The organism is Acinetobacter brisouii CIP 110357, assembly GCF_000488275.1.
Classification (GTDB): domain Bacteria; phylum Pseudomonadota; class Gammaproteobacteria; order Pseudomonadales; family Moraxellaceae; genus Acinetobacter; species Acinetobacter brisouii.
On sequence record NZ_KI530763.1, the window covers coordinates 1 to 57671 of the forward strand.

Genomic DNA, 57671 nt, shown 5'->3' on the forward strand with positions numbered 1-57671 from the left:
ATGCTAATTGCTTTACCTGTTGAGTCAAATTCAACAACACCAAAACGCTCAGGATCATTGACATAATAGCCAAACACTGTAGCACCAGAAGTCTGTGCCGATGCACGTTTAAGCTGCTGGCTAAAACTTTGACCATAGAAAATATTGTCGCCTAAAATCAGACAGACATTATCCTGACCAATAAACTCTTCACCCAAAATAAAAGCTTGTGCCAGACCATCTGGTGACGGTTGAACCTTATAAGACAACTTAATGCCGAGTTCTTCGCCTGTACCCAGTAATTTTTCAAAATTTGGCAAATCTTCTGGTGTTGAAATAATCAAAATTTCAGAGATACCTGCCAGCATCAGCACAGATAACGGATAATAAATCATCGGTTTATCGTAAATTGGCAACAGCTGCTTTGATGTCCCCATCGTAATTGGGTATAAACGGGTCCCCGAACCACCCGCAAGAATAATGCCTTTACGTTTTATTTGGCTCATACGATGATTTCTCCTAAGACTTGTTCCACACCTTGCTGCCAATACGGCAAATGCAGATGAAATTGTTGTTGTAATTTTTGGGTATTTAAACGTGAGTTTAAAGGACGTTTTGCTGGTGTTGGGTAAGCTGTGGTTACAATCGGATGTACCTGTTGCAACTTCAAAACCAAACCTTTGTATCGAGCAACATCAAATATATATTGTGCATATTCGTACCAAGACGTTTCACCCGAAGCCGCAAGATGATAATGCCCACACAGTTGTTGCTGTTGTTCGGCTGCGTGTAAACTGTAATAGCGAATTGCCTGTGCAGTCACATCAGCAATTAAAGCTGCACCTGTAGGTGCACCAATCTGATCAGCAATAATGCTGAGTTCTTCTTTAGCTTGCGCTAAACGCAGCATGGTTTTGATAAAGTTCTGACCATGCGTGCCGTAGACCCAAGAAGTACGAAAATTGATAAACTTTACCGCACTTTGCTCAAGTGCCACTTCACCTGCACGCTTGCTTTGACCATAGACATTTTGTGGTGCAGTTACGTCTTGCTCTTGCCATGTTTGTGTACCTTGACCAGAGAATACATAATCAGTGGAATAATGAACTAACAAAGCGTTCACTGCTTGGCACTTTTCAGCCAAGTGTTTGACTGCTAAATGATTAATCAGGTCAGCTTGTTTAGGTTCTGATTCAGCTTTATCGACAGCCGTATATGCCGTTGCATTCACAACGACATCTGGTTGAACTTGCTGAATAAGTTGAGTGATGGCTTCAAGATTCGCAATATCACCACACAAGCCTTGTGCATTGGTATGGCGATCTAAGGCAATCACCTCACCTAAAGGCTGCAAAGCACGTTGTAGCTCCCAGCCCACCTGACCATTTTTACCCAATAAAAGAATTTTCATTCGTCATTCCTTACTGAGCTGATTCAGTATGATACTGCTGTGTTAACCAGTTTTTATATTCACCACTTTGTACGTGTGCCACCCATTCCTGATTGTTCAGATACCACTCAACCGTTTTACGTAGCCCTGTTTCGAAACTTTCTTGTGGTACCCAACCTAAGTCTTTTTGAATCTTGCTAGCATCAATCGCATAACGTAAGTCATGCCCAGGACGATCAGTCACATAAGTAATTAGGTCTTGATACTGAGACACACCTTCAGGTTTATTCGGTGCAAGCTCTTCTAGAAGCTGACAAACGGCTTTCACCACATCAATATTCTTTTGTTCGTTATGCCCACCAATGTTATAGGTTTCACCGACTTGCGCCTGAGTCACAACTTGATAGAGCGCACGTGCATGATCTTCTACATAGAGCCAGTCACGAATCTGCTGACCATTGCCATAAACAGGCAACGCACGACCATTCAAGGCATTTAAAATAATGAGAGGAATCAGTTTTTCAGGAAAATGATATGGACCATAGTTATTGGAACAGTTAGTAATCAGTACAGGTAAACCATAAGTACGATGCCACGCACGCACTAAGTGATCTGAACTGGCTTTACTCGCTGAATAAGGTGAACTTGGAGCATATGGTGTCGTTTCATGAAATAAATCATCAGTACCTTCTAAGTCACCATATACTTCATCAGTAGAAATATGATGAAAGCGGAAAGCCTGCTTTTTCTCAGAAACCAAGCCGTTCCAATATTGGCGAGCGGCTTCAAGTAGCTGATATGTTCCTAAAATATTGGTTTCAATAAATGCGGCTGAGCCTGTAATTGAACGGTCTACGTGTGACTCGGCTGCCAAATGCATCACTGCATCAGGCTGAAAATCTGAAAATAGTTGATCTAGCGCAGCACGGTCACAAATATCGGTTTGTGAAAATTGATAGCGAGGACTTTGTGCAATACTAGATAAGGATTCTAGATTTCCCGCATACGTCAATTTATCGACATTTAAAACTTCATCTTGTGTATTTTGAATAATATGGCGAATCACAGCCGAGCCAATAAAGCCCGCTCCACCTGTAACTAAAATTTTCATCTTAAAATCGGAATACTAAAAATTCTGCTTAGTATAACCAATTCTCGATACACAACAGTTAAGAAATCACGGAGGATTCTCACTTAACTGTTAGCAAATAGTTGTTTATGTAATTGTTGTGCCAACAGTTCACTTGGCTCAACAGTCAAGGTCTGCTGTTGCTCGGCTTTAAATGTACTATTGAGCTGTGCGATGGAAATGACTTGCAAAATCTCTTGCTGACTCAAGCGCTCAAGTACATTGTGAAATTTTTCGTCGGGTTGCCAATGCTCAGGCAAATAAGCAACTACAGGACGCATGGCAGAAACACTTTCCATGAGCATAGACATAGAATCTGCACTACAAAATACGCGTGTCGAAACTGCCAAAAACTGATGCAAAACTGCACGTGGCTGTTCTGCCCACCACACTATATCTGCAATACATTCAAAATTTAAGTACTGCTGCAGAATTTTTTCAGCCTGTTTCCCTGTACGGCGTGAAGTGCTGAGCAACCATTTAATCCTATGCTGACGTGCCAGCAGGTTCATCTGTTTTGCCAGTTGAATCCAATCCTGCTCCTGATACTGTGCTCCCGCGCCATCTCCACCGATCAGCATGGTCCACACTTGCTGCTCGACATGTGGATGCTCGGAGTACCATTGCTTGCCATGCTGTTGCAAGGTTGCCTGACTTAAAGGCATCGGCGACACAGGTAAGCTAATAAATGGTTTTGGCAAATCTGGTTCGAGCACCAAAATTGCATCAAACAATTCAGCTTTGAGTTGACGCAGTGAACCACAAAAAATATTTTTTGCACCAAATGCCTTGGACAACCACACAATCGCATAGGCACTATTTCCACCTGCACCGACCACAATATCTGGGCGTGCATTTGGCAGCGCATCTCCCTGATAAAACTGATCAATTTTTTCTGCTTTAGGAATTTTATAGTTAAGTAACCAGGTTAAAGGTCTGCGATAAAACTTATGCTTTAAAGTCAGTTCAATCCAATGCACCTCTAATTCAAAATCACGTTCCAGAGCAAACAACACCCCTTTAGACTGATTAAAATGCCCTGGCACACCATCGCTGACCACCCATACTGTTTTTTTACTTTTCGGTTGGTTATGCATGACTCAGTTCCTGATAAACCTGTAGGGTATTGTGTAGCACAGCTTCTAGCGTTAGCTGTTGCTGGGCAGATTGATAAATCGGTTCTGAACGCTCAGTCAGCTGCTCAAAATGCTGCACATGTTGTTGAATTAAATCATGTAAAGCAGTGACGTCATCCGCAGGGCACATCAGTTCAGGTGGCAAAATTTCTGCAACCATACCAACATCCGTTGAAATCACAGGGCAATGCACCAAAAGCGCTTCAGCCAGCGTATAAGGGCCACCTTCATTACGCGATGAGATCACCAAAAAATCCGCCTGCTGCATCAGTGTAGTAATATCATTGCGATGCCCAAGCAATTCAATACGATCTGTTAGAGCATGCTGCTGAATTTTCTCTTGTAGTAAACCGCGATCTGGCCCATCTCCCACAATCCAGAGCTTGGCATCAATGCCTTGCCATGCTTCAACCAGTAAATCAAAACCTTTGGCAGGCACGAGGCGCGCAACCGCAATCGCTTGTAAAAGTTGATGTGGCTGTTTTTGTGCTGCCTGAAGTACAGGTGGCTGAATCCCATTTAAGACTACACGCACACGGTCTTGCTGACTAAACTGATTGGCGACCCGTCGACTCACTGCAATAATTCGATCATATTTTTCAAATGCCTGAACATTACGTTTTAGGTTATGCAGTGTCGCCACACTTGGAATTTTCAGCCATTTCAGCATGGGTGCAATCATGGATACGGCTTTGTTGGCTTGCACATGCAGGACATCGGCATGCGTGGCTTTAATGGTCTGATACAACTGCCACAGCAAAATCGGGTTTTTACGGCTCTTGCTTAAATCCAAGGCTTTAAATTCAACACCACTGACTCGCTCAGCATACTTTTCATGCGCGATGAGTGTCACCTTTTGCCCCGCCTGTGCCAAACCATTTGCCAGTTCAACCACATGCTTTTCCAAACCGCCTTCTTCGTCCCCCGCCATGACCATACAAATATGCATTGTTATTCTCTCTTATAACCCGCGCTGACCCAGTTTCAAGCGACATTTCACTGCAAATAGCGAATCTTTACCACTCATCTTGATGCGCTGTAACTGCATAAAGTCAGGCTGTGCAGTATCAATACCCTCTTTGGTGGTCACGGCATTGCAATAACCGACCTGTTTGGCCAGTTCAACGTCACGCTGACTATAAATTCCAAAAGGATAGGCAAAACTGGTCACAGGTTGCTCAATCATCTGCTCAAGCTGTTGCTTGGATTCCGCCAACTCCTGCAAACACTCTTCATCTGTCAACTTGTCCAAATTGGCATGGGTCATGGTATGTGAACCTATTTCTACCAAACCACTCTTTGCCAAAAATCGGACTTGTTCATCACTCAGTTTGGGCTCACGTGCCAGTTCGCCACTATTGTGATGGGCTTTTTTATAAGTCGACCAGTCACGATCATGACGGTCAACCACCACATAAATCGTGGCTTTGGCCTGATATTTTTCTAAAACAGGATAGGCATTTTCCAAGTTATCCAGATAACCGTCATCAAAAGTAATCGCCACAGTTTTTTCAGGATGCTTGCCCCAGTTTTGCTGAAGTTCCTGCATGGTCACAAAGTGAAAACCTTGCGCTTTCATCCACGCCACTTGCTTGTCAAATTCGGCAGGGGTCACACGCAGCTTATTGAATTTTGCGCCATCAATATGCTCACGCACCATGTGATACATCAAGACACGAGGACGTTTCCAGTCTATTGCAGGTTTCCACCACGCATATTTATAACTAAATGCCATCACCGCAAGCAGCACAATCAGAGCCAAATAAATCACATGGTTAACCTAACAAGATTGAAGTAAATATGTTGCCACACGCTCTGCTTCTTTAAAAGCGCTTGCCGCAGGCAGTTGTTCTAAATTGGTTGTCGAGGAGACAAATTGTTTTTGTAATAACCCATCAACGGCTTGCGTAATACGGTCTTGCTTGAGCCGATCAATCTCAATCAGCCCGACACGGCAACCTGCGGTCAGGGCTTCAAACAGCATCGATACACTATCTTCAGTCACCCAAACCGCTTCGGCTTTTTGCATTTCTTCAAAAATCCAGCCTTGTGGTGTCTGTTCCACAGGGAAAATCTGTAGTTGAGCCGCATAAGACTGCTGTTGTAATTGAGTTAGAAAGTCACTCGAAGTACGGCGTGATGTGGTTAAAATAATCGTTGCTTGTGGCTGCTGCTCGGTAATGCCCTGAATTGCTGTCAGCACTTTTTCAGCATTCCAGCCATGACGTTTGGATGAGCCACCCAATGCAATCAAGATTCGGTTGGCTTGATGACGTTGCTGATTCACGATCGGATTGAGCGCACCTTGGGTCACGATGACTTTGTCCGATGCAGGCACAGCATCATGCTCGGGAATCACAGCATAATCAAAGCATCCCAATGGCAAACTTGGCTTCATCAAAATCACGGTTTTGGCATGTGGGTAAACTTCCCCCATGAGCCACACACGCAAATGGGTATGACTCCCGACACCAAAAATAAAGGTCGGTGTTTGCTCAACCTGCGCACACTGCCGAGAAAAAATAGCACCCATCAAACTCAAAATCGGTAAATCAGCAATCGAGATTTCCTGAAAAGAGCTGTTCGCATGTTGGCGCTGCATCGCCTGATACAATCCCAAGGCTTGAGAACGATGCCCTGCCTTACCATCACTGATATACACCACATGCATACTGATTTTTCCACTCACATAAAAAAAGCGAAACCGAAGTTTCGCCCTTATCTTAACTGATTCGACTTATTTTACGTAAGTTAACCAGTGTTCGTATTTTGGATTTTTACCCTGAACGGCATCAAAGTAAGTCTGTTGAATCAACGTGGTGATTGGGCCACGGCAACCTTCACCAATTTGACGGTCATCGTATTCACGAATCGGGGTGACTTCCGCAGCAGTACCTGTAAAGAATGCTTCATCAGCGATGTAGAATTCATCACGGGTAATACGACGTTCAATCACTTCAATACCCAAATCTTTGGCAATGGTAATAATCGTTTGACGGGTAATACCATCAAGCGCACCACCTGCAATGTCAGGAGTATGCAATTGACCATCTTTCACCAAGAACACGTTTTCGCCAGAACCTTGGCAAACGTAACCTTGTGGATCCATCAACATTGCTTCGTCGTAGCCTGAATGAGCTACTTCCTGATGCGCAAGAATAGATAAAGTATAGTTACCAGATGCTTTTGCTTTACACATGGTCACGTTTGGATGGTGGTGCGTAAATGAAGACGTTTTTACGCGAATACCTTTCGCCATCGCTTCTTCACCAAGGTATGCACCCCAGCCCCATGCTGCAACTGCGGCATGAATGGTATTGTCAGTTGCGGCAATACCCAATTTTTCTGAACCAATCCAGATAAGCGGACGCAAATAGCAAGAAGCCAATTTATTTTCACGTACTACATCGATTTGCGCTTGCTCTAACGTTGCCTGATCAAATGGAACTTTCATTTGATAAATTTTTGCAGAGTTAAGCAAACGTTTGGTGTGTTCTTTTAAACGGAAAATTGCAGTTCCTTTTGGTGTTTCATAGGCACGGACACCCTCAAACACGCCCATACTGTAGTGTAATGTATGGGTTAAGACGTGAATTTTTGCATCACGCCAATCTACTAATTTTCCATCTTGCCAAATAAAACCATCACGATCAGCCAAATTCACGGCACACACTCCAAATTTTCACATCATTATTCACTGTCCAAGGCTTGTGCGCTTGGATCAATTAATCTCTGCCATAACTTGCAAACGATCTCGCGGGTGTCGCGCCATTGTGCAGCTTGAACTTGCATGTTTTTGTTTGCAAGTGCTAGACGGTGGCTCTCGGCTCGTTCACTGAGATAAGCTTGAATCAAAGCCTGCGCATCTTGGCTGGGTAAGCAATCTAACCGCGCAGCATCTTCAAGGATTCGGACATTGTCAGAGAAATGGGCGAGATCGGGCTTCGTCCCACTCCATGCCAACACCATATACTGTGCCATAAATTCAATGTCAACGATACCACCTGCATCCTGTTTTAAATGAAAAATCCCATCTTTTTTTTGCTCTTTGCTTGAGCCTAAATGGTCTTTCATTTTCTGGCGCATTTTTAAGACTTCGGTCTGAACTTCACCTTCATCGCGTTTTTGCGTCAGAATTTCACAGCGAAGCTGCTCAAATTGCTGTCTTAAACCCAAATCCCCCGCTATTGAACGGGCGCGAACCAGTGCCTGATGTTCCCAAAGCCATGCACTTTTCATTTGATATTGCTCATACGCTTTCAGGCTGGTCACCAATACCCCAGCTTCACCCGAAGGACGCAAGCGCGTATCGATTTCATAGGCACGACCATCAAGGGTTTGCGTGGTCATCAGCGACATAAATTTCTGCGCGACGCGCAAAGCAAACTCAAAACCGCTAATCGATTTACGCCCATCGGTATCAGCCTGTTCATCCAGATAATGAATAAATACCAAATCTAAATCTGAGCCATATCCAAGTTCAATGCCGCCAAGTTTGCCATACCCAATCACAATAAAGCCTTTTTGATCGATTGAGCAGCGCTGTCCATCTTGCGTGACAGGATAGCCATGCTTTTGTGCCACAATTTCATATGCCAGATGCAAAGTTGCTTCCACACAAACTTCGGCAATATCGGTCAGGGCATCGGAGACTTTCATGAGTGGACTTTCGGCAAGTACATCACTGGCTGCAACGGCCAATACATGGCTTTTCTTAAACAAACGTAACACACGCATCAGGTCTTCCACCTGATCCAACTCGATACGCAACAACTGATAACGCATGGATGCTTCCAAATCGGCACGGCGTGGCAGTTCAAAATCCATCGACAAAAACTCATCGAGGAGTACTGGATAATGCGTCAGTTCCTCACAAATCCACGGGCTGACTTCTGCCATTTTGACCAAACGCTGCAACGCCCCTTTGTTTTCAATCAGCATCACCAAATACACAGTACGGCGCATCACCGATTCAATCAGCGGCATCAGGCGCAGCAACGCGACTTGTGGCTGCTCAGCTTGTAAAATTGCAGCAATCAGCGGTGGCCAAAACGCTTTTAAACGTTCAACCGCTTTGGCAGGCAATTTTTTAATGGCATGCCCGTGCCAGAACTCATGAATCAGGTTTTGTGCATCATCATCCAGAACAGCAAATAACCGTTGCTCCAGTTCCGTACTATCAGCATCATGCTGGTCAAATTCATTTTCGCGAATTAGGTTTTTAAACTGCAAACTGACCTTGTCACGTTTTGGGTTCAGTACATCTAGAAACTCATCCCATGTCGCATAGCCCAAAGTTTCGACCATACGCTGACGCAGTGCAGGCTCAACAGGCAGAGCTTGGGTTTGTTGATCATTGAGTGCCTGAATCGCATGTTCCACACGGCGCAAAAACAAATACGCATCTTCAAGGTCACTGACAACGTGCGGCTCAAGCAAACCCACTGCACCAATATGCTCAAGGCTAGTCAAACAGGTACGGTCTTGCAGTTCCAGTTTCGAGCCACCGTGAATCAACTGAAATACCTGTACGATAAATTCAATTTCACGAATCCCGCCCGCACCCAGCTTGATGTCATCATGAATATTGCGGCGTGCCACCTCACGTTCAATCATCTGTTTCATTTCACGCATGGCTTCAAAGGCGCTGTAGTCGACATAACGACGGAACACAAAAGGACGGGTCATTTCCATCAGACTATCGCCTTTTTCTCCCGTAATCACTCGCGCCTTAATCCACGCATAGCGTTCCCACTCCCGCCCGTGCTGAATCAGGTATTTTTCTAAGGCGACATGGCTAATCGCGAGCGCCGAACCATCTCCCCACGGACGCAGGCGCATATCTACCCGAAACACAAAACCTTCTGCGGTCATATGATCCAGCAGATAAATCAGTTTTTGCCCCCATAGAATGCAGAACTGCTGTACTTCTATACATTTTCGCCCGTTGGTTTCACCTTGCTCATCGAAGGCAAAAATCAGGTCAATATCACTGGATAAATTCAGTTCTTGCGCACCGAGTTTCCCCATGCCGATCACGATCAGATCTTGCACCTGACCGTCATAACCCATCGGTTCGCCATATTTGGCCAACAAGGCAGGCAGAGCAAAGGCTTTGGCAGCACAAATACAGGCATCAGCAAAATCGGAAAGTTCACGAGTGAGTTGTGGTACGGTGGTCTGTTGGTTAGCGTCCTGCCAAATCCAGCGAAACATCAGGCGGGCACGTAAAATTCTTAACTGGCGCATCCACTGAATTTCATCCTCGATACCTGCAAGCGTTTGCTCAACATAAGCAAAAATTTCTGCACTAGATAATGTCTGATGAAAAGGATGATCTTGGTCATCTTGCTGTAATTGCTCAGCATACTGTGCCAAGACTTGTTCTGCGTACTGACTGGCGTGAAGTGTTTTTTGTAATTGATCGTGGTTCATGATCAGCGTATTTCCCCTATAGCTAAGCGTAGTTATAGCAGGAGAAATAAAATTTTGGAAAATAAAAGTGAGCTTTTAGTGCGCAGCTAACTGATCCTGATGTAATGCCAATGCACTATGTTCATCTTGGGCTTTCGGCAAAATCACAGTAAAAGTTGTGCCCTGACCCTCTTTGGAAGTTACCCGAATTTCGCCATGGTTTAAGTCAACAAAGCGTTTACACAACACCAGACCTAAGCCCGTCCCACGCTCACCTGCTGTACCTTTTAGCGAGGTTTTAATGCGCGGCTCAAATACATGCTGTACTTGCTGCTCAGTCATGCCCAAACCTGTATCGGTTACAGACAGCTGAACCTGATCGCCATAGGCACAAGCGTTAATCGTGACTTGGCCCGTGCCATCAACAGGTGTAAATTTCAAAGCATTTGAAGTTAAATTCTGTAGCACCGAGGTCAACATGTTAATGTCAGCAAACACCCGAATATCATCAGGAACCTGATCCACCAAGCGAATTGTCTTTTTCAAAGCAAGGCTGCTCAGCACATCCATGACAATATGACTGCACTGTTTGAGTTTAAAATTAATTGGATGATAAACAAAATGCCCACCCTCGGCCATCGCCCAGTCGAGGAGGTTTTCGAGCAGGTTGTAAGTGGATTTGGCCGTGTCATTCAAATAACTGGCAATATTTTGAATACTGGCATGATCCAGAGTATCAAGTTCTTCAGCTAAAACATCGGAAAAGCCCAGTAAGCCATGAAATGGCGCACGCAAATCATGGGCAATAATTTGAAAAAACTTAGTACGGCTATAATTCAGTGCTGAAAGCTGCTCATAGGCTTCTTTAAGTTCGGTGTGTTCAAATTTCAGCTCGATATAACCCAGCATAGCTTCCAATAACACTTCAATCTGCTCAATATCCTCAGAATGAAATTCATCTGCTGCCTGATCAAAAAACACCAGTTGACCAATACTGTTTTTATTCACCACCAGATTTAATGCAAGTAACCGCTGATGGTCAAGAAAATGATGTTTCAAGTGTTCTGAAAATTTTGAATAGTTTGGATGCTTTGGGGAAATTACAACAGCATCTTTGGTATAGCAGGCTTGCAGTTGAGCTGCCAATTCAGGATTTTCCGGGTAAGCTTGAAAGCCCTGTTTCGTGACAAACCAAGTATAAGGTTCATGATGAAATGACCAAGCGGCAAATTCTACATTGAGTAAACGGCGCGCCATTTTCAAAAAAATGTCGATCTGATTGCGCGGGCTAGTAACCCCCAACAATAAGGACAGCTTGCAATCACTCATTTGATCGGCTTGGTTGAGTTCTAACAATTTTGGCTGCATGCCTCGCCTCACATCTCCATCCATACTGGCATTGTTTTCAAATATTACCCTAATGAAAACCCCATTCCCAATTAACAAAATAACACACTAAAGTCATTTTTCTAAAACAAACATCAAATCATTCTATTTTTTTTGTAACCAATACCTTCCGATCATAGCTATATAAATCATAAGGTTTTTTACTTTTTTTCAAGATAATCTACACTTAATTTTTTTGCCAACCAGATCACACATTTTAGAGTTTGAAAAGAAAGTCAATTGCAAATTATTGTGATGAAAATTTTAAATACATTTCACTCAAAAATTCCATAAAATCCGTATGTATAAAAAAACGTAAACGTCGATTTTGGTCAACGATAAGCCTGTCAGATTAAGAAAACATGACATAAAATTGAATCAACACTTTTCTGCTAATCCATGTAAATTCTCAATAAATATATCGGCTACCAAAGTCACTCCCCCTGATGATCAGACAGGTTCTCTTTAGCATAAAAAACTGAGCAAGGAACGCATTTAGCTGTTCTTTAACGATTAGTAGATCCAAGTTTAGAAACCGCAAAGCTTAACGTGCTTCACTCTAATATTTTTAGGCATCAAAAATCCGCTCTAGGTATTTTTTTGATGAGCAAAACATGAATTTAGAAGCACAAAGCTAATTGACGATTAAAGATTTTTTTTATTGAGAATAATATAAATTCATATTTTTTATAAACAAAAAAACCGAAGCGTTTGGCTTCGGTTTTTTAAATCTTGGTACCAGATTTATGGTCCCGAGGGTCGGACTCGAACCGACACGTTCTCTCGAACAGTGGATTTTGAGTCCACCGCGTCTACCAATTTCACCACCTCGGGATTAAGTATGGCTGGTTTGTGCTGTGTATATTATCCTATTTTTAAAATGTGTCAACGCCATTTCTACACCATTGCTCACTTTTAAAACAAACAATTGATGCTTTGGTGTTTTTTTCATCAGAATCGACCATAAAACGAAAAAAGCTTATACTAGCTGCAATCTTTTTCCCAGATTTTGGCTATGCAACTCTCTGACTTTAACTTTGAACTCCCAGATCATCTGATTGCACGTTACCCACTTCAGTCACGTACTTCATCACGTTTATTGCATTTACATGCCGATGGAAAATATCAAGATCACTGCTTTACCGATATTTTAGAACTGTTCAATCCTGGCGATTTAATGATTCTAAATGACACCAAAGTCATGAAAGCCCGCCTGAAAGGCAAACGCGCTACTGGCGGAGCGGTTGAGGTGTTGGTTGAGCGCATGCAAGATCAATTTATTGCGCACTGCCACATTAAAGCCAGCAACTCACCCAAAGCTGGTGCGGAGCTGTTTATCGGTGCAGATGAAGTCAAAGTGACGGTTCAAGGACGTCATGAAAACTTATTTATTGTGGAATTTTCTCAGCCGATCCTCGCGGTACTAGATCGTTATGGTCAGTTACCAATTCCGCCGTACTTTAACCGTGAAGCCGAGGCAATTGATACTGAGCGTTATCAAACCGTGTTTCATGACCCCAATAAACTCGCCAGTGTTGCTGCACCCACTGCAAGCCTGCACTTTGATCAACAACTTTTGGTTGAGCTAGAACAAAAAGGGATACAAAAAAGTTTCGTAACCCTACATGTTGGTGCAGGTACATTCCTGCCTGTACGTACTGACAATATCGAAAACCATATTATGCACAGTGAATGGTGTGATGTACCTCAGCACACCGTTGATCTGATTCGTGAAACACAAGCTCGTGGCAATAAAGTCATTGCGGTGGGAACCACTGCAACCCGCGCCCTTGAAAGTGCGGCTCAAGCCCATGGTGGAAAAATTGGCGCGTGGACAGGTGATACACAAATCTTTATTTATCCTGGGTATGAGTTCTGTGTAGTGGATCGTTTAATTACGAACTTCCACTTACCTGAGTCAACGTTACTGATGTTAGTTTCAGCACTCTCGAATCAAGAGAATATTTTAAATGCCTACCGACATGCGGTGAAACAGCAATACCGCTTCTTTAGTTATGGCGATGCCATGCTGATTGACCGTGCATAACGCTGCTATTAAGCGAGACTAAAAGGCTACTTCTAAGTAGTCTTTTTTATAGATTACAAAAACATAAAGAATGGTTAAAATAGCGCTGTTCAATTTGAGTTGTATCACCATGCCAATGGATGCCCTCCAGCAAATCCTGCATATTCAGCGCAAGAAAAATCAGCAAGTCATGCGTAATGTGGCGCGCCTGTGGGATATTGGACAGAAAGCTCAAACGCCTGATGAACTGCTGGATGCATTACATCCTTGGGGTGAAGATCGCGATTTACACTTTTATAATGTTCTGCCCAAGTTTTTAATCATCATCAGTGTTGTCACTTTAGTCCTTGGTGGCTTGCTACATCAGCATTTTCCATTTTTCTTTACGCTTATGATCAGCGCTGCAATCGGTTTTTGGGCTTATCTCATTCATGAAAGCCAAAAACCGATTGATGAAGTGATTCAGTTTTTACGTGAACGCATGCTCAGCCTGCGTTACGATTTACACTTTCAAAAACTCCCTGACAACTTTACTGATCCAAGCAGAACCTTTTCAGTACTGGCACAGCTCAAAGCCCTGTTTCCACTATTTTCCAAAGGAACAGAAGTTAATCGACTGGATTACTTTGCCTCAACTACATGGCGACATGAAGGGCAAGACTACCCTGTGATTATTTTTCAATATGATTATATCGTTGAGGTTGCGACCACGAATCAACGCGGCGAACGTAATGTGATTCGAAAAATCAACAAACGCCAATGGGGTGCGTTTATATTTGATGCACCTGTGCTGGGGGTAGCGATTAGCAATACGGGCAATGATTTTTTCCCGCCTTATATCCAAGAATGGGAAACCAGCGATATTCAGACCAACCGAAAACTGGATATTTATGGCTGCGATGCACATGAGACCGCCAAACATATCACTCCAAGTTTCACATTAAAACTGTATGATTTTTTTGAAAAATTTACAGGCGATTTGCTGTTTCACCCACGTGAAAGTATTGTATGTTATTTAGGGGAACAAGACTTGTTTCGACTACAGAGCAAACAGGTCGAGATTCAAGAGATTTCTCATCTACGCGGGCATCTAAGAACGCTGGGCATGCTGGAATACGATTTATTCAAAGAGCATATGCTCAAACTATTATCATAATTTTTATAGGATTTTATTCATGTTTGGCCTTATTGTCTTTTTTGGTTTTTTTATTCTACTGATCGTTTGGGGAGTCATGATCTGCAATAATATTGTGCGTTATCTGAATGCAACACAACGTTCATGGGCAGAAGTGGCGAACTTTGAACTACAGAAAGTCAAAACACTCGATCATCTTGAGAAAACCCTTACCCAATATACTCATTTTGAAAAAAGCACGCTGGAAAAAGTGACTGAACTACGCCAACAGATCATGAATTTGAATCTGCATCACACTGACACCTCACATTTACAGCATATTGAACAACTCAACCAAGAGTTGATCCGCAATCTCAACCTTGTGGTTGAAAATTACCCCGAACTGAAAGCTGATAGCCTGTACAGTCAAATGATGCAGGAGATTCAGGAACAAAATGAAAATGTTAGCGCGGCAATCAGTATTTTTAACCGTAATGTGGAAGCCTTCAACAACCAGATTGAAGTCTTCCCGAATAATATGATTAATACAATGACTTTGTCTAAAAAACCAATTCGCCCGTTTCGTGATCCAATTATGAATCAGTCATATAGCTACCGTCCCAACTTTTAACATCGGCACGACGAGACGATCTGGTGATCAGAGCGAATAATATCGAACCTGATTTCGACCTTGATCTTTGGCCAGATACAACAATTCATCGGCTGAACGGATAAAGCTTTCAACGGTGAGGTATTGCTGAGTTTTGCCATGGGTATTGACCCCGATACTGACCGTAATTTTAGGTTTTTGAGGTGCAGTTATCAGCGGCATTTCAATCCGACTGACCGCTTTTCTAAAATGTTCAGCCAACTGAATTGCTTCTTCCTGTGAGGTTTCTGGCAAAAGTACCACAAATTCCTCACCACCAAAGCGTGCTACAAAATCACAGGGTCGGCTAAACATTTGTTTTAATAGCTGAGCGACAGCAACCAAGCAATAATCACCCTGCAAGTGACCATGTTCATCATTGTATTTTTTAAAATGATCAATATCAATAAACAGAATCGAAAGTGGGCTCTGGTTGCACTGTGCCCGTTTAAATTCTTGCTCAAGTCGTTCTTTTAAGGCTTGCCGATTAGAAACTTGTGTTAAAGGATCTTGTAATAAAAGCTCCTGATTGCGCTTATTGAGTTGTTCGAGCTCTAGTTCAAGCCGTTTACGTTCTGAAATATCAAACATAAACCCAATCAAGGCTGTGGTTTTGTTATTTTCACGAAGTACATGCACGACATCACGAATCCAGACATAACCACCCTTTTGATTAAGCACCCGATAATCTGCTTCATGATCTGTTCCTTCATTACATAGGGTGATACACATGTTAAGTGTAGACTCCCGATCTTCAGGGTGCATGCGATCAATCCAGTCCTGTACTGTTTTCCAGGTGTTTGGCGACCAGCCTAAAATGCCTTCAATTTGTGGGCCAATATAGCTAAATTCTTTGGTTTCCCAGTCAATTTTCCAGGGAATCGCTTTGGTTGTCTCAACCAGTGCTTTATAAAATTGCCATTCTTTTTGTTCATTCATATAATCTTCATCCTGTAATTTTTATATAAGAACAATCTACAATTTTTAGAAGTGTATGCTTGTTGATTAAAATTTAATCAAAAAAATTGAATAAAAAACGCAACAAATCATTGCAGTCATAGAGTGCAAATCATTTACATTTTCAATCCTCATCCATGATGATTTTTCTTCATATTTTATGAGTGAATTTAACAGTTCCATACATCACAAAACTGGCGTTTATATACAGAATCAGGGAGAATAGCCCTCTTTTAGCTTGAACAATCAGCGAACTGTTTTTTCGCCTTGATTTGGATGTTATATGAAGTTTGAGAAGTTAACTCAATCGGGTCGCGCCCGTCGTGGTCGTTTGACCTTGGAACACGGTGTTGTTGAAACACCTGTGTTTATGCCTGTAGGCACTTACGGCACAGTCAAAGGCATGTTGCCGCGTGACATTGAAGAAATTCAAGCCCAAATTATTTTAGGCAACACCTTCCATTTATATTTGCGCCCAGGTCTAGAAGTGATTAAAGCCCACGGCGGCTTACATGACTTTATTAAATGGAATAAACCGATTCTGACTGACTCGGGCGGTTTTCAGGTGTTTAGTCTAGGCGCAATGCGCAAAATTAAAGAAGAAGGTGTGACCTTCCGCTCACCGATTGATGGTTCAAAAGTGTTTTTATCGCCTGAAATTTCGATGGAAATTCAGCATACTTTAAACTCCGACATTGTCATGATTTTTGATGAATGTACCCCTTACCCTGCCACACATGACGAAGCGCAAAAATCGCTTCAGTTGTCACTGCGCTGGGCGAAGCGTTGCAAAACCCATCATCATGATAAACTGAACAATAAAAATGCCTTGTTCGGGATCATTCAGGGTGGCATGTACGAAGACCTGCGCGATGAATCTTTAAACGGTCTTTTAGAGATTGATTTCGATGGTTATGCCATTGGTGGTCTATCTGTCGGTGAACCAAAAGAAGAAATGATTAAAGTACTGGATTATCTGCCAAACAAAATGCCAGCAGATAAACCACGTTACTTAATGGGTGTCGGTAAACCTGAAGATATCGTTGAGGCGGTGCGCCGTGGTGTCGACATGTTCGACTGCGTCATGCCAACCCGTAATGCACGCAATGGGCATTATTTTGTCACTGATGGTTTGGTCCGTATTCGTAACAGTAAATACCGTCATGACCAAAGCCCGCTTGACCCGCACTGTGACTGTTATACTTGTCAAAACTTTACCCGCGCTTATTTGTTCCATTTAGAAAAATGTGGAGAAATGCTGGCGTCAATGTTGGGCACGATTCATAACCTTCGTTATTACCAACGCTTGACTCAAGCGATGCGGGATGCACTCGATGCAGGTACTTTTGATGCCTTTGTCGAAGACTTCTACCAGCGTCGTGGTTTAGAAGTTCCAGCTTGCCCAGCCGACTAATTCGCAATATTTGCGCTAGAGAGCAAGACAAGGTAAATTGCTCAAATAAGTCAGTAAATTTTATTTTTATTAGGAAACACAAATGAGTCTGTTTATTTCTACAGCATATGCCGCAGAAGGCGCTGCACAACAACCAAGCATGATTGCCAATGTCGGTATGATCATCGTATTTGTTGCGATTTTCTACTTCTTGATCTGGCGTCCACAATCTAAACGTGCCAAAGAACACCGCACTCTGGTTGAAAGTCTAGGTGTAGGTAGCGAAGTGGTTTTTGCGGGTGGTTTGATGGGACGCATCCTCAAACTCGAAGGTGATTATGCTGTGGTTGAGCTAAGCCGTGGCAATGAAATCAAGATTCAACGTGCAAGTGTCGTTTCAGTATTACCAGAAGGCACTCTGAATAGTCTTTAATTTTCTCCTTAAGTCGTGCAATCGCACGGCTTTCTCATTTTAAGAAGATAGCAAATGCGTTACCCTGCATGGAAATATTTGCTGATTATCGTGGTTTTGATTATCAGTACATTATACGCACTGCCAAGCTTATACCCAGATGAACCAGCGGTTCAGATTTCAGGGGCGAAGGCTGGTACCAACATTGACCAGTCGGTCTTGCAAAAAGCAGAGCAAATTTTAAAAAGCCAAAATATTGCCAGTCATGACAACAGCTTTACCAACAATGCTGCCTTACTGCGTGTTTCAAATTCAGATGCCCAGTTAAAAGCCAAAGATGTGTTGCGTCAGGCACTTGGCGATCAATACGTTGTTGCATTAAACCTTGCACCGACCACACCAGTATGGTTACAAAAAATTGGCGCCAAGCCAATGAAACTAGGTCTGGACTTGCGTGGTGGGGTTCACTTCCTGCTTGAAGTGGACATGGACAAAGCGTTATCTCAACGTATGGAAACTTCGGCAACTGATTTACGCCGTCAACTTCATGATAACAAACTGAAATTTAATAACCTTGCAGTCAATGGCAACGTGATTAATATACAGTTTGCCAACAATGATGACCGCGATGCAGCCACTAGTTTCTTGCGCCGCAATAACCCAGATTACACCTTGCAAGCATTGGCAACAGATACAGGTTCAACGCTGAACTTGACCTATAGCGATGCGAAAAAACAAGAAATCCAGTCTTATGCAATCAACCAGAACTTAACCACGTTACGTAATCGTATCAATGAGTTAGGCGTAGCAGAAGCCGTTGTTCAGAGCCAAGGCAACAACCGTATTGTGGTGGAGCTGCCTGGTGTCCAGGATACTGCTGAAGCAAAACGTGTTTTAGGTCGTACTGCGAACTTGGAATTCCGTCTGGTGTCTGACCAGAATGACCAATATATTGACCCATATACAAGTAAATATAATGGTCAGCCATTACCTCCAGGCACAGAACTGTTTGCTTACCAGTCTTTAGACAGTGGTCGTCAGTTATTGCTTAACCGTAGCCGTATCCTCACTGGTGAACGTGTTCAAAATGCGACTTCTGGTTTGAGCCAAGACACAGGCGGTGCAGAGGTGAACATTACCCTCGACAGCGCAGGTGGTAAACTGATGTCGGATGCAACCCGCAGTGCTGTGGGTAAACGTATGGCAGTATTGTTTATTGAAAATAAACAAAAAATTGCTTACGTGAAAGATCCGAAAACAGGCGCACAAACTGAAGTTCGTACACCATATACCGAGTCTGTGGTCATTAACGCAGCGACAGTACAACAAGTTTTGGGTTCACAATTCCGTATTACGGGTTTAAGTTCACCACAGGAAGCTTCTGAGCTTGCCTTGATGCTACGTGCAGGTGCTTTGGCAGCGCCAATGTACTTTGTTGAAGAGCGTGTAGTCGGTCCAAGCCTTGGTCAAGAAAATATCGACAAAGGGATTCTATCGACTGAAGTCGGTTTTATTCTGGTTGCGATCTGGATGGTTGTGTTCTTCCGTGTCTTTGGTGTAATTGCCAACTTTGCACTGGTGATTAACATTGCCATGATTCTGACTGTCATGTCTTGGATTGGCGCATCGCTGTCACTTCCAGGTATTGCAGGTATTATCATCACCATTGGTATGGCGGTGGATGCCAACGTCTTGATCTGTGAGCGGATCCGAGAAGAAATCAAATGGGGAGCCTCGCCCAAACAAGCCATTGTGGCAGGTTATGAGCGTGCCTATAACACCATTTTCGACTCGAACTTGACCACATTTATTGTTGCGTTCATTTTGTTCGCCATCGGTTCTGGTCCAATCAAAAGTTTTGCGGTAACGCATATGATCGGTATTGTCTGCTCAATGTTTACCTCAATTACTGTGACTCGTGCCATTGTGCAATTAATTTATGGCAAAAGCCGTAACTTGAAAAAGTTGAGCATTTAAGGAGATCGATGATGACCAATGTGACTCAACCTAAATCAAAACAATACGGTCGCCCTGACAATGAACGCATTATTGGCTTCATGAAGATCAGCAAACCTGCTGCCTTCGCGTCAATTCTAATTACCATTGCCAGTATCTTCTTCATTGCCTTTCGTGGTCTAAACTTAGGTTTAGACTTTACGGGCGGTATTGCTGCGGAAGTTACCTATCAACAAGCTGTTGATCAGGATCAGGTGATTAAATCGCTTGAATCAGCAGGTTTTGAACATGCAGTAGTACAAACCCTCGGCAGTAATAAGGATCTGTTGATTCGTATGCCTGTGCAAAAAGTCAAAGTAGATGACCTGAGCAATACTTTGGCAAAAGCAGTACAAGTACCAAATAACACCGCAACCCTGCACAAAGTCGACTCTGTCGGTGGTCAGGTGGGTAATGAGCTGTATGTCCGCTCTGCAGGTGCGGTAGCACTTGCACTGGTACTGATGCTGATTTACGTGACTATTCGCTTTGAGTTCAAACTGGCTGTGGGTGCAATTCTTTCCCTGTTTCACGATATCTTGGTGATTTTAGGGGTGTTTGCACTGATGCAGTGGCCGTTTGACCTAACCACTTTGGCGGCGGTACTGGCGGTAATTGGCTTCTCACTCAACGATAACATCGTGGTATCTGACCGTATCCGTGAGAACTTCCGTAAGATTCGTGGCGCATCGCCGCGTGAAGTGGTCGATATTGCACTGACAGAAACTTTGCGCCGTACTGTACACACCTCTGCAACCTTATTACTGGTTGTTGTTGCCATGCTGGTTATGGGCGGTGAAGGTTTACGCTGGTTCTCTGTAGCGATGTTTATCGGTGTATTTGCAGGGACATATTCTTCAATTTATATTGCGACTGCCTATGCCTTGTGGCGTGGTCTGAACCGTCAGGACTTTATTGTACAAGTGAAACCTGAATTTGAAGATGAACATAAATAATTACTCATTTTCGATTTTGGCTTAAATAAAAAACAGCATCCTCGGATGCTGTTTTTTTATGGCTGAATATAGCCAATCTCAGGGTTTAAACCCTCACGATCCCGCCATGCCACAGTACACAGTGCATCCTTCCAGACAAAGTGTTGGTACCTAAATCGACCCAGTTCGGAATGCTGACAATACCCCTGTTGCTGCCCTGTCACTACTTGGGTATTTAAGGTATTTAAACTCAAACGGATACCCAAACCACAGGCTTTTAAAATCGCTTCTTTGGCTGTCCAGACCTGAAACCAGTATTCAGTGTTTTGTCCAGTGGCTTGCCAATGCTGATATTCTTCAGGATGAAAAGCATGTTCTGCCAGTGCCTGAAAACGCACTTTGCGCTGTAACGATTCAATATCAACGCCAACATCCTGCACCTGCTGACTCACGGCCAACGCATAATGCTCACGACCATGACTATGGTTAAATGCCAGTTCAGGATAATTTCCCAAGTAGGGTTTGCCATGCTCAGTTTTGTCAAACTGCAAATCCTGTTCAGTAACATTGAGCTGTCGTGCCAGAATCTCGGCCCGATAGGCATAAATCAGTTGCTGCTGATACTGCTTAAAGGCGGCCCGATGTGCAAAAGCATCAGGTTGTTTCGGAGCAAGTCGGGACAGCAACTGCAAATAAATTTCAATTTTCATATTGCTGCCCCTTTAACCGAAGTGATTCAATATCATAAAGTGAGAGAAATATTTCTAAAAAATCAGAGAGGTAAAAACGTCATCTGCAACTGTTCGAGCCAGAAAACTATTCGCAATATACTGGTTTTGCAATATTTTTGATAAAAACTAACATTAAGCGAGTTTTGCAGTGAGGAGCATTGCTCCGCAAGGTGGTTTTGCCTACTTTTCCCGAAAGAAAAGTAGGTCTTACTGAAAGTTAATCCTGAAATCCAAGTCAAAGTAATAAGATTCCGTCATGAGGATTCATTTTTTAATATCTGAATCAACAAGAGCTTTCACCAAACTCATATAACTTAAAATTTAACAAGATCGCCTTTCAACGCAACCCCTGCCATAGCTGTGCCTTTATGGCATTCATAAGTCGTGGTGCTGCGTGTTTCATGTGACTTGTAGTAACTGACAATATTGATCACAACATTAGCACCCTGTTGTTTTGCTGCGGTTTGCAGTTGAATCAATGCTGAACGCAGCACCCAATCGCAGGATTCCTCTGCTGACTTCATAAAACCATTGGTCTTTTTATTGGTCACTACGCCTTTTTGCAACACCCGACCGCCTGAGTTCGTTCCTGCCAAATAGAATTTGACTGAACCATCCAGCGTACCATCTGCCATTGCGCGTTGCACTGCCTGCTTGAAGTCTAGTTGATGAACATCATCGGCAGCATGAGCAGACATACTCAATCCCATAAACAATGCTGTAGTAAATGCCAGTTTTTTTATCATCATGTTTTATCCTTATAAATAACGCTTAAAAATCAGTGAGGTATTAATCCCGCCAAAAGCAAAATTATTGGTCATGATGGTCTGTGCCATCATTGGTTTTGGTTGTTGTCGAATATAGTCCAGTTCCCCACACAATGGGTCAACCTGATCAAGGTTTAGCGTCGGAATAAATTGCTGACGCAGCAGCATTTCAATACTCAGCCATGCTTCAATCGCACCACATGCCCCTAAAGTATGCCCAAAATAACTTTTTAACGAGCTAATCGGTTTATAACCCAACACCTGTGCCGTAGCTTGGGTTTCTGCCACATCACCATGATCGGTGGCTGTGCCATGCGCATTCACATAATCAATCTGTTCAGGGGGAATCTGAGCATCTTTCAGTGCCAATTGCATGCAACGCACCATGCTTGCCTGATCGGGACGGGTGACATGTGTGCCATCGGTATTGCTGGCATAGCCAATGATTTCGGCATAAATTTGCGCGCCACGCGCCTGAGCATGTTCCAATTCTTCTAAAATCAGACAGCCTGCCCCTTCACCAATCACCAGACCATCACGCTTGGCATCAAACGGTCGTGGTGACTGTTCGGGATGTTCATTCATGCCACTGGTGGCAAGCAGTACATCAAACACGCCTGCACCTGGTGCGCTGAGTTCTTCTGCACCACCCGCCAGCATCACGGTTTGTTTGCCATATTTAATCGCTTCATACGCCTGACCAATCGACATCGAACCTGAGGTACAGGCGCTTGAAGTCGGCAAGGATAAACCCTTGATTCCGAAATGCACGGTCATGTTGACCAGACTGGTGTGTGCCATCATCCGGATGTAGGTTGTGGCATTCATCTGGCTCATGTCATTGTCCAGAATCATGCGCCCCATTTCACACACTGCATCGACACTGCCTGCAGATGAACCGTAAGCCACGCCTGTTTCGCCACTGCTTAAAACTGGATGATTTAGCAAGCCTGCATCTTCGAGCGCACGCTCGGCACTAATCACCGACATCAGTGCCACGCGCCCCATGCCGCGCATCACTTTACGATTGAAATGCTTTGGAATATCAAAATGATCAACGGGTGCACCCAAACGCGTGCGCAAGTCAGTGTATTGATCCCATTCCTGCATATAGCGCACGCCACTTTGACCTTGGGCAAATTTGGCAAAAATTTCATCGGCGGTTTGCCCCAATGAAGTAATGCCTGACATGCCTGTCACCACAACCCGTTTCATCAGATCAGCCCCCCATTGACCGAGATCACCTGACGGGTGATATAGGCAGCTTCATCTGAACACAGGAATTTCACCACACTTGCCACTTCGTCGACCTGCCCCATGCGCTGCATTGGAATCATTTTTAAGGCATGCTCTTTGACTTCATCCGTGACCATTTCAGTTTCGATCAGCCCTGGTGCAACACAGTTCACCGTGATTTTGCGTTTTGCCAGTTCCATTGCCAGTGCTTTGGTTGCACCGATCAAGCCTGCTTTTGCTGCACTGTAGTTGACCTGTCCGCGGTTGCCCATAATGCCTGATACAGATGACATGGTGACGATACGCCCGCCTTTTCTGAGGTGAATCATCGGCATGATCAGCGGTTTGACCACGTTATAAAAACCGTCCAGTGAAGTGGAGATCACTTCATCCCAGTCGTTGTCGGTTAATGCAGGAAATGCGCCATCGTGGGTTAGGCCAGCATTGAGCACCACCCCATAAAATGCACCATGCTGCTCTATGTCCTGTTCCAGACATTCACGCACCGCTTCTCGGTCATTGACATCGAATTGCAATGCATGACTGCTCCGTCCTAAAACCTGAATCTGACTGACAACCGCTTCGGCATCCTGCATACGCGAACGGGCGTGTACCGTGATATCAAAGCCTGCAGCGGCTAACTGTAGTGCAATCGCACGTCCAATGCCACGGCTAGAACCCGTGACCAAAATTCGTCTGTTCATGACGCTTATTTTCCTAATTGTGGTGGTTCATGGGGCTGGTAAACACTGAGTACAGCAGAAATACAATGCTGCCCATAGTGCAGTTCACACTGGAACTGTCCCAAGCCTTCATGCAGATAAGATTGCTGCGCCCGAATGGTCAAAGTCGACCCAAGGGCAAAATGTGATACAGGCAACTGCATTTTGCGTGTACCGAGTAAATAACCAATTTTTGGCGCTTCGCCACCCTTCTGTCCATGCCGACCTGCAAAAACACTCACGCTTTGTGCCATGATTTCAATCGCTGCCCAGCTTGGCAAACCTTCCGCTTCGCAAAACATCAGCTCAGGACGAATGGTCAGTTGTGTTACGGCATAGTCTTCGCCAAATTCGCTGACGGTATCGACAAACACCATGGGTGCCTGATGGGGAATAAATGCCGTTGCATCCTGAATCATGTCTGCTGCCTTGCAAAAATTAGACTAATGTTACTGCCGCCAAAGGCAAAGGAATTACTCATGGCATAATCCACGCGCTGGTTATGCTCAGGTTGCTGCACATAGTTCTGATCTGTCAGTTCAGGGTCAATCTGCCCTGCCTGATGCAGTGGTAACCAAGACTGATCGAGCAGAACTTGTTGGCAAATAAAGGCTTCAAGCGCACCTGCCGCCCCCAGACAATGCCCTGTTTGATGCTTGGTACTACTCAAATGTACCTGATGTGAACCAAATACCTGACGCACCGCTTTAATTTCCATCGCATCATTTTGCGGAGTGGCCGTACCATGCAAGTTTAAATAACCAATTTGTGTAGCCTGCAAACCTGCGGCAGTCAATGCCTGTTGCATGGCTTGCTGTGCTCCGCGCCCTTCAGGATGTGGCGCAGAAATATGCCATGCATCCATCGACTCGCCTGTCCCGACTAGCATCACAGGGGCAGCGTCTTTACTGAGCAAAAATAAACTGGCAGCTTCGCCGATATTAATACCATCTCGATCTACGCCACATGGGCGGCAAATGCTATTCGACAGGCTTTCCAGACTGTTAAAACCGTTCAGGGTCAACTGACACAAGGTATCTACCCCACCAACCAAAACTGCATCGGCAAGATCGGCACTGAGTAAACGCTGCCCTGCAGCAAAGGCTTTGGCACTGGATGAACAAGCAGTAGAAATGCTATAGGCAATGCCTTCCCAGTTTAAATACTGTTTCAAGCCTTGCGCGAGGCTGTTCATTTCCTGTTTCTGGTAGAAAATCGGCGGATGCGCCTGACCTGCATAATACTGTTGCAAGAGCTGTTCATTATCGGCAATGCCCGAGGTCGATGTCCCAACGATCACTGCCAAACGCTGACGGGGAAACTGTGCAGTATAGGCTTGCACTTGGGCTTCAATTTGCTGTAAAGCGGTAATTGCCAAACGTAAATTGCGTGAGTCCAAAACCTGTAAAGCATCGGAGAAATCCTGCTGAAATACCTCGCCTGTATAAGCACCGACCAGACAGCTTTGCCCCAAGAGCAAATCTTCACGAGTACTCAGGCAACTTTCACGCTGGGTCAGGGCTTGGCGCACGTCCTGTGCACTGGCACCTAAAGCCGACAAACTGGCACTACACTGAATGCCGACTGCGGCTAAATCTTGAATCTGTGCTGACATTAATTCCCTACCTGTAAAGCATCATCCATCGGGCTAAATACAATGGTGTACGGTACATGTAAATTATCCAGTTGAATACTGTGTGCCTGCTTTTGAATGGTCAGTACATGTTGTTTGGCAATCTCGATCTGCTGGGTATTGTCCTGCTGTTTCACTTCGACCTGTGGTTGCCCTGCTTCTGCAAACTTGGGATAGGTTGCAAACAAAATATCACGTACCACAAAGTCAAACGGTAACAAACGCATTTGCTCAATCCGCTGTTCCACCCTGACCTTTTGCCCATCAAATTGCAGTTTAAACAGGACTTGTCCTGTCAGGCTCAGTCCCAACATGCTGAGGTTTTTACCTTGCTGCTGCTGATAGAGCAAGAAACTAAAACTTTGCTGTTTCCACTGTACTTCGACCTGATCTTGGCGCTGGTACTGCTGTGCCTGCCACTGCGGTGCAGCAAGTGCAGGTGCTTTCGGATAAAACGACTGACAGGCACTCAGGCTCAGCGCCAGCCCCAACAGTACAATCCGTCCATATCTGTGCATATTAGCCTCCTAAAAGTTGTTCCTGAGGCAAACCTTCACGGCAATATTCGGCAATCATACTGAGACGACGTTTAGCATTTTTATGGATCGGGTTACTCATATCCCACGCATAACCTGCCAAAAGTGATGACACCATTTCACGCAGTTTAACATGCTGATCCGAGCTAAAAACCACCTCCTGAAATTCGCCGCTATACCATGACTCTACATAGGCACGGAACACCTGAATGCCTCGACGCAAGGGTTGTTCATACTCTGCTAACCAGTCCACCGCTTGCCCTTGTAACGCCCGTTCCACCAATGGCACAGCTAAACTGGATGACTTCAACGCGATGGTTACGCCCGATGAAAACACAGGATCTAAAAACTCACCCGCATTGCCGAGCAAGGCGTAATTTTTCTGCGCCAAATGTTTGACATTGGCTGAATACCCCACCAGTGTCCGCACAGGGGTATCAAACTGGGCACGGCGCAGCAGATGCGATAGCGCAGGATCATCCTGTAAAATCATTTTAAACAAAGATTCTAAAGCTTCAGGCGTATCTGTACCTGTATAACCATAATGATCAAAGAAACTTTGCTCTGCCACTACCCCAAATGAAGAGCGACCATCGGCAAATGGAATCAGCCAGTACCATGCACGGTGATCTTTCTCATGCACGGTAATCAGGATTTTTTCCCGATCAAATTCAGGGTCATCCAAAATACCATCTTCAATATGGGTAAACACGGCACGGCGCACTGGGAAATCAGATGGGCTTTCCAAGTCTAGAAATTTTGGCAAGATGCGCCCAAAACCACTGGCATCTAGCAAAAACTTGCCCTGAATCTGATAGACATTTTCAGCTTCATCGCGCACGGTGAGTACAGGCTGCTCAGCCTCAACATCGACCGCGATTACTTCATGCCCATAGCGAATGTCTGTGCCATAGGTCTGTGCCTGATTCGCCAGAAGCTGGTCAAATGGCGCACGGCGTACCTGCCACGTCGTGCCTGGCCCTGCGCTAAACTTCTCACGAAAATCATAAAAACTGCGCTGTTTGCCGCGCAAAAAACTCGCGCCATTTTTATACTGGAAGGCAAATTCATCGACATGCTCACGTACCGTGTCGAGCAAGCCCGCTTCTTCTAAAAACACCATACATTGTGGCAATAACGATTCACCAATCGAGAAACGTGGAAAATGCTGACGTTCCAAAATCACGACATCATAGCCTTTCTTGCGTAGCAAAGCTGCTGCTGAACTGCCCGATGGGCCTGCCCCAATAATCAAAACATCGGTGTGCTGTAATTGTAATTCGGTCATTTTATATCTGACTCCGTTTGTGTTTTTAATGTGCGAATCATCTGGTACTTGGGATCAGCCATGGTAAATAATGTCGCGTAAAGAAAAGAGAAAATCACCCCGAGCAGGACGGTCAGACCAAAGCAGTGAATGGCGTAAGTATGACTAAACGACAGCAGACCGAAACCGAGCAAGGTCGACAACATACACAGAAATAATGCCATGCTGACCACTTTCGGGTGATCATGTCCATGCCGATAGAAAATCGCGTAGTCCACCCCAATACCGATAATCAGGAACGTGCCCATAATGCTAAACACATTAATTTCTACACCCAGCCATGCCTGAACCGCAAAGGTACTTAGCAATGCCATGATCACAGGCAACATGAGTGGCAACATCGAATGCCGCCCGTAAATCATACCCAAACCAACCGTCAGGCCAATCATGGCAAATAGCAACAACCACTGTGCCTGTACACGATAATCACGGAACATATTGGATAAAGTCGTAATCGGTTGCTGTAACTGCACATCAGTCGTTTGCAGTTGCTTTAACGCGTTTACATCATGAATGCCTTGCAACAACACCAAACGTTGTTTGGCATTCGGCTGCAAGAAATACAGTGGATGCTGACGAAAATCCTGAATGGTCAGCAGTGGCTGCTGCGGCAATTGTTTTTGCCATGCCAGAATTTCTGCCACAGGTAAATCCAGCGCTTTTGCATAAGTGGTCAGTGCTGACGCAGGAATCTGCATCAATAATTGTTTATTTTTCTGCTGCTCAGTTTGCGATGGTAACCATTGACCCAGTGCCTGAAAACCTTGCAGTTTGCCCTGAGCCTGTAACTGTTGTAATTGCTGAATCAGCTGTTGTTCTCGTTGTTCCAGCTGCGTTGTCGATTGTGCATGAATCACAAAGTAATCACTTGCCTGCTGCTGTGAAAAACGCTGGCGAATGTACTGGTCTTCCTGCTTGAGCTGCGCATTCATACTTTGCAGATTGCGAATATCATCATTACTTTGCAAACGTAGCAAACTCAAACCAGCCACAAGCAAAATGGCAACCACACTGACATAACGTAAAGTCGTCTTCGCCTGAAAATATTCACGTGCCTGACCAATCCAGTGCAAGCGCCGAATCGCAGGTTCAGCATTCAGTGGTGGCAAGCGCGGTAACAGCAAAATACTAGTGATCCATGCCGAGACCAATCCCACCACAGAGAATACCGCAATCTGACGAAACCCTGGAAATGGGGTAAAGCTCAGTACCAGATAGGCTGCCACGGTGGTCATCAGCCCCATAAACAGGCTCGGCAACAATGGCATCAAAATCTGAAAGCCCTTGAACTGACGATGTTGTGACTGCAATGCCATAAAGTAAAACGAGAAATCGACACAAACCCCGATCAGACTCGCACCAAACACCAACGTGATCAGGTGAATTTCACCAAACCATGTGTGAGTCACCGCCAATGCCACCAAACTGCCACTACTCACAGTAATAAATTCAGTCAACATCGGGCGTAGTGAGCGGAAACCAAACCACACCAAGAAAATCAGACCCAGACTTGAGCCTAGCCCGATGGTTGAAATTTCCTGCTGTGCGGACTGCGTTCCGAAACTGGCAAAAATCAGGGTGCCTGTCCAGTGACTGGAGACCTGCTGTGCCTGTAGCTGTGGTTTAACCTGCTCAATCCACTTTGCAACTTTTTCCTGATAATCAATCTTATAAGGGCTGTCTTTCAGTTCCAGAACCAACAGGCGTGATACCTTGTTGCTATCGTGCAAGGTAGCAAAGCCCTGTTCAAGCTGAATGTTTTGAGTATTGTGCTGTGCCAGTCCCATCGCATAACGCGGAAACAATAACAATGGATCATGCTGCAACAACTGTGCAGTCACAGGCATTCCTGGGCTCATCAGTTGCAATAAACTTTGCTCGGACAATGCCGCATAGTCTTTTTGCTGAAGCAACTGCCGATCTTGCGAGGTCAACAGCCCTGCCCGATGCTGAAACAGCACCTTACCAAACTGCTCACTGTCAAATTGCGGACGTAGTGGCTGAATCAGGTCACTCTGTGCCACTTGCTGCTGCAAGTGCTGCGTCGCCTGATTCAGTACCTGACTATTTTTAGCATCCAGCACCACAAACAGCTTGTTGTTGAGCTGTTGATTCATATATTGCTGGGTGTCTGCCAAACCTTCCTGCTGACTAAACTTGGGCAACAACGCAAAAATATTGGTCTGAATATGAATGTCTTTTTTCAGCCATAGCCAACCCATGCTGACGGCACAGCACAGTAAAATGGTCAGCCAAATGGCAGTAGCTTTATTTTGCCAATTGGAATAACGCATGTTCTTGGGCTGTTAGATTTTGAGGTTGGCTGGTTTGCTGACTAAAGCGAATTTGAGTGATGTTGCGGTCTTTTTCCTGAATCACGATCTGATTCACATAACGTCCACCTTGTACATTGACCTGATTAAACAATTTTTTAAACAGGCTGCTTTTCGGGGTTAAGGTTACTGCCCAAGCCTGATTGTTATGTGTGGCACTGACAATATTAAAATTGCTGGCTAGGCCTTTTTCATCGCCTGCCATCAATTGTAAAAACAGGGTCGCCACCGAACCATACGGTGACTGCTGCACATTGATCTGACTCATGGTACGCTGGGTTTTCTGTACCAGCTTTTGCGGCGTTACCACCAGATCAGCCTGTACAGGAGTTTGCATTTGCCAGAGGACACCCTGCTGTTTGCTAAACACTACGTTGCCTTTCGAGACATAGGTTTTGTTCAATGAGGTCAGTTTCTTTTGCTGCTCAAAATGCGCATGTACCACAGGCGTTGCAGACACTTGCTGAAAAATGTCACGCACTTCATTGATCGGTGCGGCAATAACAGTTTGACTGCTGGCAGCCGCGAATACGCCAGCACAGAACATTGCACGGGTGTTGAATTTCATTTTGTTGCTCCTGTCGGCTGAAAGCCTGACCATGCTTCTAAGCGATCAAACAACACTTGTGGAGATTGTAAGCACAGTTCACGGGTTTTGGCATTGACGGCTACCTGCGTGGTGTAGCCTTTGGTCAGACGCTTGCCTGTTTCGGCATCAAACACCAGATAATCAATTTTCAGGCGATTTTCCCATTCTTTTAAAATGGCACGTACCCGAATTTTCTGCTGAAACTGAATGCCATAGACATAGCGCACGTGACTTTCAATCACGGGCCACAAATAACCCGATTCCTGCATTTGCAGATAGTTGTAGCCGAACTGATCCAGCAAGTGACAACGGGCAATTTCAAAATATTTTAAATAATGTCCATGCCACACCACATTCATACTGTCCACATCATGAAACGGGACATCAAGGGTCACCTCAGCGTACATCTGCATTCTCCACTTGGTTGAACCATGCACTATTCAACAACTGTAACTGCTCAAAACGATCAACAATCTGTTGCAAATCGTACTGTAATGGTCGGTCTTCTTTTACAAGAGTAAAGCTCTGCAACGTCCACGCAACAAATTGCTGCAATACAGGACTGAGTTGCTCGGTCAGTCCACGCAAATGAATCGCCTGCACACTGGCACAGCACAGTGCCGCCACCACTTGTTCAGTCAGCACCAGCACACGGGTTGCATCACGCGCGGCAATGGTGCCCATGCTAACTTTGTCTTGGTTATGGCATTCGGTTGAGCGTGAGAAAATAGAGGCTGCTAAAGTTTGCTTCAAGGCTTCGGCTGTCCAAGCCGACACCCCGATTTGTACCGCCTTAAAACCATGATTCAGCGGTAAACGCTCGGCTTCTGCACCTGTCAAATTGCGTGGCAAGCCATGATTCATTTTATGATCCACCAACTGCGCCATCTGGCGATCCAACAAATCGGCAAAATTCGCGACCATTAGTTTCAGGCTATCCATGGCTTGGGCAATGTGCCCGCCATAAAAATGTCCGCCATGTAGCACGCGTAAATTCACAGGATCAATCAGCGGATTGTCATTACTCGAATTCAGCTCATTTTCAATAAACTGACGCAGCCAGACTTTGGAATCTTCAAATACCCCGATCACATGCGGCGCACAGCGCAGCGAATAGCGGTCTTGCAAACGTGGGCTTTGACGCTCGGTTTGTACTTCTGAATTCAGTACCTGACGTAAAATGCAGGCAATTTTTTGTTGCCCGACATGCGGTTTCTGGGCAAAAAGCACTTCATCAAAATGACTCGGATTACCTTCGAGTGCCAAGACATTCAGCGCAGTAATCAAAGTTGCCGCATAAGCCGTTTGCTCAGCTTTTTTATAATTCAAACAGGCAATTGCTGTCATCACTGCTGTGCCATTCATCAATGCCAAACCTTCTTTCGGGCGTAGGCAAAGTGGCTCCATCTGATAATGCTGATAAACCTGCTGCATCGGAACAATCTGCCCTTGCCAGTACACATCACGCTCACCAACCAGTGCCCCTGCGATATACGACAACGGGGTTAAATCGCCACTTGCACCGACAGAACCTTCCGATGGAATCACAGGCACAATATTTTCATTCAGCATCCATACCAAGCGCTCAAGCAGTGCCAGTGACACGCCCGAATACCCCCGTGCCAAGGAACATAAACGAACCAGCAACACCGCACGTGACGTCACCAAGTCGAGATTCTCACCCATGCCACAGCCATGAAAACGCGAAAGCTGGAGTGGTAACTCATTCACCTGATGTTTTGGAATTTCGACCAGACAGGAATCGCCATAACCTGTGGTCACACCATAAATCACACCATCTTCATCGAGCAGTTGATCGAGAAAATCTGCGCCACGTTGAATCAATTCACGCCATTCTTTTGAGCTTGGCAGTGCCACAGGCATCTGCTGTTGTGCAACCTGCACCACCTGTTTGATGCTTAATGGTTGTTCACCAACAATAAGCGTTGTCATTTTTTAATATTCCAAAACTGATAAAAATTAAACCATTGATACGGCGCACGTATGCAATGCCACTCCAGCAAATCCACATACTTGCGTGTCACGATCGCCATCTCAGGCAAACGTGCTTTACGCGGCAAGTCGATGCATTCGGCAATCGGATGGAAATGCACTTCAAAATTATGCTGTACGCGGTAACAAAAACTGGCAATCACAGGCACTTTGAGCAAGTTGGCTAAAATCCATGCGCCTTGTGACCACGGTGCCTCTTGCCCTAAAAAACTCAACATCTGTATACGCTGCGAATGAATCGGCACACGGTCAGCAGCAATCATCACCCACTCACCTGCATCGAGTTTGTCCTGCAAAATCATGGTAGTTTCCATGCCCAGTTCATCCACCGAAATCAGCGAGACATTGGACTTAGAACTGATTTTTCGAAGGAAGGCGTTAAACTTGTCAGCATGCTTCTGATAGACCAAGACATTGATTTTCTGTTGATGTTCAGACTTGATCGCACGTAACAATTCGATATTGCCAAAGTGTGATACTAGAATAATCAATCCCTGCCCATAGTGACGACGCAAATGTTCATGACCATGAATTTGTAGACGCTGCTCGGAAATTTCTCCGAGCCAGCCCTGCATTTTGTCGACAATGGCTTCTGCAAAGACAATAAAATGTCGATAGCTATGCTGCCATGTCGGCATCTGCTGAAATGGTGATTGCTGCCCCGCAAAACGATGCAACCTTTGCAAATAATCCAGTGAAGCCTGACGCGCACTTGGCGACAGTAGCCAGTACCACATCACCACCACATACAGCAGCGCCTGAATTAGGCAGCGCCCAAACAGGCGATATAGCCAAAGCACCAGCAGCAAAGGCAGTACACCACCTTTTTCCTTGATTTCATTCCATGCAGGTGGGCGCGGATCAGACATCAATCCCGACCTTTCAGGCGCTGTGGCAATAAGCGTGGTAAGCGGCACAACATGCCTGCAAACAGACGTGAATGCATTTTGGTCAGTTCCCAGTTATCTTCCCATAACCGAAAATGTGAAATACCCTGTTCAGGATAAATTACAGGTGTTGCCACATTTTCAAAATGCACGCCCACCCAGCTCAGACGTACCAGAATTTCACTGTCAAAGCCCATGCGCGCAGGCAACTCGACCTGATCCATAATCGCCAGTGTAGCTGCCAGTGGGTACACGCGAAAACCGCACATACTGTCATGGATTTCTAAGGATAGACTGTTAATCCACACCCAGATATGCGAGGCATAACGTCCATACAAGCGCTTTTTCGGGACACTTTCATCAAAAATCGGCTGACCAATCACCATCGCTTCAGGATGCTGCTCCGATACTGCCAGAAACTTGGCAACATCCTGCCAGTGGTGCTGACCATCGGCATCAAGCTGCAAGGCATGGCTACAGCCCAGTTCGGCTGCACGACGTAATCCTGTCATCACTGCCTGCCCTTTCCCCATATTTTGCGCATGCTCAACCAGCACGACATCACGATATTGTGCAGCCAAGTCGCGTAAAATCTGCGAGGTTTCAGCATTACTGCCATCATTCACCAGCACGATCGGCAAGGCAAACTGGCTCAGATACTCAACCAAAGCAGCAAGATAATGCGGATGGTTATACACAGGAATCATCAGGGCAGCACGATAACTCATGACGTTGCATTCTCCTCAACTGCAAACAGCAACCGCCCTGAAGCAATATTTTTGTCTGCAAACTTTAACTCAAAACTGACTTTATGCTGCTTACGGCTCAGACTGAGCTGCAACACATGATAAGGGCGAATCAGGTCTTGAAACTTCAGTTGCTCAAAGCCCTGACACCAACGTAAGTCTGCCCAAAGTTCGCGTGAAAAATGTTGTAAAAATGCAATCTGACCAACCCCAGGATAAATCGGAAAATTGGGGAAATGTCCTTTGAAACAGGCCAGTTCAGGTGGGAACTCTAACTGGAAAATGTGCTGCTCATCCTGTTGCTGTCGTGACAAAATCACAGGCTGGCTGCCCTCTTGAAACAGCTTGATCAGGTCGGATTTATTCAGCTTGGACTGACTATTGACAGGTAACTGACTCAAAAAACGCCACTGGCGAGGAATGGCAATCCGCTCTAGCAACGGCTGTAACTGTTGCTTGAGCTGGGTGACAAACTGATGTTTGTTCTGCTGTTGCAGTGTTTGTCGGGCAGTATCATTTAGCACAGCCACACAGACCAAAAGTTGACGCTGCTCACGCTCGATCAGCAAGACGTGACACTGATTGATTGCCTCTAACTGAAGAATTTTACTTTCGATTTCATCGAGACTCAGGCGTTTTTCTTCAAGTTTTACAATACGATCCATACGCCCTAACAAATGAAAGGCACTCTGTAGATTGTTTGGTTCAAGCAGTTCAATACGATCACCTGTTGCCACCCAGTCTATGTCACAGGCATGTGGACTACGCATCCACAACTGCTGTTGCTCGTCACTACGGACTTCGACATCGGCGAAAGGCTGCCACACAGCATGATCGGCTGCACGGTGGGCAATGCCTCCTGTCTCAGAGCTGCCAAAAATTTCAATGATCGGTACATTGATACTTGCACGCACGCCATCTTCAAGTTTCCCACCCGAAGAATAGAGTGCTGCACAATGTTCAAGCAGCACATCACTCGGCCAGCGTTTCAGTAATGCAGGGCTTGAAATGACGTAGTTCGGCAGATTGATTTCAGCAAAACGCTGTTGCAATTGAACAACATATTCGGGGTAAATCAACTGCTCGCGGTAGAAACTGCGTCCAGTAGCAAGCGGCAACAAGACCTTGAACAGCAAACCGTAAATATGTTGATGGCTTACTGTGGCAATCGCGACAGTAGCTTCAGGTAAGCTAAAACTTTGTGCCAGCCCCTGAACTTCACACAGTAACTGCTGTAAGGAACGTAAAATCTGCTTGGGCGTGCCTGTAGAGCCTGAGGTAAAAAATACAATTTCACTGTCAGTCAGCAATGAATCAGACAAAGACTGAATCGGCTCAAGCGTTAAAACCCGCTGGCGTTGAATAAAACCAATGCCCTGCTCTGCCAACTGCTGTTGTAACTGCTGCACCTGATTGGGCGGTAAAATTAACCGTTTATGCGCCAACAACACTGCAAAAAACAGCACCAGAAACTCGTAACTGTCGTGTTGCCACAAGGCAAAACTCGATTCAGGCAATTGCTGAATCGCCTGTGACTGACTGGCAACGTCCTGCCAAAATTCAGCAAAATTCAACGTGCGTAATTGTGCATCGAAACACAGCGTAGCATCTGCGGTTAGATAATTATTAAAATGACAAAGATTCATGGTTAATGTAGTCGTTGTTGGCGCTTACGCAAAATAAACTCAGCAGTGAGCAAAATACCCATGAGCAAATAAGAAATTAAACCGTTATACAGCACCCAAACCTGCATCGGGGCAAAATATACCGTCCATAGCGCAATCAGTGCATTGATCAGGAAAAAACCACACCAGACTTTAGTAACCTGACGTGTCCAACGTACACCCGACTCAGGTAAATCAGGTTCAAAAACGCGGGCAAAGCGTTCAATCATGGAAGGAGGTCGCCAAAGCGTCAATGCAAAAATACACAGTGTCGCCAGACTCATGGCAACAGGATACAGCTTGAGCCATGCCTGATTGCGCAGTAGCAAACTCAAGCCACCACACAGCATCGCCAGATAAGTCAGAGGTAACAGTGGGCTTTGTCGGGCACTAAAATAACGAATAACCCCGACCACAAGCAGCAACAGGCTAATTTCCCAAAGCTTGCCATGTGACAAACTCCAGCCCACCAAAAACGGATATGCCACCAACACGATGGCAGTCGCGACCTTTAACAGCTTGGGCATTCTTTTGACATGTTTTGAATGACTAACACCACATCTTCGATGGTACGTACATTTTTAAAGTCTTCAGGTTTAACCTGCTTGCCTGTCAATTGCTTGATTTTGACAATCAAATCAACAGCATCAATGCTATCAACATCGAGATCCGAATATAGATTCGAGTTCATTTGAATTTTTTCAGGCTCAATCTCAAACAGATCTTCCATCCACTCACGTAACTGAGCCAAAATATGCTCTTGAGTTAACATTTTTCCCCCTTAAGCTGCCTGACTTTCAACCAACTTCACTAAACTTTGAATTGAACGGAAATGCTGCTTGGTGTCCTCTGACTCAGCATTTAAATGAATGTTATAGCGTTTTTTCAGCGCCAAACCTAACTCTAAGGCATCAATTGAATCCAGCCCTAAACCTTCGTTAAACAAAGGGGCTTCATCATCAATATCGTCAATTGAAATATCCTCGAGTGCCAAAACATCGATAATCATCTGTTTTAGCTCGTCAGCAAGATTGCTCATGTACATAACTCTTGATTGAATAACTGGTGTAAATACTGGTTTAAAGCACGCACATTTTTAGGCGTGACTGTCGTATCTGTTAAAATGTCGTCGACCCGAATTGGATCAAGCACATTGATTTGAATATGAAAAGGCTCACTCGGAATGTGATACCACTTCTCATTTTTGGTCAAGGTCGATGGGCTACAGCGAATCACCACAGGACGAATCGGCACTTGTGCCCGTAAGGCAATATTGGCGGCGCCACGCTGAAAATCATTGAGTGATTGATTCTTTTCAGTGCGTGTTCCTTCAGGAAAAATAATTAGCGATGCCGCATCTGCTTGTTGCAAGCGCTGCACACAGTCCTGAATAAACTGCTCAGAACCTGCATTTAAAATATATGCTGCGTTTTGCACAGGGCCTCGGGTAAATGGATTTTGCCACAACGCCTGTTTCACCACACAATTCGCTTTAGGCATTAACCCGATCAATAACATCACGTCAATTAATGTCGGATGATTGGCAATTACCAGTTCTCTCTGACTATTTTGCAGCTTATCCAAACCTTCAACACTGTAAGTCATGACACCAAGTTTGGTCATGCTTTCGATAAAACCATGAAAACCATGCCGAATCACCTGCTGGGTTAACTCAACACGGCGTTTTGGATCAGACGTGTAAAGTCTTACCGCAGGTGCAATCACGGTTCCAATGGCAACACCGCCCACCCCAAAACTGGCAAAACCCAAGCCTGTCGCCGCCATCCGCCATAGATAGTTAAGTTGCTGTTTGGACTTGCCTTTTAACATCGTTGCCACTTCCCTGATGCTGACTGTGGAGTACCCATTTGCCAAAACTGTAAAAACTCCTGTGCATCCTGCTCAGGAGGTTGATGACTGGTTTCTATTTTCAACACTGGATCAAACTGCACATTCGGCTCAGACAGACTGAGTACCGCTGCCACTGAAAAAGCATCAAAGCGATTCACCCCTTCATACACATCGGGTAAAGGCGCATCGTAATACACCACCAATGCACGCTGTGCTGTCGGATGCGTTTTCAAAAATGCATAGGCTTCAACCACTGCTTCCGACCATGAACAGCTTAAGCTGGTCGATGGCGTAGCATCCTGATATAAAATAGAATATAAACCTGCTATAGCATTATGCACAGACGTGGAAAATTGTGTCGGTGATGGTGTATGACCTTGTAATACATCTTGTAAAATATTTAAGGTTTTTTGTTCATCACCAAAATGTGATGCCCAAACAATATAATCAATGTCATAGGTTTGCAAAGCTTGTATGGCACCATTGAACGCCAGCTTAGCCAAAGTAGACAAACGGCGGCGCTGCATGGCAGGAATCGCCTGCAATACCTGCAAATCGGCATGATGATCTGTGCTATAGAGTTGTTGTACTTGTAGTTGTAAGTTCACACTCTACACCCCGAGCTGACCAAAAAATGGAATCTATTATAAATAAACAAGGGCGCTAAAATAGCAAAAAAACATTTAAAAAAAAATGAAAACAATAAATTTCTAGAAAAGATATACTAAAAGTATAATAACTCGATTTTCTCTCAATATTTTAAATAAAAAAAGCTATCCGAAGATAGCTTTTTATACGCAGGCTTAACGCTTAAATTTCTTTTCCGCTTTCTTGAATTTCTGAATGTAACGGCGGCGACGCGCAGCAACACGCTCATCAACCTGAGTTTTACGACCTTCAAACGGATTTTCAGAGGTTTTAAAGTCAATACGAACAGGTGTACCTTCAAGCTTGTACACTTTACGGAACACGTTTTCCAAGTAACGACGATAATCTGCTGGTGTCTTATCAACCTTGTTACCGTGAATCACGATCGTTGGTGGATTTTGCCCACCCATATGCGCATAACGCATTTTAATACGACGACCACTGATCATTGGCGGTTGATGCGCTTCTGTTGCGTCATTCAAAATCTGGGTCAATTTCGCAGGAGAAACCTTAAGATTGGCAGATTCATAAGCACGGTGAATCGATGGGTATAACTCACCAACACCAGTACCATGCAAAGCCGAAATAAGATGAATACGCGCCCAAGGAATGAAGTCAAAACGACGATCAACATCCAACTTACATTGTTTACGATCGTATTCGGACATGTTATCCCATTTGTTAATGGCGATTACCATGGCACGACCCGCTTCAAGCGCATAACCGATCAAGTGCAAATCTTGCTCAACCACGCCTTCGCGTGCATCCAGAACAACCACAACAACATGTGCGTCTTTCATGGCTTGTAAAGTTTTCACGACCGAGAATTTCTCAATCATTTCATCTACTTTACCTTTACGACGTACACCCGCGGTATCGATCAAAGTATATTGGCGACCATCACGTTCAAATGGAATATACACCGAATCTCGGGTTGTTCCTGGTTGGTCAAATGCCACCACACGGTCTTCACCCAACAAGCGGTTGACCAGTGTCGATTTACCCACATTTGGACGACCAATAATCGCTAAACGTAAACCAGTCGCTTTGTCGTGTTCTTCTGGGTTTTCATCTTCAGGTACATCAGCCAGCACATCTTCGAGCATCTGTGAGACGCCGCGACCATGACTCGCTGCAACATGCAGTGGTTCACCAAAGCCCAGTTTGAAAAATTCAGCCACGGCAGCTTCAGCATGCACGCCATCGACCTTGTTGGCAACCAAGAAAACTTTCTTGCCTAAAGTACGCAATTCACGTGCAATTTGTTCATCAGACGCCAATAATCCCGCACGCGCATCCACCACGAAGATAATCATATCTGCTTCGTGAATCGCTGTTTTGGACTGTTCTGCCATATAGGCATCAATGCCCTGTTCACTTTCGCCAATACCCCCTGTATCGACTACAATGAACGACTTGTTTTGATAAACTGCATCACCATATTTGCGGTCACGAGTCAGACCAGCAAAGTCAGCAACCAGTGCGTCACGACTTTTGGTTATCTGGTTAAATAACGTTGATTTTCCGACATTCGGACGCCCAATCAGCGCAATAACGGGTTTCATAAATTAACGATTCTGCCAAACGCTTAACGCGCCTTTTTGAGTTGAAACATAAAGTTGGTTGTCAATCACACGTAAAGATGTGACTTGTCCCTTGGTATTGGAACGACCAATCAAATTACCTGTATTTGGATCTAATAAGCTCAAAGCACCTTCATAATCCCCAACCACAAGGTCAGAACCCAACATCACTGGGTTACTAAGATTACGGTGTAAAAGCTGTGTATTTTCCCAAAGTTTTTGACCGCTCATGAGATCATAAGCAATCACTTTGCCATCGGTCGTGCTGACAAAGACTTTATTTTGTATCACTTCTGGACGCTGGTTGCTGCTAGCATCCTGAGTCCACAGCACTTGTTGCTGTGCAAGATCTGTCACGGCAACCTGCCCTTGGTAACTGGTCGTGACCATGTACTGCCCCATCATTACAGGGTCGCCACTAATGTCATTTAAACGCTGTACGTCTGAGCGACCTTCGGCAACTGCAACACGACGTTGCAAGCGCGGTACACCACTGATGACATCGATGACATAAACATAGGCATTTGAGGTTGCGATCAGTACATTGTTTGGGTCGAGCATGACAGGTGCTGCACGACCACGCAAGCTAAATGAGACATTCGGCAAACGGTATGTCCAAAGCTGCTGACCTGTGCTGACATCGTGTGCGTAGACATTACCATCATTACTCACAGTAATCACACGTCCTGCCTGAATATGCGATGGCGCAATCACCGCACCTGAAAGCTGAGCGGCCCATTTTATTTGCCCGGAAGTTTCATCAAGTGCAAACAACTCGCCTTTTTCATTGCCTGCAACCACAATGCCTTCACCAACTTCCACACCCGCACTTAAGCCATGTTTTTTGGTGAGTTTGGTTGACCAAAGGCGCTGTTTGCCTTTGTAGGCTTCGACATAACCTTTTGGATCAACAAAAAAGATCACGCCATTGTCTGCCCCCATTTGTAAACGCAATGGATCATTTTTATTGGTTTGGGTTACATGCTCGAAAAATACAGGGACTAAAGTTTTCGCTTGCACTATTTTTGGAAGTTTGTTGGGTTTAATTTCTTCCACTTTAGTTTTATTGCTAGAGCAGCCCACCAAAGCAACAGCTGCAAGTGTTAGCGCAAACGGTACGGTAAATTTTTTATTCATTTAAGACTCATCCACTTGTGTTTTCAAAATTGGGCGTTCGATATCAGGATCATTCACTAAAACGCCAACACTTTCGAGTTTAATTTGTAAAATTTGTCGTTCTTGTTTACGCGCAACAATGGCATCCCATGCACTTTGATACGCTTTGCGTGCTTGAGCAACATCATTTTTTGCAACGTAAATATCACCACGTGCTTCATCTGCTGATGCTTTAAACGCTGGAACCTTGATGAGATCCAAGGTTTTTAAAGCATCATCATATTTTTTCTGCGCTGCTTGTGTATAGGCCAAATGCAGGTTAACCAACTGAAGTAAACCTTCGTCATCAACCTTCGCATTTTGTACTTTTTTCAGTTCACGTTCTGCCGCAGTATAGTTGCCTTGGTCAAATGCCACTTTAGACATAACCAATTCAGCTTGGATCGCCTGCACAGAGTCCAGATTCTTTTTCAGAACTGTATCAGCAGATGGCGCAAGTTTGTTATACGCACTTGGATCACCTGTTAAACTCTGTGCTTCATCCATAAGCTGCTGAACACGTGCGGTTTCATTTTGCGCACTATGTAGCTGTTTTTTCTGCCAGTAATTCCAGCCAAAAAATGCAATCAATGCAACCAGAATACCACTGACTGCGGCAGAACCATATTTCTTGCTCAGTGATTTTAGATTATCGAGTTGCTCTTCTTGTGTTAGTGCACTCATGTGACTGTCCTTCTGACTTTCCTATGCAGCTTATTCAGCAAATTTTTCAATTAAAAATGGCACGATGTCCGCAATTTTTAGCTCGACTTGCTCTGCCGTTGCCAATGTTTTGAGGCTGACTTGCTGATTTTCCCACTCACGCTCACCCAAAATCATGGCAAAAACTGCTCCAGATTGATCTGCCTTTTTCATTTGGCTTTTCATACTGCCTTGAGAGCCTGTTTTCACTCGAATTGAGCTATTTGCAGTTTCAAGCTGATTGCGTAATTGTTCTGCCAACACCAAAGCTTTACCCTGACAAGCAGGATCGGCAAGCAAGAACACTTCGCAATCACGTGTGATTTGTGTTTGCTCAACCTGTTCAAGCAACAACAACAAACGCTCCATGCCCATCGCAAAGCCAACCGCAGGCACAGACTGGTCTGCCTTACCTTTGAGCTGTCCCACCAAGCCATCATAACGTCCACCTGCACAGACTGTGCCTTGTGAACCCAAATGTGTGGTTGTCCATTCAAATACGGTTTTGTTGTAATAATCTAAACCACGAACCAGTTTCTGGTTAATCACAAACTTCACACCTGCATCAGTTAAATACTGCTGCAATTGTGCGAAATGCTGCATGGTGTCTTCTTTTAGGAAGTCATGCAGTTTCGGTGCATTTTCCAAAATTTGCTGGGTACGCTCGTTTTTCGAATCCAAAATACGCAGTGGGTTAGTGCTTAAACGGCGCTGAGAGTCTTCATCCAACTCGTCTTTATGTGCAGTCAAAAACTCAACCAATGCATTACGATATTCGTTACGCTCATCCATTTCGCCCAAAGTATTCAGCTCAAGCTGAACTTTGTCGGAAACGCCCATGCGCTGCCACAAACGTGCCGTCATTAGAATCAGTTCAGCATCAATATCTGGCGTTGCGACCCCAAAGGTTTCCACACCAAACTGATGAAACTGACGGTAACGACCCTTTTGTGGTTTCTCATAACGGAACATTGGGCCGATATACCACACACGCGGCGTAGCACCACGCAACAAATTATGTTCGAGCATGGCACGCACACAACCTGCTGTCCCTTCAGGACGCAAGGTGAGTGACTCTGGTGGATTACCTTTGTCAAAAAAGGTATACATTTCTTTTTCAACGATATCGGTTGCATCACCAATAGCACGTTTAAATAAACCCGTATGTTCAACCATCGGCAAACGGATTTGTTGATAGCCATAGGCATCCATTAATGATGCAAGATGCTGCTCCAGACGTCTCCACGCAGGCGTTTGCGAAGGAAGAACGTCATTAAAACCTTTAATTGCGACAATTGAACTCATGATGAACTACGAATAATCTCTTTAGCTTTAGCTTCTTCAAGCTCTTGAACACGTTGACGAACCATTGTTTCAATTTCGTCAACCAACTGATCGGTATCTATAAGATGGCTTTTTTCACCATTTCGATAGACCAATGATCGAGGGCTTGCCCCAACCACACCAATATCGGCTTCCTTGGCTTCACCAGGTCCATTGACCTTACAGCCAATCACCGAAACATCCATTGGTGTGCGAATACCTTCTAGACGTTGCTCCAGTGCCTGCATCACTTTAATGACATTAAATTCCTGACGCGAACAGCTTGGACACGCAATAAAATTGATTCCGTTTGAACGAAGTCCGAGTGATTTTAAAATATCAAAACCAATTTTGACTTCATCTTCAGGCTCAGCTGCCAAGGAAATACGCATGGTATCACCAATACCTTCGAGCAGCAGACCACCCAAAGCAATTGCAGACTTGACTGTACCCGTGCGGTAAATCCCCGCTTCGGTCACACCCAAATGTAACGGATTATCAATTTGTTGAGATAATAAACGATAAGCATCCAAAGTTAAAAACACATTTGATGCTTTTACACTGACTTTAAACTCTTGAAAGTCCAAACGATCTAAAATATCAATGTGGCGAAGTGCAGATTCAAGCAATGCCTGTCCTGTCGGTTCGCCATATTTTTTCTGCAAATCTTTCTCTAAAGAGCCAGCATTGACCCCAATCCGAATCGAAATGCCATGATGTTTGGCCGCAGCCACCACTTCACGCACTTTTTGGTCAGAACCGATATTACCTGGGTTAATGCGTAGGCAGTCTGCACCATAATCAGCAACAGCAAGTGCAATTTTATGGTCAAAATGAATATCAGCAACCAAAGGCACATGTACCCGTTTACGGATAGCACCAAAGGCTTCAGCAGCCTCCATTGAAGGTACTGAAACACGCATGATGTCTGCACCCGCTTGTACACAGCGCTCAATTTGCGCCACAGTTGCATCGACATCGCAGGTTTCGGTATTGGTCATACTTTGCACCGTAATTGGTGCATCACCACCCACATACACAGAACCAACACGGATTTTGCGTGTTGGACGGCGTTTAATTGGATTTTCGATCATGACTTGGTCAACTCTGTTGCATTAACGTGATAAACGGAAGTCTGCCTGACCATTTACCGTATAAGGTGCCAAAGGAATAGATTCATTATTTAGGGTTAAAGTCACAGCACTGGCATTGTCAAGACGTACCTGAAATGGTGAAACACCTTTTAGGCTTAAATCTGCAGCCTGACGACCTGTTGCCAATACTTTACCTGTGGAGTCCACAATATTGACTGAAGTCGGCTGTGAGAATTTCAAATTGAGCTGATCGCCGCCCGTTGTTGCTGTATTTTGATCTACAGAAATCACCTGTGTATTCGATTGTGGGTTTGCCGCAGCTGCTGGCTGTTTTTTTGCCGCCCATTTTTGCAAGCCTAACACCACGAGCCACAATACAAAAATCACCACAATGGCAATCACAATGCGTTTTAACCATTTTTTATTGCGATCACTGTTTGAACCAGGCAGTTTGCCCATGATTTTAATCGGTGAATCTTTTAAGGCGTGATTTGGCAATAAACCTGTGTCATTGGCATAGATTTCATCAAAACGCTGAATAATTGCTGAAGCATCGACATTTAGGTATTTGGCATATATACGATAATAACCCTTAATAAAGGTTGCTTCAGGCAATGATTTATAATCATCACTTTCTAGCGCTTCCAAAGTTTTTATCGGCATATTCAAAGCTTTTGAAACATCAGCCAATTCACGTTTTTGAGCAAGGCGGATATGACGTAAGTATTCACCTGGACGTTGAACGTTGCCTAAAGTATTAGGGGTTGCTGATGTACCCGTCGATTGCTGTGAATTTGGATTTACTTCCATACCGCCTCAGTACTGTACTGTAATTGCAAATAACGTTGATATTCTTGGCTATCGGGGAACAAAGCCCGCAATTGATTCACCAAAACCTGCTTGCTCATATTATCACCATTGGCGCGAGCAAGGCGAATACCAACCCATAGACCGTGTGCGCTTTGGTTTTTATCTCCAACCAATCGCACATAATCACCATACGCTTCTGTTGCCAGTGCAAACTGTTGACGCAGGTAAAAAATTTCCGCCAACTCTAACATCGAAACTGTAGAATTTCGATTTACTTGCAAGGCTTGTCTGAATGTTTTTTCAGCATTTGGTGCATCACCCAGCTTTAAATAAGTCAAACCCAGATTTTCCAGCGCCATTCCACGCTGCTCATAACCTAAAGTTGAGCCTGCAAGCTTGAGTTGTTCCAGCGCGTCATTATAGCGCCCTAACTGAAACAGATAACGCCCATAATTGTTACGTGTTTGTGCATCTTGAGGGTCAATCGAAATCGCACGTTTAAAATATTCTTCAGCTTTCGCTACATTCTCAGGGCTACCCTCTTGCTGCAACAAGACCGCCATAAGCATATTCGCACGCACGTTTCGGGTGGTCTCTTGAAACACATCATCGAGCGCACGTTTTGCTGCATCCAAATCGCCTGTGCGTAAATATTCAGCAGCAATCTCCACACGAATTTCAGCAGCTTTTTTCTTGTCACGCTTAAACTTGCTGGTTGGCGTACTAATATCTGCATAACTCGGTGAACTATCTTTTTTCACGAGTCCGAGTGTGCTTTGACAGCCTTGTAAACTGAACAACAAAGCACCTACACCCAGTAATATCACACTATGTTTTACAGTTTTTTTCACGCCAAACCACCTCAGTGAATTATTATCCTTTTGAGCGTATGATCTCATTTTTTTCTGCAATTTTCTTTTGCCATTGTGCCGCGCGACGGGTACGGTCAGCAACTTGTCCGACCAACTGACCACATGCAGCATCAATATCGTCACCACGTGTCTGACGAATAGTACAGACAAAGCCCGCATCTGACAAAGTTTTTTGGAAGGCAATAATACGGTTACGACTTGAGCGACCGTACGGTGCGTGCGGGAACGGGTTAAAAGGAATCAGGTTAATCTTACTTGGTAGATTTTTTAATAATTTAAGTAATTGCTGTGCATGCTCAGGCTGATCATTTACCCCGTCAAGCATGACATATTCAATGGTCACATGTTTACGTGCACTTTCATTACCGTCTTTGGCAATATAACGCTGACATGCAGTAATCAGTTGTTCTAATGGATATTTTTTATTGATCGGTACAAGTTCGTTACGCAACTCATCGTTCGGTGCATGTAAAGAAATTGCTAAAGCCACATCAATATCTTGTGCGAGCTGGTCAATTTTCGGCACAACACCTGAAGTTGACAATGTCACGCGACGCTTCGACATACCATATGCAAAGTCATCCAACATAATCCGCATTGAACTTAAAACAGCGTCATAATTGAGTAAAGGCTCACCCATCCCCATCATCACGACATTGGTTACCGAGCGTTCACGCTCTGCGACAGGCACGTCTTCCATATAAGAGAAGTTTGCCATCCAAAGCTGACCAATAATTTCTGCAGGTGTTAGATCGCGCTGAAAGCCTTGTTTTCCTGTCGAACAAAATGAACAGTCCAGTGCACAACCCACTTGTGAAGAAATACACAATGTCTTGCGTGAACCTGTTTTATCTTCCGCAGGAATCAGAACGGTCTCAACCAAAGAGCCCTTGCCTTCACCCACGCGAAATACCCACTTACGTGTGCCATCTTTAGAATAATTACGATGAACCACTTCAGGCGCTTTAATTTCACAAATCTGTACCAGTTTGTCGCGAAGTTTGCCTGAAATATTGGTCATTTCAGCAAAATCAGTCACAAAGTACTGGTGAATCCATTTCATGACCTGACCTGCGCGAAACTTCTTTTCGCCCAAATCTTCAAAGAATTTTTCAAGTTCTGCCCGTGACATGCCAAGTAAATTAACTTTTTGCACTGGATTCGCAGGCTGATGCAATGTGGCGGTGTTTTGCTGTCCATCTGAAACCAAAGATGAACCAACTGCTTCAAGAGCCATGTGTATTACCTAAACAATGTCAAAGAAAAAACAAGAGTGGCCCTATAGAGCCAAGAGATTTTCAAGAATAAAAAAACCAGATAAGCAGTATAACACTTATCTGGTTTGAAGTATCTCGATTAACGAGTGCGTGGGCAAACTTCAGTTTGAGCGAAGAAATAAGAAACTTCGCGAGCAGCAGATGCTACTGAGTCAGAACCGTGAGCAGCGTTTTCATCGATGCTTACAGCGAAGTCTGCACGGATTGTACCAGGTGCAGCTTCTTTAGGGTTTGTAGCGCCCAAGATTTCGCGGTGAGCAAGAACTGCGTTTTCGCCTTCAAGAACTGAAACAACCACTGGACCAGAAGTCATGAACGCAACGAGGTCAGCAAAGAAACCGCGTTCTTTGTGTTCTGCGTAAAAACCTTCAGCTTCAGCTTGAGAAAGGTGTTTCATTTTTGTTGCAACGATTTTTAAGCCAGCTTTTTCAAAACGAGCGAAAATGTCACCAATGTGGTTTTTAGCAACAGCGTCTGGTTTTACGATAGATAAAGTACGTTCAATTGCCATGTCTGGCTCCTTAATTCAAAAAATCAAGATAAATTTTTGCCGCATTATACCGAGGTTAGTCAGAATAATCAGCTAAGAAAATGTAAAAGTTTGGATTTTTAGCCGTTTTTAATTGCTTTCATCAATCCATGCCATCTGAATGGCTTCAAGCAGACCTTCTGTTGACTTGTTTGGGTCATCGCTAAAATCGGGCAAAGCACACACCCATGTATGCAAATCGGTAAAACGAACCCACTGCGGGTCAACATCAGGATGTGCTTCCAATAATTCAATTGCAATATCGATTGTATCAGTCCAGCGTAAACCCATCATCTATCCTAGTATCTCTATATCATGCGGCTACTTTAAAATTTCACTGTCGGTTTTACAACACCAGATTCAGCATTGGTGCGAAGGAAATCACAGCCCATCCTACCAAACCGCCCAAAACCGCTCCAATAATCACATCAGTCGGATAGTGCAAACCCAAAACCATTCGTGAGAACGCAACCAAGAGCGTAAATGGCAACATGCAAATCAGTAGAATCGGCTGAATGTATCCAAGAACTGTGGTTGCCAGCACAGCATGCAAGGTGTGCCCAGAGGGAAAACTAAAATGATCCAGCGGGCGTTCACCCAAAACAATCACTTGATGAACCTGATAAGGTCGTGGGCGAATCGTTTTGTGCTTAAGTAATTTATAGAGCAATGTCCCTGTCGAACCTGCCAGTAATAAATAGCCAATTTTCACAATATATACCAAGCCATGGTTCATCCAGACAATACTGAGCATTACATACCAGAACCAGCCATCGCCCAAACGGCTAATCACTTTAAAAAATTGACTGATTCCCTGTGAATGGGAAAAATGATTCAGATACAAACAGCCTTTAAGATCAAGTGCTAAGATGTATAGTTTAGCGCGTTGAAAACTAGTCATCGTATTCTCCTCATCTAGCAAAGATGAATCGGCTTAATTCTAGGTCATCATCAAACCATACAAAGCCTGCTCAAACTGTTGGACAGGACGTTGCCATCCTGCATCTTTGACTTGCATGCGCGCCTGTTGCCCCATGAGATGCAACTGCGACAAAGCAGGTAAATTCTGCATGCGCCGTACCAAGCCCTGCTCGTCGTTTAAGTCAATCAACCAGCCTGACTGTTCATTTTGAATATATGCATGTGCACAAGCATAATCATAAGCCAAAACAGGTAGACCACTAGCCATTGCTTCCAAAACTACGTTACCAAAAGTTTCTACCCGACTAGCAAAGACAAATACGTCACTACTGGCATACGCCTCAGCCAGACGTTGCCCTGTCAGGTTCCCCATAAAAATAACCTGTTGTTCTGAATCTAGCTGTTGCAAGCGTTCTTTGTCTGGCCCATCCCCCACGATCACCAACCGAACAGCCTGCTGTTGACGACGAGCCTGTAAATACCCATCAATCAAGACATGAATTTCTTTTTCAGGAGAAAGCCGCCCAACATACAGCAACACCTTAGTCTGACGATCAACACCCCAATGTTGGCGCATGTCTTCACAGCGATGCTCTGGAGAAAATAAACGATGATCCACCCCACGGCTAATCACCTGAATCGGACAGGTGATGCCATGTGCTTGCAAAGCACGTGCAGTATCCTGACTAGGCACACAGGTCAGATTGGTATTGTTATGAAACCAGCGTAAATAATGCTGAATGGGTTTGACTAGAAATGCCAAATCAAAAAATCGACTAAACTCTTGAAATGGTGAATGGAAACCACTGGAAATCGCTATTTTTTTCATTTTTGCGACTTGCAATGCCAAAAGCCCCAAAGGCCCTTCAGTCACGATATGCACCACATCGGGTTGAAACTGTTCAATTGCTTTCGTCACCTTCAACCACTGCGGGCGACCAAATTGCAAACTTGGGTACTTCGGAATTTTATGTGCCGTAACCAGACATTCCTGCTGCGCTACAAATGTAGTGCAACTACGACTCTGCTCTGGACGAATGAGCATAATTTTATGCCCTTGTTGCTGTAAACCTTGACACAGATGCTGCAATGAAAGTGCCACACCATTAATTTCAGGAGGCCAGGTTTCCGTGACGATTGCGATTTTGAGCTTAGGGCGAATAAGTTGTTCTACTGCACGTTCCTGTGCGGGCTGCTGCTGATAGCCGCGTTTAAATCGAAATTTAAATGGCATATCTAACTGGCGTTTCAATGCCGCAGTCGATGGCATGAGCATGGTTCCACCATATCATTTTGTTGTTTTATGAAAACCAATCTAATCTTATTTTCTTGCAGTTTAATGATGAGTCGATGACGTTTTTTTGACAGTTGCAACACTGAAGTTGTGAAGCTGATTGTTGATTAAATTTTCAATAAATTGCCCGATTAGTAAGCATAACTAAATAGTAAATGCACCAATATATTGCAATCATTTTTCGAACAAAAATAACCGTTTATTTATTCACCATAAATTCACATTCTGTTTGTTTTCAAACACATAAATTAAAGTAAAAATAACGTTAAAAATCAACAATATAAAATATTACATTTATATTAAATTCAAAAAAATCATGACATTACAGCTCAAAAATATGGCATTTGTTTTGCTTATAAATTACACTGGCTCACGCCTATTTTAAAAACAATACACAACACCATATCAAGGAAAATCATGAAATTATTTTCAAGAACATTCATTGCATCATCTTTGTTTGCTTGTCTTTCTTTAGGAACAAGTCAAACCTATGCAGTGGATACACTTGCGAAGATCAAAAACTCAGGCAAATTAGTCATTGGTTTCAATGATGCCGCTATGCCAATCTCCTATACGTACAATGGTGGCGCAACAGGCTATGTGATCGACATTTGCCGTACCGTTGCCAATGACATTAAAAAAGAACTCAACGCTCCCCATTTAAAAGTTGAGTTTGTTGCTCTTAATCCAAGTCAACGCATACCTAGCATTCAATCAGGTCATGTTGATATGGAATGCGGAGCAACGACAAACTCCTACAAACGCCAGCACGAGGTGGCTTTCTCGACCAACTTCTATTACACCGAAGTTCGTATGGCAGTCAGAAAAAGCGCGCATATCCAAAACCTTGTTGACCTTGACCACAAAGCCGTTGTCACAACGGCTGGCACAACATCAGATACATATATCAAACGTAATGAACGCGGTAAAAATATTAATGTGACGAATGTTTATGGTCGTGACTTTGATGACTCATTTGCAATTCTTGCCAGTGGAAAAGCTGAAGCATTTGTCATGGATGATAATATTCTTGCAGGACTCATTGCCAAAAGCTCAAACCCACATGCCTATGAAATTGTAGGCCCTGTTTTATCTTCTGAGCCTTATGCGATCATGTTGCCAAAAGGAGATCCCAAGTTTAAAGATATTGTTGATACAAGCGTAAATGATCTATGGAAATCTGGTCAAATGGGCAAGCTTTACCATAAGTGGTTCCAGTCCCCAATTATGCCTCACAATATTAACTTGAATATGGCGCCAAACCGTTCATTCCTGAATCTACAACGCCGCCCAACCGATGCGGGGATTTAAACCACGCCAAGATATTGCACGATTATTTTTAAGCTAAAGATTAAAAATATGCAGTTTTGGGTACTTTAGGCTTCTTTCATCATTGTTTAGAGTCGCTTGGTTTTACTCCATGAGAGAAAATCAGGCCGACTGATGAAAGGAGTCTATTTAAAAGAAAATTATGTTGATGAATAACTTAATACAGTCACAAAAATAATAAAATGATACTTATCTGGCACAAGCAAATAAGTATCATTAGAAATCAGAAAGATAAATTAACATAAATCATATCTCTGTAAACGCCTGCTGGAGTACGAATAGAGGGCTGTTCTTCCAGATGAACAGCAATAATATATCGATTTGTACCTGTAGTATTGGCAGTTAATGGCACATTCCACAGATTTTCGACAGGACCTGAGATTGTTAATTTGGTTCTTAGTTTATACGCTCCATTGGACACATAACTTGTGCCATCAGCACTACGTAAATTCATACTACTAAAAAGAATCGAGTAACCACGATCGCAACTTACACTAAATGAAGTTGCAGATTGACTATGATAATAACTCGCCAGCATCATTTTAGGTTCGGTTACATTACCCACAGAACACGAAGCAGCATAGGTAGTACTCATTACACTACAGGCTAAACATAAAATAAATACACTCTTCATTTGACTTCTCCTACTTACAGGTAAGTTCGATTACTTTTACTGAATTATGATCTGCAACTTGTGCAGGAACATTTAATTCACTGGTACAGAATGCATCCTCCGCTTGTTGTGCTTTTAACTGATATTTATGACCTGGTAACAGTCCGTATAGATACAATTGACCTTCGGCATCTGTTGGGTAAACTTCATCTTTATTATTATCTACATAAACTTCTGTTGCTCTCGGGAAAATCTCGCCTTTCGTATTTAACAATTTAACAACGACCTGTTGAGTTTGATAAATTGGAAAATCAAAGAAATAACCTCGCTGATTAAGTGCGATTAACTTTTTACTTGATGTTTCTATTTTGCTTTCAATCGGAATCTGGTCTTGATTAAATGACAAATCATATGTGATATACGGCAAGATATTATGAATAAAGAAATAACCATTTTTTTTGGTTGTTCCAACAGGAACTAATGATCTATAAACCTCAATGTCCTTATAATCAGAAACTTTAACAAGGGCAAAGGCATCATCGATTGACTTGGTAAAACTAAATTGATTATCCAACCAAACCAATGCCCCTTTATAATCTACTTGGGTGTCATAATAATCTGGGTTTTGAGAATGTAAAATCCGCAAATCGCCATATGAAGTTTTTAACAATCCAGAAGCATTGTAGCCTAACTGTCCATTGGAGCGATTCATCCCTACAGAATAACCAAAGCCATTCTGCCCTGTAATAGATTGAGCAAAGGTCGCACGCGTATTACCATCCACAGATTGATCAATATAAACAGATTTATTATTATCAAAATTATAACTTAATGAAATATAAGCACCATCATCTTTACTCGCACTAAAATCTTTAAAATAAGACAAGCTTAAATAAAGCTGTGATGTAATTCTTTTCGAGACTCCAATGTTTAAAAGTTTAGTATTTGGTAAAGTTTGATTTTGGTTTTGGCTTTGATTTTTATAATAGCGGCGATCAATATAGTTAAAATTTATATTATCAAAAAATGGAATATTATAAAAACTCAAATAAGCAAGATTATCAAATTGTGGAATAATAGTGTCAACTGTATAACCTAGTGATTTAAATTTATCTGAGGAATATTTACTCGCTACACCAAAAGAGAAATTTTTAAAGTTACGACTCACTGATGCACCTAATGCGTAACCATTTTCACCATAACCATGACTCCCCATCACAGAAAAATCAAATAAAGCATACTTGGGTGCAGCCTGTGTCCACATTAAGCCCAAAGTCTGTATATCCGAGCTATAATCTGCAGTAAAGCCCAAAGTTGTTTTATCTGTTATACCACGCCGAAAATATGCACTCGTAAAAAATTCACGATAATCTGAGCTATTATAATCATAGTTATAGCGTATTTTCCCTAAAGAAAAATTATATTCATTTAGCCCAGCTTGTAATAATCGGTTATTAATTAAAATTGGAAAATTTTGTACACTTCGGTTTCCAAGTACATCTTGTACCACTATTTGTGCATTACCCGATTGCTGAATATTTGCACCTGTTTGTAATACATAATCTCCAGCCGTAACATTTTGCCGATATATATTAATACCGTTAATATACAGGTCGATGGTTGAAGGAACTACCGCACTCCCCCTCAACACGGGAGCATTCCAGTAAATAAGGTCTGAACGCTCAGTATAGTTTGTACCAAAACTTAAACCACCAAATCGAAAGGAACTCGCTAAAGGGTTATAGACTGTCGTAGTATCACCCAATACAAGTTTGGTGTAATTCCCAGGGAAATCAATACTAAGCTCTGTATTCAAACGAACTACAGAACTTTCACCACTATTTACCTGATCCCGATAGATCACGGCATTTTTAAACATCCAAAAATCTTTAAAAAACCCTAATTCATAAAGATTATTAAATTCATGAGCACCTTTAGATTTGTCAAAGTAAAAATCATAGTTTAAAAAAGCCCCTAAATTTGCCTTATTTGGTAAAGGCAATTTAGTCTTATCAAGATATTCCAAAAAATACTCTGGCGGTAAATTGATTTTTACAGCCTGCATTGCAGTATCCAACTCAGAGCCAATAGCAGATGTCGTCACCAAACAATACTGCTTTTGGCTCGTATTTTTTTGAAATAAATCTACTTTCAGTTTAAGCTGAGCAAGTACGCTACATTCAACATAAAATTGATTATTCTCTTGAATAAAAAGAGTTTCCGTATTTTTATCAATACCATTCAACCAAATATCTGCCAAAATGGGTTCATTACCACCTACTGCCTCTGCATGGGCAAATGAACAAATAATCAATCCATTGATGATGATCATTTTTTTCATATTTTATTCCTTGAGCTTAAGCTCTAGCGGTTTTTCACTTTTATCTGTTTTTATTAAGATTTTATAGCTATCGATATTTCTCGATTTTATCTGACTAAATTTAAAATTATTTTCCTGCTTTGTTAGCAAATATTTCCTATCATAATTTAGAGCAATTTCTTTTTTATTTTCATCTATTAACGTTATTCCTGTAATTTGCACATGAGATTCTGCATTATTTTTTATATTCACTAACAAATTATTATTTTCAAATCTTGGTATGGCTTTTAAATCTATTGCTTTTTGTTGTCCTACAAAAAGTGGAATCGAAAGATTCATCATAAATTGAACTGTATTTGCTTTTAAAGCAGGTGGCACTTCCTTAAAAAAAATACGCCAAGTCCCTTCTTTTTCTAGGCTTGGTAATTGTCTAAAGCCAACCCGTATAACTTGCTCTGAATTTGGTTTTATTACAAAATTTTTCGGGTTAATAATGATATTTGGATCTGGCTCCAGCACATCCTCTCCTTTTTCGTTTTGTGACCATTTCATTGCAGATGCTTCAAATACTTTTTTTTCACTTCCTTCACTCAAAGAAAGAGTAACTGTTGTGCTTCTTTGCTGTTTATTTGAAATATAAAGTTGTGTAGGAGTTACGCCAAATTCTGCCCATAATTTATTTATATTTAAAAAAAATATAAATAAAAGTAATGCTATTTTTTTCATATCTAGTCCATCCCTATAATATAAAAAACTTCCCTTTTATAAATAACTGATATTTTGTTATTAAAAAGCTCTACCAAACGTATATTTAGTAGAGCTCTTTCAGGTATATGATTAGAAATAGACATCAATACTATAGAGATCGCTATATTTATCTGCTAAAACAGATCCGATCGCGTTTTTAGTTTTCACTGTAACACTATATTGATTCATTGTGGTTAGAGCCATCGGCTCACCTAGAGCTGCTACACCAAGGTTGATGCTTTTTGTACCGCGTTTAGTTGTGACTGTTGTTGGGATAGTCGTAGTATTACTACCACTGCCTTTTAAGTAGCTTTCATCTGTACCAGTAGCACCTGTCTGACCATGATAAGTAGTGTTGACAAGTAAGTTATAATTAGCATTCGCACCGACCCAAAATGAACCAGTACCCACACCAGTTTTACTATCCACGGTGATTTTATCATCAGCTCTTAGCACACATTTTTTTGCTACAACCAACTCAATTGGAATTGTGTCGTGACATTTAGAAGTCCCTGTGCCTGTATCACATTCTTGATTACCAGCATGAGCAACTCCTGTAAAAGCAGTCAATGCAGCGGCGGATAATAATGTTTTCATCATTATATTCATAACCCATCTCCCTTATTTTATTTATTCGCAATTATAAAATTTCAAACCTCTTATAAAAGTTAGAGTTAGAGTTTTATAAGTGCTGAGTAAAAGCTTATATTCTTTTTTTAAAATCATAAAAAAAATGGTAAAGTTCATGTTCCCACATCGGATATATACTTATTTATTATAATTCCTTGTTTATTTTACTTATTTCAATATAAATTAAATAAATATAAGAATGGTTTTTATATTATTTTTTTAAATATAAGAAATATAGATTCTTATCCTTATTTTTTTAAATAGAAAAATCACATATATACAGTATTGTTAAATTTTCTATAAGAAATACATTTAAACACACAAAATTAAATTAAAATCACATAAAGTTCACACTTACCCATAAAAAATCATATTTTTTCAAAAAAACGTGACTTATTTCACATTTTTCAAACTATGCTTAAATACCTACTTCCCGTAAACATGAAGTAACCTGCTGTGCTATCAAGCCTGAACAGCAAAATACAAAGTTAGGTAAAGCCCTCCTACAGGCAATAAAAAACCCCAACTTAAAGTCAGGGTTTTTTATGTTTGATCGAGTTAAAACTTAGTTTTTCTCTTTATCAACGATTTTGTTTGCTTGAATCCAAGGCATCATCGCACGTAATTTAGCACCAGTAACTTCAATACCGTGTGCCGCATTTTGACGACGACGAGCAGTCATTGATGGGTAGTTCAACGCACCTTCTTGGATGAACATTTTTGCATATTCACCAGATTGAATACGTTTCAATGCATTGCGCATTGCTTCACGAGACTGTTCATTGATCACTTCAACACCAGTTACGTATTCACCGTATTCAGCGTTGTTAGACACTGAGTAGTTCATGTCTGCGATACCGCCTTCGAACATCAAGTCAACGATCAATTTAAGTTCGTGCAAGCATTCAAAGTAAGCCATTTCTGGTGCATAACCTGCTTCAACCAAAGTTTCGAAGCCCATTTTCACCAATTCAACTGCACCACCACAAAGAACCGCTTGCTCACCGAACAAGTCAGTTTCAGTTTCTTCACGGAATGAAGTCTCGATAATACCAGTACGACCACCACCTACACCTGAAGCGTAAGAAAGAGCAACGTTACGTGCATTACCAGAAGCATCTTGATGAACAGCGATTAGATCTGGAACACCTGAACCACGTTGGTATTCAGAACGTACTGTGTGACCAGGTGCTTTTGGTGCAACCATGATGACATCCAAGTCTTTACGTGGAACAACTTGGTTATAAAGGATAGAGAAGCCGTGAGCAAACGCAAGCGTAGCGCCTTCTTTGATATTTGGCTCAATCACGTCACGATAAAGTTGTGATTGGAACTCATCTGGAGTCAAGATCATCACCAAGTCAGCTTGAGCAACAGCTGCAGGAACTTCAGCAACTTTAAGACCTGCATTTTCTGCTTTTTTCCAAGAAGCAGAGTTTGCACGTAGACCTACAGTTACATCTACACCTGAATCTTTAAGGTTTAATGCGTGTGCATGACCTTGTGAACCGTAACCGATAATTGCTACTTTTTTGCCTTGGATGATAGATAAGTCACAATCTTTATCGTAAAAAATTTGCATTTGTGTTCTCCAGTAAAATCTTTTTTAAACCGTTAATACTTTTTCGCCGCGTGCAATACCTGACACGCCTGAACGTACCACTTCCAAAATGGTATTTTCAGCTAAAGCATCAATAAATCCATCGAGTTTTTCAGTAGTACCAACAATCTGAATGGTATACGTTGTTGGCGTAACATCGACAATTGAAGCACGGAAAATATCTGTTGTGCGTTTAATTTCATCGCGCGCCGCACCCAATGCTTTTACTTTAATTAGCATCAGTTCACGTTCAATATGCGCACCCTCGCTCAAA

General features: G+C 43.3%; 57 protein-coding genes and 1 tRNA gene (1 of these 58 running past the window's edge). 8 read left to right on the forward strand and 50 right to left on the reverse strand.

The window, feature by feature from the left end; translation table 11 throughout:
• From P255_RS10865 to P255_RS10915, 11 genes are all read right to left on the reverse strand, one after another.
• Window positions 1-485 (reverse strand): sugar nucleotidyltransferase (locus P255_RS10865; protein ID WP_023274451.1); only part of this gene is annotated, 485 nt, incomplete at its 3' end.
• Complete coding sequence (rfbD, locus tag P255_RS10870) at window positions 482-1390, reverse strand: dTDP-4-dehydrorhamnose reductase (protein ID WP_004902146.1); 909 nt, start codon at window positions 1388-1390, stop codon at window positions 482-484. The genes rfbD and P255_RS10865, both read right to left, overlap by 4 nt.
• A gap of 10 nt (window positions 1391-1400) precedes the next feature.
• Window positions 1401-2480 carry a dTDP-glucose 4,6-dehydratase gene (gene rfbB / locus P255_RS10875; protein WP_004902149.1) on the reverse strand — a complete coding sequence of 360 codons (1080 nt, stop codon included), beginning with the start codon at window positions 2478-2480 and terminating at the stop codon, window positions 1401-1403.
• Window positions 2481-2563: 83 nt separating this feature from the next.
• Window positions 2564-3595, reverse strand: a complete 1032-nt coding sequence (locus tag P255_RS10880; protein ID WP_004902151.1) for an ELM1/GtrOC1 family putative glycosyltransferase — start codon at window positions 3593-3595, stop codon at window positions 2564-2566.
• Complete coding sequence (locus P255_RS10885; protein WP_004902154.1) at window positions 3588-4583, reverse strand: glycosyltransferase; 996 nt, start codon at window positions 4581-4583, stop codon at window positions 3588-3590. The genes P255_RS10880 and P255_RS10885 overlap by 8 nt, the downstream gene beginning before the upstream one ends.
• A 12-nt stretch (window positions 4584-4595) precedes the next feature.
• Window positions 4596-5369, reverse strand: a complete 774-nt coding sequence (locus tag P255_RS10890) for a polysaccharide deacetylase family protein (protein ID WP_051353641.1) — start codon at window positions 5367-5369, stop codon at window positions 4596-4598.
• 45 nt (window positions 5370-5414) lie between these two features.
• Window positions 5415-6305: an ELM1/GtrOC1 family putative glycosyltransferase gene (locus P255_RS10895; protein ID WP_004902158.1), complete on the reverse strand. Its 891-nt coding sequence runs from the start codon at window positions 6303-6305 to the stop codon at window positions 5415-5417.
• 66 nt (window positions 6306-6371) lie between these two features.
• Window positions 6372-7298 (reverse strand): branched-chain amino acid transaminase, encoded by a 927-nt coding sequence (locus P255_RS10900; RefSeq protein WP_004749729.1) that lies wholly within the window; start codon window positions 7296-7298, stop codon window positions 6372-6374.
• A 26-nt stretch (window positions 7299-7324) separates the two neighbouring features.
• Window positions 7325-10069 (reverse strand): bifunctional [glutamate--ammonia ligase]-adenylyl-L-tyrosine phosphorylase/[glutamate--ammonia-ligase] adenylyltransferase, encoded by a 2745-nt coding sequence (gene glnE, locus P255_RS10905; RefSeq protein WP_004902160.1) that lies wholly within the window; start codon window positions 10067-10069, stop codon window positions 7325-7327.
• 75 nt (window positions 10070-10144) lie between these two features.
• The gene (locus P255_RS10910) at window positions 10145-11416 is read right to left on the reverse strand and encodes a sensor histidine kinase (RefSeq protein ID WP_004902163.1); all 1272 of its coding nucleotides are present in this window, start codon (window positions 11414-11416) and stop codon (window positions 10145-10147) included.
• Window positions 11417-12181: 765 nt separating this feature from the next.
• Window positions 12182-12268 (reverse strand) — tRNA-Leu (locus tag P255_RS10915).
• Window positions 12269-12449: 181 nt separating this feature from the next.
• On the opposite strand from P255_RS10915, the gene queA reads away from it, so the two are divergent.
• The 3 genes from queA to P255_RS10930 all read left to right on the forward strand — a co-directional run bounded on the left by queA (window position 12450) and on the right by P255_RS10930 (window position 15205).
• Window positions 12450-13481, forward strand: coding sequence for a tRNA preQ1(34) S-adenosylmethionine ribosyltransferase-isomerase QueA (queA, locus tag P255_RS10920; RefSeq protein WP_004902164.1), 1032 nt, complete (start codon window positions 12450-12452; stop codon window positions 13479-13481).
• Between the two features lie 109 nt (window positions 13482-13590).
• On the forward strand, window positions 13591-14616 hold the full coding sequence (locus tag P255_RS10925; RefSeq protein ID WP_004902165.1) for a hypothetical protein: 1026 nt from the start codon (window positions 13591-13593) through the stop codon (window positions 14614-14616).
• A gap of 19 nt (window positions 14617-14635) precedes the next feature.
• A complete protein-coding gene (locus P255_RS10930) occupies window positions 14636-15205 on the forward strand; it encodes a LemA family protein (RefSeq protein WP_004902167.1) in 570 nt (189 codons plus the stop codon).
• Window positions 15206-15232: 27 nt separating this feature from the next.
• Here the strand turns inward: P255_RS10930 and P255_RS10935 are convergent, their stop codons facing one another.
• Window positions 15233-16162, reverse strand: a complete 930-nt coding sequence (locus tag P255_RS10935) for a sensor domain-containing diguanylate cyclase (RefSeq protein ID WP_004902169.1) — start codon at window positions 16160-16162, stop codon at window positions 15233-15235.
• 301 nt (window positions 16163-16463) lie between these two features.
• Between P255_RS10935 and tgt the strand changes: the two genes are divergently transcribed.
• The 4 genes from tgt (at window position 16464) to secF (ending at window position 20936) form a co-directional block, all read left to right on the forward strand.
• Window positions 16464-17594, forward strand: a complete 1131-nt coding sequence (tgt, locus tag P255_RS10940) for a tRNA guanosine(34) transglycosylase Tgt (protein ID WP_004902172.1) — start codon at window positions 16464-16466, stop codon at window positions 17592-17594.
• A gap of 82 nt (window positions 17595-17676) precedes the next feature.
• Entirely contained in the window at window positions 17677-18006 is a 330-nt protein-coding gene (yajC, locus tag P255_RS10945) for a preprotein translocase subunit YajC (protein ID WP_004902175.1), read from the forward strand.
• A gap of 54 nt (window positions 18007-18060) precedes the next feature.
• A complete protein-coding gene (gene secD / locus P255_RS10950) occupies window positions 18061-19962 on the forward strand; it encodes a protein translocase subunit SecD (protein ID WP_004902178.1) in 1902 nt (633 codons plus the stop codon).
• A gap of 8 nt (window positions 19963-19970) precedes the next feature.
• The gene (gene secF / locus P255_RS10955; RefSeq protein ID WP_155756907.1) at window positions 19971-20936 is read left to right on the forward strand and encodes a protein translocase subunit SecF; all 966 of its coding nucleotides are present in this window, start codon (window positions 19971-19973) and stop codon (window positions 20934-20936) included.
• A 56-nt stretch (window positions 20937-20992) separates the two neighbouring features.
• On the opposite strand, the gene P255_RS10960 is transcribed toward secF, so the two are convergent.
• From P255_RS10960 to P255_RS11115, 32 genes are all read right to left on the reverse strand, one after another.
• A complete protein-coding gene (locus P255_RS10960; RefSeq protein WP_004902184.1) occupies window positions 20993-21625 on the reverse strand; it encodes a 4'-phosphopantetheinyl transferase family protein in 633 nt (210 codons plus the stop codon).
• A gap of 335 nt (window positions 21626-21960) precedes the next feature.
• A complete protein-coding gene (locus P255_RS10965) occupies window positions 21961-22395 on the reverse strand; it encodes a hypothetical protein (protein WP_004902187.1) in 435 nt (144 codons plus the stop codon).
• A gap of 9 nt (window positions 22396-22404) precedes the next feature.
• Entirely contained in the window at window positions 22405-23628 is a 1224-nt protein-coding gene (locus P255_RS10970) for a beta-ketoacyl-ACP synthase (RefSeq protein ID WP_004902188.1), read from the reverse strand.
• Entirely contained in the window at window positions 23628-24353 is a 726-nt protein-coding gene (locus tag P255_RS10975; protein ID WP_004902190.1) for a 3-ketoacyl-ACP reductase FabG2, read from the reverse strand. Before P255_RS10975 ends, P255_RS10970 begins: the two co-directional genes overlap by 1 nt.
• Before the next feature lie 5 nt (window positions 24354-24358).
• Window positions 24359-24790, reverse strand: a complete 432-nt coding sequence (locus P255_RS10980; protein ID WP_004902192.1) for a hotdog family protein — start codon at window positions 24788-24790, stop codon at window positions 24359-24361.
• Window positions 24787-25986 (reverse strand): beta-ketoacyl-[acyl-carrier-protein] synthase family protein, encoded by a 1200-nt coding sequence (locus P255_RS10985; protein ID WP_004902194.1) that lies wholly within the window; start codon window positions 25984-25986, stop codon window positions 24787-24789. The genes P255_RS10980 and P255_RS10985 overlap by 4 nt, the downstream gene beginning before the upstream one ends.
• The gene (locus P255_RS10990; RefSeq protein WP_004902201.1) at window positions 25986-26522 is read right to left on the reverse strand and encodes a DUF3261 domain-containing protein; all 537 of its coding nucleotides are present in this window, start codon (window positions 26520-26522) and stop codon (window positions 25986-25988) included. The genes P255_RS10985 and P255_RS10990 overlap by 1 nt, the downstream gene beginning before the upstream one ends.
• Window position 26523: 1 nt before the next feature.
• A complete protein-coding gene (locus tag P255_RS10995; protein ID WP_004902202.1) occupies window positions 26524-27828 on the reverse strand; it encodes an NAD(P)/FAD-dependent oxidoreductase in 1305 nt (434 codons plus the stop codon).
• Window positions 27825-30161: an MMPL family transporter gene (locus P255_RS11000; RefSeq protein ID WP_004902203.1), complete on the reverse strand. Its 2337-nt coding sequence runs from the start codon at window positions 30159-30161 to the stop codon at window positions 27825-27827. Before P255_RS11000 ends, P255_RS10995 begins: the two co-directional genes overlap by 4 nt.
• Window positions 30136-30768 (reverse strand): LolA family protein, encoded by a 633-nt coding sequence (locus P255_RS11005; protein WP_004902208.1) that lies wholly within the window; start codon window positions 30766-30768, stop codon window positions 30136-30138. The genes P255_RS11000 and P255_RS11005 overlap by 26 nt, the downstream gene beginning before the upstream one ends.
• The gene (locus P255_RS11010; protein WP_004902211.1) at window positions 30765-31196 is read right to left on the reverse strand and encodes an acyl-CoA thioesterase; all 432 of its coding nucleotides are present in this window, start codon (window positions 31194-31196) and stop codon (window positions 30765-30767) included. Before P255_RS11010 ends, P255_RS11005 begins: the two co-directional genes overlap by 4 nt.
• Window positions 31186-32742, reverse strand: a complete 1557-nt coding sequence (locus tag P255_RS11015) for an HAL/PAL/TAL family ammonia-lyase (protein ID WP_004902213.1) — start codon at window positions 32740-32742, stop codon at window positions 31186-31188. Before P255_RS11015 ends, P255_RS11010 begins: the two co-directional genes overlap by 11 nt.
• Entirely contained in the window at window positions 32739-33671 is a 933-nt protein-coding gene (locus P255_RS11020) for a lysophospholipid acyltransferase family protein (RefSeq protein WP_004902215.1), read from the reverse strand. Before P255_RS11020 ends, P255_RS11015 begins: the two co-directional genes overlap by 4 nt.
• Entirely contained in the window at window positions 33671-34417 is a 747-nt protein-coding gene (locus tag P255_RS11025; protein ID WP_004902216.1) for a glycosyltransferase family 2 protein, read from the reverse strand. Before P255_RS11025 ends, P255_RS11020 begins: the two co-directional genes overlap by 1 nt.
• Window positions 34414-36081 (reverse strand): ApeI family dehydratase, encoded by a 1668-nt coding sequence (locus P255_RS11030; protein WP_004902219.1) that lies wholly within the window; start codon window positions 36079-36081, stop codon window positions 34414-34416. The genes P255_RS11025 and P255_RS11030 overlap by 4 nt, the downstream gene beginning before the upstream one ends.
• Window positions 36082-36083: 2 nt before the next feature.
• Window positions 36084-36626 carry a COG4648 family protein gene (locus tag P255_RS11035; protein WP_004902221.1) on the reverse strand — a complete coding sequence of 181 codons (543 nt, stop codon included), beginning with the start codon at window positions 36624-36626 and terminating at the stop codon, window positions 36084-36086.
• Entirely contained in the window at window positions 36611-36871 is a 261-nt protein-coding gene (locus P255_RS11040; RefSeq protein WP_004902222.1) for an acyl carrier protein, read from the reverse strand. The genes P255_RS11035 and P255_RS11040 overlap by 16 nt, the downstream gene beginning before the upstream one ends.
• 9 nt (window positions 36872-36880) lie before the next feature.
• Window positions 36881-37138: a phosphopantetheine-binding protein gene (locus P255_RS11045; RefSeq protein ID WP_004902223.1), complete on the reverse strand. Its 258-nt coding sequence runs from the start codon at window positions 37136-37138 to the stop codon at window positions 36881-36883.
• A complete protein-coding gene (locus P255_RS11050) occupies window positions 37135-37929 on the reverse strand; it encodes a lysophospholipid acyltransferase family protein (protein WP_004902229.1) in 795 nt (264 codons plus the stop codon). Before P255_RS11050 ends, P255_RS11045 begins: the two co-directional genes overlap by 4 nt.
• Window positions 37923-38558, reverse strand: a complete 636-nt coding sequence (locus P255_RS11055) for a beta-ketoacyl synthase chain length factor (protein WP_004902232.1) — start codon at window positions 38556-38558, stop codon at window positions 37923-37925. Before P255_RS11055 ends, P255_RS11050 begins: the two co-directional genes overlap by 7 nt.
• A 195-nt stretch (window positions 38559-38753) precedes the next feature.
• A complete protein-coding gene (gene der, locus P255_RS11060) occupies window positions 38754-40163 on the reverse strand; it encodes a ribosome biogenesis GTPase Der (RefSeq protein WP_004902236.1) in 1410 nt (469 codons plus the stop codon).
• 3 nt (window positions 40164-40166) lie between these two features.
• Window positions 40167-41318 (reverse strand): outer membrane protein assembly factor BamB, encoded by a 1152-nt coding sequence (bamB, locus tag P255_RS11065; protein ID WP_004902238.1) that lies wholly within the window; start codon window positions 41316-41318, stop codon window positions 40167-40169.
• Window positions 41319-42020 carry a YfgM family protein gene (locus P255_RS11070; RefSeq protein WP_004749745.1) on the reverse strand — a complete coding sequence of 234 codons (702 nt, stop codon included), beginning with the start codon at window positions 42018-42020 and terminating at the stop codon, window positions 41319-41321.
• Window positions 42021-42050: 30 nt separating this feature from the next.
• Window positions 42051-43343 carry a histidine--tRNA ligase gene (gene hisS, locus P255_RS11075; protein WP_004902240.1) on the reverse strand — a complete coding sequence of 431 codons (1293 nt, stop codon included), beginning with the start codon at window positions 43341-43343 and terminating at the stop codon, window positions 42051-42053.
• Window positions 43340-44455 carry a flavodoxin-dependent (E)-4-hydroxy-3-methylbut-2-enyl-diphosphate synthase gene (ispG, locus tag P255_RS11080; protein WP_004902243.1) on the reverse strand — a complete coding sequence of 372 codons (1116 nt, stop codon included), beginning with the start codon at window positions 44453-44455 and terminating at the stop codon, window positions 43340-43342. The genes hisS and ispG overlap by 4 nt, the downstream gene beginning before the upstream one ends.
• Window positions 44456-44476: 21 nt before the next feature.
• Entirely contained in the window at window positions 44477-45265 is a 789-nt protein-coding gene (locus P255_RS11085; protein WP_004902245.1) for a helix-turn-helix domain-containing protein, read from the reverse strand.
• Window positions 45256-46116 (reverse strand): type IV pilus biogenesis/stability protein PilW, encoded by an 861-nt coding sequence (pilW, locus tag P255_RS11090; protein ID WP_004902248.1) that lies wholly within the window; start codon window positions 46114-46116, stop codon window positions 45256-45258. Before pilW ends, P255_RS11085 begins: the two co-directional genes overlap by 10 nt.
• 22 nt (window positions 46117-46138) lie before the next feature.
• A complete protein-coding gene (gene rlmN, locus P255_RS11095; RefSeq protein ID WP_004902252.1) occupies window positions 46139-47374 on the reverse strand; it encodes a dual-specificity RNA methyltransferase RlmN in 1236 nt (411 codons plus the stop codon).
• Between the two features lie 119 nt (window positions 47375-47493).
• Complete coding sequence (gene ndk / locus P255_RS11100; protein WP_004902254.1) at window positions 47494-47925, reverse strand: nucleoside-diphosphate kinase; 432 nt, start codon at window positions 47923-47925, stop codon at window positions 47494-47496.
• A 108-nt stretch (window positions 47926-48033) separates the two neighbouring features.
• Window positions 48034-48234, reverse strand: coding sequence for a Fe-S cluster assembly protein IscX (gene iscX, locus P255_RS11105; protein WP_004749756.1), 201 nt, complete (start codon window positions 48232-48234; stop codon window positions 48034-48036).
• A 55-nt stretch (window positions 48235-48289) separates the two neighbouring features.
• Window positions 48290-48844 carry a phosphatase PAP2 family protein gene (locus P255_RS11110; RefSeq protein WP_004902258.1) on the reverse strand — a complete coding sequence of 185 codons (555 nt, stop codon included), beginning with the start codon at window positions 48842-48844 and terminating at the stop codon, window positions 48290-48292.
• Window positions 48845-48883: 39 nt separating this feature from the next.
• Entirely contained in the window at window positions 48884-50134 is a 1251-nt protein-coding gene (locus tag P255_RS11115) for a glycosyltransferase family 4 protein (RefSeq protein WP_004902260.1), read from the reverse strand.
• Between the two features lie 441 nt (window positions 50135-50575).
• On the opposite strand from P255_RS11115, the gene P255_RS11120 reads away from it, so the two are divergent.
• Complete coding sequence (locus P255_RS11120; protein WP_004902263.1) at window positions 50576-51469, forward strand: amino acid ABC transporter substrate-binding protein; 894 nt, start codon at window positions 50576-50578, stop codon at window positions 51467-51469.
• Window positions 51470-51710: 241 nt separating this feature from the next.
• Here P255_RS11120 and P255_RS11125 read toward each other — a convergent pair whose 3' ends face one another.
• From P255_RS11125 to ilvN, 6 genes are all read right to left on the reverse strand, one after another.
• Window positions 51711-52121: a hypothetical protein gene (locus P255_RS11125; protein WP_004902264.1), complete on the reverse strand. Its 411-nt coding sequence runs from the start codon at window positions 52119-52121 to the stop codon at window positions 51711-51713.
• A 10-nt stretch (window positions 52122-52131) separates the two neighbouring features.
• Entirely contained in the window at window positions 52132-54441 is a 2310-nt protein-coding gene (locus P255_RS11130; protein WP_004902265.1) for a fimbria/pilus outer membrane usher protein, read from the reverse strand.
• A gap of 3 nt (window positions 54442-54444) precedes the next feature.
• Window positions 54445-55146 carry a fimbrial biogenesis chaperone gene (locus tag P255_RS11135; RefSeq protein WP_004902266.1) on the reverse strand — a complete coding sequence of 234 codons (702 nt, stop codon included), beginning with the start codon at window positions 55144-55146 and terminating at the stop codon, window positions 54445-54447.
• A 111-nt stretch (window positions 55147-55257) separates the two neighbouring features.
• On the reverse strand, window positions 55258-55776 hold the full coding sequence (locus P255_RS11140; RefSeq protein ID WP_004902269.1) for a hypothetical protein: 519 nt from the start codon (window positions 55774-55776) through the stop codon (window positions 55258-55260).
• Between the two features lie 586 nt (window positions 55777-56362).
• A complete protein-coding gene (gene ilvC / locus P255_RS11145; RefSeq protein WP_004902271.1) occupies window positions 56363-57379 on the reverse strand; it encodes a ketol-acid reductoisomerase in 1017 nt (338 codons plus the stop codon).
• Window positions 57380-57403: 24 nt separating this feature from the next.
• Window positions 57404-57671, reverse strand: the 3' portion of a protein-coding gene (gene ilvN, locus P255_RS11150; RefSeq protein ID WP_004902274.1) for an acetolactate synthase small subunit. 224 nt of this gene lie beyond the right edge of the window; the window shows 268 of its 492 coding nt (coding positions 225-492); its start codon lies off the right edge, out of view — the gene reads right to left on this strand; the stop codon is at window positions 57404-57406.

What these genes read in the sequence shown, in the direction of transcription:
- P255_RS10880 (WP_004902151.1), bottom strand. Translation starts at nt 3,595, where the DNA reads ATGCATAACCAACCGAAAAGTAAAAAAACAGTATGGGTGGTCAGCGAT.
- P255_RS10975 (WP_004902190.1), bottom strand. Translation starts at nt 24,353, where the DNA reads ATGAACAGACGAATTTTGGTCACGGGTTCTAGCCGTGGCATTGGACGT.
- ndk (WP_004902254.1), bottom strand. Translation starts at nt 47,925, where the DNA reads ATGGCAATTGAACGTACTTTATCTATCGTAAAACCAGACGCTGTTGCT.
- bamB (WP_004902238.1), bottom strand. Translation starts at nt 41,318, where the DNA reads ATGAATAAAAAATTTACCGTACCGTTTGCGCTAACACTTGCAGCTGTT.
- P255_RS10925 (WP_004902165.1), top strand. Translation starts at nt 13,591, where the DNA reads ATGCCAATGGATGCCCTCCAGCAAATCCTGCATATTCAGCGCAAGAAA.
- P255_RS10895 (WP_004902158.1), bottom strand. Translation starts at nt 6,305, where the DNA reads ATGCATGTGGTGTATATCAGTGATGGTAAGGCAGGGCATCGTTCTCAA.
- P255_RS11135 (WP_004902266.1), bottom strand. Translation starts at nt 55,146, where the DNA reads ATGAAAAAAATAGCATTACTTTTATTTATATTTTTTTTAAATATAAAT.
- rfbD (WP_004902146.1), bottom strand. Translation starts at nt 1,390, where the DNA reads ATGAAAATTCTTTTATTGGGTAAAAATGGTCAGGTGGGCTGGGAGCTA.
- P255_RS10935 (WP_004902169.1), bottom strand. Translation starts at nt 16,162, where the DNA reads ATGAATGAACAAAAAGAATGGCAATTTTATAAAGCACTGGTTGAGACA.
- P255_RS11085 (WP_004902245.1), bottom strand. Translation starts at nt 45,265, where the DNA reads ATGGAAGTAAATCCAAATTCACAGCAATCGACGGGTACATCAGCAACC.
- P255_RS10985 (WP_004902194.1), bottom strand. Translation starts at nt 25,986, where the DNA reads ATGTCAGCACAGATTCAAGATTTAGCCGCAGTCGGCATTCAGTGTAGT.
- P255_RS11110 (WP_004902258.1), bottom strand. Translation starts at nt 48,844, where the DNA reads ATGACTAGTTTTCAACGCGCTAAACTATACATCTTAGCACTTGATCTT.
- P255_RS10970 (WP_004902188.1), bottom strand. Translation starts at nt 23,628, where the DNA reads ATGAAACGGGTTGTGGTGACAGGCATGTCAGGCATTACTTCATTGGGG.
- secD (WP_004902178.1), top strand. Translation starts at nt 18,061, where the DNA reads ATGCGTTACCCTGCATGGAAATATTTGCTGATTATCGTGGTTTTGATT.
- P255_RS11130 (WP_004902265.1), bottom strand. Translation starts at nt 54,441, where the DNA reads ATGAAAAAAATGATCATCATCAATGGATTGATTATTTGTTCATTTGCC.
- P255_RS10965 (WP_004902187.1), bottom strand. Translation starts at nt 22,395, where the DNA reads ATGATGATAAAAAAACTGGCATTTACTACAGCATTGTTTATGGGATTG.
- iscX (WP_004749756.1), bottom strand. Translation starts at nt 48,234, where the DNA reads ATGGGTTTACGCTGGACTGATACAATCGATATTGCAATTGAATTATTG.
- P255_RS11140 (WP_004902269.1), bottom strand. Translation starts at nt 55,776, where the DNA reads ATGAATATAATGATGAAAACATTATTATCCGCCGCTGCATTGACTGCT.
- P255_RS10980 (WP_004902192.1), bottom strand. Translation starts at nt 24,790, where the DNA reads ATGATTCAGGATGCAACGGCATTTATTCCCCATCAGGCACCCATGGTG.
- P255_RS11120 (WP_004902263.1), top strand. Translation starts at nt 50,576, where the DNA reads ATGAAATTATTTTCAAGAACATTCATTGCATCATCTTTGTTTGCTTGT.
- P255_RS10885 (WP_004902154.1), bottom strand. Translation starts at nt 4,583, where the DNA reads ATGCATATTTGTATGGTCATGGCGGGGGACGAAGAAGGCGGTTTGGAA.
- P255_RS11010 (WP_004902211.1), bottom strand. Translation starts at nt 31,196, where the DNA reads ATGTACGCTGAGGTGACCCTTGATGTCCCGTTTCATGATGTGGACAGT.
- P255_RS11045 (WP_004902223.1), bottom strand. Translation starts at nt 37,138, where the DNA reads ATGAGCAATCTTGCTGACGAGCTAAAACAGATGATTATCGATGTTTTG.
- rfbB (WP_004902149.1), bottom strand. Translation starts at nt 2,480, where the DNA reads ATGAAAATTTTAGTTACAGGTGGAGCGGGCTTTATTGGCTCGGCTGTG.
- P255_RS10960 (WP_004902184.1), bottom strand. Translation starts at nt 21,625, where the DNA reads ATGAAAATTGAAATTTATTTGCAGTTGCTGTCCCGACTTGCTCCGAAA.
- P255_RS11125 (WP_004902264.1), bottom strand. Translation starts at nt 52,121, where the DNA reads ATGAAGAGTGTATTTATTTTATGTTTAGCCTGTAGTGTAATGAGTACT.
- P255_RS11030 (WP_004902219.1), bottom strand. Translation starts at nt 36,081, where the DNA reads ATGAATCTTTGTCATTTTAATAATTATCTAACCGCAGATGCTACGCTG.
- ispG (WP_004902243.1), bottom strand. Translation starts at nt 44,455, where the DNA reads ATGATCGAAAATCCAATTAAACGCCGTCCAACACGCAAAATCCGTGTT.
- P255_RS11035 (WP_004902221.1), bottom strand. Translation starts at nt 36,626, where the DNA reads ATGCCCAAGCTGTTAAAGGTCGCGACTGCCATCGTGTTGGTGGCATAT.
- glnE (WP_004902160.1), bottom strand. Translation starts at nt 10,069, where the DNA reads ATGAACCACGATCAATTACAAAAAACACTTCACGCCAGTCAGTACGCA.
- P255_RS11115 (WP_004902260.1), bottom strand. Translation starts at nt 50,134, where the DNA reads ATGCCATCGACTGCGGCATTGAAACGCCAGTTAGATATGCCATTTAAA.
- hisS (WP_004902240.1), bottom strand. Translation starts at nt 43,343, where the DNA reads ATGAGTTCAATTGTCGCAATTAAAGGTTTTAATGACGTTCTTCCTTCG.
- P255_RS11005 (WP_004902208.1), bottom strand. Translation starts at nt 30,768, where the DNA reads ATGAAATTCAACACCCGTGCAATGTTCTGTGCTGGCGTATTCGCGGCT.
- P255_RS11025 (WP_004902216.1), bottom strand. Translation starts at nt 34,417, where the DNA reads ATGAGTTATCGTGCTGCCCTGATGATTCCTGTGTATAACCATCCGCAT.
- P255_RS11070 (WP_004749745.1), bottom strand. Translation starts at nt 42,020, where the DNA reads ATGAGTGCACTAACACAAGAAGAGCAACTCGATAATCTAAAATCACTG.
- P255_RS10910 (WP_004902163.1), bottom strand. Translation starts at nt 11,416, where the DNA reads ATGCAGCCAAAATTGTTAGAACTCAACCAAGCCGATCAAATGAGTGAT.
- queA (WP_004902164.1), top strand. Translation starts at nt 12,450, where the DNA reads ATGCAACTCTCTGACTTTAACTTTGAACTCCCAGATCATCTGATTGCA.
- rlmN (WP_004902252.1), bottom strand. Translation starts at nt 47,374, where the DNA reads ATGGCTCTTGAAGCAGTTGGTTCATCTTTGGTTTCAGATGGACAGCAA.
- yajC (WP_004902175.1), top strand. Translation starts at nt 17,677, where the DNA reads ATGAGTCTGTTTATTTCTACAGCATATGCCGCAGAAGGCGCTGCACAA.
- ilvC (WP_004902271.1), bottom strand. Translation starts at nt 57,379, where the DNA reads ATGCAAATTTTTTACGATAAAGATTGTGACTTATCTATCATCCAAGGC.
- P255_RS11020 (WP_004902215.1), bottom strand. Translation starts at nt 33,671, where the DNA reads ATGTCTGATCCGCGCCCACCTGCATGGAATGAAATCAAGGAAAAAGGT.
- P255_RS10990 (WP_004902201.1), bottom strand. Translation starts at nt 26,522, where the DNA reads ATGCACAGATATGGACGGATTGTACTGTTGGGGCTGGCGCTGAGCCTG.
- P255_RS11000 (WP_004902203.1), bottom strand. Translation starts at nt 30,161, where the DNA reads ATGCGTTATTCCAATTGGCAAAATAAAGCTACTGCCATTTGGCTGACC.
- P255_RS10890 (WP_051353641.1), bottom strand. Translation starts at nt 5,369, where the DNA reads ATGGCATTTAGTTATAAATATGCGTGGTGGAAACCTGCAATAGACTGG.
- P255_RS11050 (WP_004902229.1), bottom strand. Translation starts at nt 37,929, where the DNA reads ATGTTAAAAGGCAAGTCCAAACAGCAACTTAACTATCTATGGCGGATG.
- der (WP_004902236.1), bottom strand. Translation starts at nt 40,163, where the DNA reads ATGAAACCCGTTATTGCGCTGATTGGGCGTCCGAATGTCGGAAAATCA.
- P255_RS10930 (WP_004902167.1), top strand. Translation starts at nt 14,636, where the DNA reads ATGTTTGGCCTTATTGTCTTTTTTGGTTTTTTTATTCTACTGATCGTT.
- secF (WP_155756907.1), top strand. Translation starts at nt 19,971, where the DNA reads ATGATGACCAATGTGACTCAACCTAAATCAAAACAATACGGTCGCCCT.
- P255_RS10995 (WP_004902202.1), bottom strand. Translation starts at nt 27,828, where the DNA reads ATGACCGAATTACAATTACAGCACACCGATGTTTTGATTATTGGGGCA.
- P255_RS11040 (WP_004902222.1), bottom strand. Translation starts at nt 36,871, where the DNA reads ATGTTAACTCAAGAGCATATTTTGGCTCAGTTACGTGAGTGGATGGAA.
- P255_RS11015 (WP_004902213.1), bottom strand. Translation starts at nt 32,742, where the DNA reads ATGACAACGCTTATTGTTGGTGAACAACCATTAAGCATCAAACAGGTG.
- tgt (WP_004902172.1), top strand. Translation starts at nt 16,464, where the DNA reads ATGAAGTTTGAGAAGTTAACTCAATCGGGTCGCGCCCGTCGTGGTCGT.